The following is a 55487-nucleotide window of genomic DNA, read 5'->3' as shown; positions in this document are numbered from 1 at the left end:
CAACCCGGCGAGTTCGTCGAGGCGGTGAGCCTGCCCGAGACCCGCGAGAGCTTCCGAGTCTACAAGATCTCCAAGCGCTTCGACCAGGACATTTCCGCCGTCTGTGCCGCATTCGACGTGAGCGTCGAGAACGGGGTGGTCACCGCGATCCGTACCGGCTTCGGCGGCATGGCCGCGACGCCCAAGCGCGCGCGCGCCTTCGAGGCCGCGCTCACCGGCAAGCCTTGGAACATCGAAAGCGTCGAGACGGCGCTGCCCGCATTGGCCGACGACTTCACCCCGCTCACCGACATGCGTGCCTCGGCCCAGTATCGGCTGGAGTCGGCGCAGGGCCTCGCGCGGCGCTACTTCGCCGAGGTGTCGGGCCAGCGAACCAGCGTTCTGGAGGTGCGGGCATGAGCGTCGGCAAACCCCTCCCCCATGACAGCGCGGTGCTGCACGTCACCGGACAGGCGCGCTACATCGACGACATCCCCGCCCCCGCCCATGCGCTGCACCTCGCCTTCGGCCTGTCGCGCATCGCGCGCGGGCGGATCGTGTCGATGAATCTCGACCGCGTCCGCGCCGCTCCCGGTGTCGCCATGGTGCTGACGGCCGAGAATCTCGACCGGCCCGCCGATTGCTCGCCCAGCGCCCATGACGAGCCGCTGCTGTCGGACGGCGCGGTGCATTACCTCGGCCAACAGCTCTTCCTCGTCGCCGCCGACAGCCACCTCGCCGCGCGCAAGGCGGCGCGCCTGGCAGACATCGAATACGCGGAAGAGGAGCCGATCCTCACCGTCGAGCAGGCGCTCGCCGCCAATTCGCGCTTCGAGGACGGGCCGCGCATCTGGTCCAAGGGCGACGCCGAGGCCGCCATCGCGAACGCCCCGCGCAAGCTCAGGGGCCGGATCGAGATGGGCGGCCAGGAGCACTTCTATCTCGAAGGCATGGCCGCGATGGCGCAGCCGCAGGAGGACGGGGTCACGATTCACTCCTCGACCCAGCACCCGACCGAGATCCAGCACAAGGTGGCCGATGCGCTTGGCCTGCCGATGTCGGCGGTCAAGGTCGAATGCCGGCGCATGGGCGGCGGCTTCGGCGGCAAGGAGAGCCAGGGCAACGCGCTCGCCGTGGCCTGCGCCATCGTCGCGCATAAAACGGGCCGCGCCTGCCGGATGCGCTACGACCGCGACGACGACATGACCATCACCGGCAAGCGGCACGATTTCCGCGTCGATTACGAGGTCGGGTATGACGAGAGCGGCCGGGTGCTCGGTGTCGACTTCACCCATTACACCCGCTGCGGCTGGTCGCTCGACCTGTCGCTGCCGGTGGCCGACCGGGCGATGCTGCATGCCGACAACGCCTATCTGCTCGATGCGGTGCGGATCACCTCGCATCGGCTCAAGACCAACCACCAATCCGCCACCGCATTCCGCGGCTTCGGCGGACCGCAGGGCGTGCTCGGCATCGAGCGGGTGATGGACGAGGTGGCGCATGAGCTGGGCCTCGACCCGGTCGAGGTACGGCAGCGCAACTACTACCGCGCGGCCTCAGAGCTGAACGAGGCGCCGCAGCACCACGACGACCCGGCGCCCGCCCTGCCCACCGATGGCGACACAGACCTCGCCTCGCGCGGCGCGCAGACGCAGCTTCCTGCGGGGGAAGCCGCGCCGGAAAAGGGTCGCAATACCACGCCTTACGGCATGGAGGTCACCGATTTCATCCTGCACGAGATGACCGAGCGGCTGCTGGAGACCTCGGACTACAAGGCCCGCCGCAAGGCCATCGCGCAGTGGAACGCCGAGAACCCGATACTCAAGCGCGGCATCGCCTTCTCGCCGGTCAAGTTCGGCATTTCCTTCACGCTGACCCACCTGAATCAGGCTGGCGCGCTGGTGCATGTCTACCAGGACGGCTCGATCCACCTGAACCATGGCGGCACCGAGATGGGACAGGGCCTGTTCCGCAAGGTGGCGCAGGTCGCCGCTTCGCGCTTCGGCGTCTCGCCCGAACGGGTGCGGATCACCGCGACCGACACCCACAAGGTGCCCAACACCTCGGCCACCGCCGCCTCCTCCGGCTCGGATCTGAACGGCATGGCGGCGAAGGCCGCCTGCGACACGATCCGGACCCGGATCGCCGAGTTCCTCGCCGGGCTGCATCAATGCAGCGCCTCGGAGGTGCGCTTTGCCGACGACCAGGTCCATGTCGGCGGCGAAAGCCTGAGCTTCGAGCAGGCGGTCAAGCTCGCCTACGAGGCGCGCGTGAGCCTCTCGGCCACCGGCTTCTACAAGACGCCGGACCTGAAATGGGACCGCATCAAGGGTCAGGGCCGGCCCTTCTTCTACTTCGCGCACGGTGCCGCCGTGACCGAGGTGGCGATTGACACGCTGACCGGCGAGAACCGCATCCTGCGGACCGACATCCTGCATGATGCGGGGCATTCGCTGAACCCGGGGCTCGACCGTGGCCAGATCGAGGGCGGCTACGTGCAGGGTGCGGGCTGGCTCACCACCGAGGAGCTGGTTTGGGACGAGAAGGGCGCACTCCGGACCCACGCGCCCTCGACCTACAAGATCCCCGCCTGCTCGGACCGGCCAGACCTGTTTCACGTGGATCTGTGGGACGCGCCGAACCCGGCGCAGACGATCTACCGCTCCAAGGCGGTGGGCGAGCCGCCCTTCATGCTCGGCATTTCAGCCTTTCTGGCGCTGAGCCACGCGGCCTCTTCCTGCGGTCCCGCCTATCCGAACCTCGACGCGCCTGCCACGGCCGAGCGCGTGCTCGCTGCCGTCAGGAGGGCGAAGGGGTGAGCTTCGACCGCGACAGCCTGGCCGCCGCCATCGCCGCCCACGGGCCGGTGGTGCGCGTGCTGGTCGCGGCGACCGCGGGCTCGGCACCGCGTGACGCCGGCACCGCGATGCTGGTCTGGGAGGAGGGCCAGTCCGGCACCGTCGGCGGCGGCGCGCTCGAACACGAGGCGATCCGATCGGCGCGCGACATGCTGGCGGCGGGGCGCGCCACCGCGCAGCGCCGCCTGCCGCTGGGCCCGGCGCTGCGTCAGTGCTGCGGCGGGGCCGTGACACTGGTGTGGGAGCGTTTCGAGGCGGGCGATCTGCCCGACAGCCTGCCCCGCGCCCGTCCGCTCGGCCCCGCGCACGAGATGCCGGAGGCCGTGGCACGCAAACGTGACACGATGCGACCCGGCGCGGCACCGGCGCTGGTCGAGAGCTGGCTGATCGAGGCCGCCCTCCCCGAGACGCGGCCGCTCTGGGTCTGGGGCGCCGGCCATGTCGGCCGGGCCGTGGTCTCGGTCATGGCCCCCATGCCCGGTCGCGCGATCACTTGGATCGATCTCGCGCCCGACTGCTTTCCGGACACCATCCCCGAAGGCGTTACGGCGATCCCCGCCGCGACGCCGCCGGCGCTGATGCCGCGCGCACCGCGCGATGCCGATCACCTGATCCTGACCCGCGACCACGACCTCGATCTCGCGCTGTGCCACGCCGCCCTGAACCACGGCTTCGCCAGCTGCGGGCTGATCGGCTCGGCCACGAAATGGGCCCGCTTCCGGTCGCGTCTCGCGGCGCTGGGCCATTCCAACGCCTTGATTTCCCGCATTGCCTGTCCGATCGGTGACACCTCTCTGGGCAGAGATCCCCAAGCCATTGCCGTCGGCGTGGCCGCCGCGCTACTGAGGTCCGGGAACAAGACGATGACGAGGGACCGGGCCGTATGACGACGCCGTTGCTGGAGCTGTCCGGCCTGACCAAGGCCTATCCCGGCGTCGTGGCCAATTCGGAGGTATCCTTCGACATCGCCCGCGGCGAGGTCCATGCGCTTCTGGGCGAGAACGGCGCGGGCAAGTCGACGCTGGTCAAGACGATTTACGGCCTCGTGCAGCCCGATGCCGGGACCATGCGGCTCGACGGCCAGCCCTTCGCGCCGCCGGAACCCCGCGCCGCGCGCGCCGCCGGCGTCGCCATGGTGTTCCAGCATTTCTCGCTGTTCGACGCGATGAGCGTGGCCGAGAACGTGGCGCTGGGCATGGAGACGCCGCCCGCGCTGAACCGTCTCGCGGCGCAGATCCGCGAGGTCTCGCAATCCTACGGCCTGCCGCTCGACCCCGACCGCATCGTCGGAGACCTCTCGGCCGGCGAACGCCAGCGGGTCGAGATCGTGCGCTGCCTGCTGCAGGAGCCCCGGCTCCTGATCATGGACGAGCCGACCTCGGTGCTGACCCCGCAGGAGGTGCAGATCCTGTTCGAGACGCTGCGCAAGCTGCGCGCCGAGGGCGTGTCGATCCTCTATATCAGCCACAAGCTGGAGGAGATCCGCACCATCTGCGACAGCGCGACGATCCTGCGCCACGGCAAGGTGGTCGGCAAATGCGACCCCAAGGTCACGGCCGCGCGCGACATGGCCGAGCAGATGGTCGGTGCGACGCTCTCCACGCCTTCGCGCGCGGGCGGCCGCACCGGCGAGGTGGTGCTGGAGCTGACCGGCCTCTCGGCCCCCGCCCCGCGCGCCTTCGGCACCGCGCTCAAGCATATCGACCTGAGCCTGCGGGCGGGCGAGGTGCTCGGCATCGGCGGCGTCGCCGGCAACGGTCAGGACGAGCTGGCCATGGCGCTGTCGGGCGAGATGTCCGTGGCGCCCGGCATGATCCGCCTGAAGGGGCGCGAAATCGGTACCGTTGGCGTCAACGCACGCCGCCGGATGGGTCTTCTTTGCGCCCCCGAGGAGCGCATGGGGCACGCCGCCGCCCCGGATATGAGCCTCACCGAGAACGCGCTTCTGACCGCCGGTCCGCGCGAGGATCTGGTGCGGCACGGCTTTCTGCGCTGGGGCCGGGCCCGCGGTTTCGCCGAGCGGGTGATCGAGCGTTTCGACGTACGCACGCCGGGTGCCGGCACCGCGGCGCGGGCGCTGTCGGGCGGCAACCTGCAGAAATTCGTCATCGGTCGCGAGATCATGCAGCGCCCCGAGGTGCTGGTCGTGAACCAGCCCACCTGGGGCGTCGACGCCGCCGCCGCCGCGACGATCCGGCAGGCGCTCTTGGACCTCGCCGAGGCGGGTGCGGCGCTGATCGTCATCAGCCAGGACCTCGACGAGCTGATGGAGATCTCGGACCGCTTCGCGGCGCTGAACGGCGGCAGCCTGAGCGCGCCGCGCCCGGCAGAGGGGCTGGGCATCGACGAGATCGGGATGATGCTGGGTGGCGCGCATGACATGACGCCAGCGCATGGGGAAGGCTGAGGGATCTTGAGTATTTCCGGAGTGAAGAAGCAGGGGCCCCGCGCCTCGGGAGCCACCGCGTGATCCGGCTCGACCGCCGCCCCGAACCGTCCCGCGCCTGGACGATCGCCACGCCCTTCGTTGCCGTGGCGCTGACCATGGTGGCGGGCGGGCTGATGTTCGCGCTCCTGGGCAAGGACCCGGTCGAGGCGATCCGCACCATCTTCTGGGACCCGCTCTTCGGGGATTTCGCCTCCTATTCGCGGCCCCAGCTCCTCGTGAAGGCGGGGCCGCTGATCCTCATCGCCATCGGCCTCTCCCTGGGCTTCCGGGCCGGGATCTGGAACATCGGCGCCGAGGGGCAATACATCCTCGGGGCGATCTGCGCCGCCGCCACCGGCCTTGCCATCTATCCCGCCGAAACGTGGATCGTGTTTCCCGCGATGATCGTCGCGGGCGCGCTGGGCGGGCTGCTCTGGGCGATGATCCCGGCGCTGCTAAAGGTCCGCTTCGGCACCAACGAGGTGCTGGTCTCGCTGATGCTGGTCTATGTCGCCGAAGCGCTGCTGGCCTCGATGTCGCTGGGGCTGCTTCGCAACCCCGAGGGCATGGGCTTTCCCGGGTCGCGCAACCTCGCGCAATACCCCTCCGCCGCCAATCTCGACCTGATCCCGGGCACCGGGCTGCACTGGGGCGTGGCGCTGGCCTTTGCCGCGGTGATCGTGGGCCAGGTGGTGATGACCCGCCACCAGCTCGGCTTCAGGGTCCGCCTCGCCGGGCAGAGCCCGCGCGCCGCCGTCTTCGGCGGCGTCAATCCGGGCTGGCTCGTCGTGGTCTGCATGGGCATCTCCGGCGGGCTTGCCGGGCTCGCGGGGATGTTCGAGGTGGCCGGTCCCGCGGGTCGGCTCAGCATCGACTTCAACGTGGGCTACGGCTTCACCGCGATCATCGTGGCCTTCCTCGGGCGGCTGAACCCGATCGGCATCCTGCTGGCCGGGCTGCTGATGGCGCTCACCTATATCGGCGGCGAGCTGGCGCAGCTGCAGATGAACCTGCCGTTGGCCGCGATCCAGATGTTCCAGGGCATGCTGCTGTTCTTCCTGCTGGCGGTCGATCTTCTGACCAATTTCAGCATCCGTTTCGGCCGGAGGGTGGCGGCATGAGCAATATCGACCCGATCCTGCTGCTCTCGGCGATCATCATCGTCTCCACCCCGATCCTGCTCGCCGCGATCGGCGAGCTGGTGGTCGAACGCGCCGGCGTGCTCAACCTCGGCGTCGAGGGGATGATGATCACCGGCGCGGTCTGCGGCTTCATCGCGGCGACCTCGACCGGCTCGCCCTGGCTCGGCTTCGCGGGGGCGGCCTTGGGCGCGGCGCTGCTGTCGATGGTCTTCGGCGTGCTCACCCAGCTGTTCCTGTCGAACCAGGTGGCGACCGGCCTTGCGCTGACGCTGTTCGGCCTCGGCCTCTCGGCGCTTCTGGGACAGGGCTATATCGGCGTGAAGGGTCCGGTGGTGCCGGATCTCTACCTGCCGGTGCTGCGCGACATCCCCTTTCTCGGCCCGGTGCTGTTTCGCCACGACGCCATGGTCTACATCGCGCTCTTCATCGTGCTCGGCGTCTGGCTGTTTCTCAACCGGACCCGCTCCGGTCGGGTGCTGCGCGCGGTGGGCGAGAACCACGACGCGGCGCATGCGCTGGGCTACAAGGTGGTGCGGGTGCGGCTTCTGGCCATCGCCTTCGGCGGCGCCTGCGCGGGGCTGGGCGGCGCCTATCTCAGCCTCGTGCGCGTGCCGCAATGGACCGAAGGGATGACCGCCGGCGCCGGCTGGATCGCGCTCGCCATCGTCGTCTTCGCCAGCTGGCGACCGGGTCGGCTGGTGCTGGGCGCCTGGCTGTTCGGCGGTGCCACGGCGCTGCAACTGGCGCTGCAGGCCTCGGGCGGCGTGCAGATCCCGATCGAATACCTGCAGATGGCGCCCTACTTGGCGACCATCCTCGTTCTCGTCATCCTGCGGGCGGGGCGCGCCCCCGGCTCGCTCGGCCGCAGCTTCCACGCCTCGAGCTGAGGCGGAAGATCCACCAACAGGGAACAACGACATGACCTTCAAGACAGTGCTTCTGGGTGCCACCGCCGCCATGGGCCTCGCCACCGGGGCGATGGCGCAGGACGACAAGACCAAGGTTGGCTTCATCTATGTCGGCCCGATCGGCGATCTGGGCTGGTCCTACCAGCACGATCAGGGCCGCCTCGCGGTCGAGGAAGAGTACGGCGACAAGGTCGAGACGGTCTATGTCGAAAGCGTCCCCGAGGGCCCCGACGCCGAGCGCGTGCTGACGCAGATGGCGCTGCAGGGGGCGGACCTGATCTTCACCACCTCCTTCGGCTTCATGGAGCCGACGATGAACGTCGCGGCGAAATTCCCGGACGTGAAGTTCGAGCACGCCACCGGCTATCAGCGCGCCGACAACGTCTCGACCTACTCGGCCCGCTTCTACGAGGGCCGCGCCGTGCAGGGCCTGATCGCCGGTGAGATGACCGAGAGCAACATCATCGGCTATATCGGCTCCTACCCGATCCCCGAGGTGATCCGCGGCATCAACGCCGCCTACATCCAGGCCAAGAAGGTCAACCCCGAGGTCGAGTTCCGCGTGGTCTGGGCCTACACATGGTTCGACCCGGCGAAAGAGGCCGAGGCCGCCAAGGCGCTGATCGACGCCGGCGCCGACGTGATCCTGCAGCACACCGATTCCACGGCGCCGCAAGCCGCGGCGCAGGAGGCGGGCGACGTCATCACCTTCGGCCAGGCCTCCGACATGCTCGACTACGCGCCCGAGCCGCGGGTCAGCTCGATCATCGACAACTGGAACCAGTATTACGTCGACCGGGTCGGCGCGGTGCTCGACGGCAGCTGGGAGTCGACCGATACCTGGGGCGGCATCGACAGCGGCATGGTGGAGATCGGTGAGATCACCGAGGCCGTGCCGGCCGAGGTGAAGGAGGCCGCGCTGGCGCTCAAGGATGCGATCGCCGCCGGCGAGACCCACCCCTTCACCGGCCCGATCAACAAGCAGGACGGCTCGGAATGGCTGGCCGAGGGCGAAGTGGCCGATGACGAGACGCTGCTCGGCATGAACTTCTACGTCGAGGGGATCGAGGGCGACATCCCGCAGTAACCTGCCTCCACCGACAACTCGAAGGCCCGCCCCCGTGGCGGGCCTTTTCGCGTTCGCGCATGACCCGCCCCCGTGTAGCATGGCGCTGGCGCAAGGGAGGACGCGACATGCCAAGGATCAGACCCTGCCTATGGTTCGACGGACAGGCAGAGGAGGCCGCCGAATTCTATGTCTCGGTCTTTCCGAACTCGGAGATCACCGCGCGCAACACCAGTGCCATGGACTGGCCCGGCGGCCGCGCCGGCGACGTCATCCTCGTCGAGTTCAGCCTCGACGGTCAGGAGATGCAGGCGCTGAACGGCGGGCCCTACGCCACCTTCAACGAATCGGTCTCGCTCTCGGTCCCCTGCCCCGATCAGGCCGGGCTGGACCGGCTCTGGGCGGCCCTGCTGGCGGATGGCGGGGAGGAAATGCAGTGCGGCTGGCTCAAGGACCGCTACGGCCTGCGCTGGCAGCTGGTGCCCGAGCCTTTCGAGGCGATGCTACGGGAGGCGGATGAAGACCAGTCGAAACGGCTGATGGCGGCGATGATGGAGATGGTGAAGCTCGACCTCGCGGCGCTGGAGCGTGCCTGCCGCGGCGACCCGCCCGCCCGGTAGGGACGGGCGCACCGCGATCTAGCCGTCGGCGCGGATCGTGGTGTTGGCGGGATCGTAGGGGCTGTCCTCGCAGACTTCGGCATCCCACAACTCGCGGAACATCCTGATCTTGAGCTTCGTCCCCGGCGCCGCCAGATCCGGGCGCACATAGCCCATGCCGATGGACTTCCCGAAGGCCGCCGACCAACCGCCCGAGGTCAACCGCCCGACCTTCTCACCCCCCGCATAGAGCGCCTCGCGGCCCCACGGATCGGCGTCCTGCGGCCCGTCGATCAGCAGCGTCACGCATTTCGACCGGATGCCGATCGCCTCCATCGCCGCCTTGCCGTGGAACTCCTTGGACAGGTCGACGAAGCGGTCGAGACCGGCCTCGAGCGGTGTCGCGTCGCGGCCCAGCTCGGTGCCGAAGGCGCGGTAGGACTTCTCCTGCCGGAGCCAGTTCTGCGCCCGCGCGCCCACCAGTTTCATTCCCGAAGGCGCGCCCGCCTCCATCAACCTGTCCCACAGGTGGGTCTGCATCTCGATCGGATGGTGCAGTTCCCAGCCCAGCTCGCCGGTATAAGCGACGCGCAGCGCCCGCACCGGCACCATGCCGAGTTCGATCTCGCGGCATGACAGCCATGGGAACCGTTTGTTCGACAGCACCGTCGCGGGGTCGGCGTCGCGCACCAGCCGGTTCAGCACCTCGCGCGAACGGGGGCCCGCGATGGCGAAGACGCCCCATTGCGTGGTCACGTCCTGCACGTCGATCCGGCCGAACTCGACCTCCTTGTCCTCCACGGCCTTTCGTAGGAAATCGCCGTCATAGGCCGCCCAGGCCCCGGCCGAGACGAGGTAGAACCGGTCCTCGGCCAGCCGCACGATGGTGTATTCGGTGCGCGTGGTGCCGGCATCCGTCAGCGCGTAGGTGAGGTTGATGCGGCCCACTTTCGGCAGCTTGTTGGTGGTGAACCAGTCGAGGAAGGCCGCCGCGCCCGGCCCCTTCACCTCGTGCTTGGCAAACGCCGTGGCGTCGATCAGCCCGACGCCTTCGCGGATCGCCTTCGCCTCGCTTGCCGCGTATTCCCACCAGCCGCCCCGCCGGAACGAGCGGGCGTCGTGGTCGAAGCCCTCGGGCGCATCGGCGGGGCCATAATAATTCGGCCGTTCCCAGCCGTTCACCTGCCCGAACTGCGCGCCTGCCTTCTTCTGCCGGTCATAGGCGGGCGAGGTGCGCAGCGGTCGCGCCGCCGGGCGCTCCTCGTCGGGGTGGTGCAGGATGTAGACGTGCTCATAGGCCTCCTCGTTCTTGGCCACGGCATAGTCGGTCGTCATCCAAGACCCGAACCGCTTGGGGTCGAGCGACGCCATGTCGATCTCGGCCTCGCCCTCGACCATCATCTGCGCGAGGTAGTGCCCCGCCCCGCCAGCCGCCGTGATACCGAAGGAAAAGCCCTCGGCCAGCCACATGTTGCGCAGGCCCGGCGCCGGGCCGATCAGCGGGTTGCCGTCGGGCGTGTAGCAGATCGGGCCGTTGAAATCGTCCTTGAGCCCCACCGTCTCCGAGGACGGGATACGATGGATCATCGACATGTATTCCTCCTCGATCCGGTCGAGATCGAGCGGGAACAGGTCGGCGCGGAAGCTGTCGGGCACGCCGTAGGGGAAGCGCGCGGGGGCACCGCGCTCGTAAGGCCCGAGGATCCAGCCACCGCGTTCCTCGCGCACGTACCACTTGGCGTCGGCGTCGCGCAGCACCGGGTGCTGCGGGTTGTCCTTGCGCCATTCGACCAGGGCCGGGTCGGGCTCGGTGACGATGAACTGGTGCTCGACCGGGATCGCCGGGATCTTGATGCCGAGCAGGCGCGCGGTGCGCTGCGCGTGGTTGCCGGTGGCGGTAACGACATGCTCGGCGGTGATGACGGTCTGCTCGCCGGATGGCACGAGGTTGCCGCCCTTCTCGACCATCTTGGTGACGGTCACGCGCCATTCCGAGCCGGTCCACTCGTAGCCGTCGACCTGCCATTTGCGCTCGATCGTGACGCCCCTCTGCCGCGCGCCCTTGGCCATCGCCATGGTGACGTCGGCGGGGTTTATGTAGCCGTCGGTCGGATGGAAGATCGCGCCTTCGAGATCCTCGGTGCGCACCAGCGGCCAGCGCTCCTTGATCTGCGCGGGCGTCATCCATTCGAACGGCACGCCCACCGTCTCGGCGGTCGAGGCGTAGAGCATGTATTCGTCCATGCGCGCCTTCGACTGCGCCATGCGCAGGTTGCCCACCACGAAGAAGCCCGCGTCAAGCCCGGTCTCCTGCTCCAGTGTCTTGTAGAGCTTGATCGAATGGTCGTGGATCCATGTCGTCGCGTAGGACATGTTGAAATAAGGCAGCAGGCCGGCCGCGTGCCATGTGGAGCCCGAGGTCAACTCGTCGCGCTCGAGAAGCATCACCTCATCCCACCCGGCTTTCGCGAGGTGATAGGCGATCGAGGTGCCGACGGCGCCACCGCCGACGACAAGGGCTTTCACATGGGTCTTCATCGCGCGCACTCCGGGGCTGGCCTTGCCCGCACCATCGCGCGAATCCGCGAAACGGCCCGAAGCCCGGCGACCTCTCGCGCGCCGAATGCGACAAGAGCGGCGCGGAGGCGCGGAAACTCTGGACAGGCGCGGCAAGCATGACGTCCAATGACGCCACCCTCTGCGCATAGTCCCGGGAGCAGCCATGAAGACGCTCGATGTCGCCGAGGCGGCGCGGATCATCGACCGGATGGATGGGGGGCTGGACGGGCCCGACGTCGTCGAAACCATCGACCTGCGCGGCGTGCAGGCGGCGATGCTGAAACGCGGCATCCTCTACATCGCCGGGACCAACGAATTCTCGGACTGGTTCGAGTTCAACTTCGACTTCATCCATGACCGCGCCCCCGATGCGCATGGCTTCCGCATGGCGGCGGGCGACAGCGGCGCGATCTGGCACGCGGGATTCCTCGAACACGCGCAGATCGTCTACGCCTTCGCCAAGCCGCAGAAACCCGCCTTCATCATCGGTCATTCCCTTGGCGGGGCCTCGGCGCAGATCGTCGGCGCCTCGCTCGGAGTGCCGAGCCTCTCCTTCGGCAGCCCGCGCACCCATCTCGGGCGGGCGCATTTCGGCCGCGAGGGCTTCGTGCTCAACATCTGCCGCACCGACGACACGCTGTGCCACCTGCCACCGCGCTTCTTCGGCTTTCGCCATATCGGCTCGGTGCATTGGCTGAGCCCACCGGTGAGCGATGTCGAGGAGGGGCATTCGATCGCGAGCTATGCCGAGCTGCTCGAGCAGGGGCCCCTGCCCCCGACCTTCCCCAAGGCCTGGCCACCCAGCGCCTGAGCGCCCTCGCCTGCCCGGTTGTGAAGCCCCCCGCGCCCCCGTAAAAGACGCGCAACGTCTGGGAGGACCTCATGCAGATCTGCCGAAGCATCGCCGCCATCCGCGACGCGGTCGCGGGGTTTCGCGCCGAAGGCCAGAGCATCGGCCTGGTCACCACCATGGGCGCCCTGCATGCCGGCCATATGAGCCTGATCGAGGCGGCCAGACGCGATCATGGCCGGGTCGTCGCGACGATCTTCGTGAACCCGACCCAGTTCGGCGATCCGAAGGACCTGGAGACCTATCCGCGTACAGAAGAAGCCGATCTGGCGATGCTGGAAGCGGCGGGCTGCGACGCGGTGCTAATCCCGCGCGCCGACGAGATCTATCCCGAGGGCGACGAGACCATCGTCGAAACGCGAGACCTCGCCGTCCGGCTGCATGGGGCGGTGCGGCCCGGCCATTTCCGGGGCGTCGCCACCGTCGTCACCAAGCTGTTCAACATCACCCGCCCCGACGCCGCCTATTTCGGCGAAAAGGACTACCAGCAGCTGCAGGTGATCCGCCGCATGGCGCGCGATCTGCACATGAACATCGACATCGTCGGCGTGCCGACCATGCGCGAGGCGGACGGGCTCGCCATGTCGTCGCGCAACGTCCGGCTGGGGCCCGAGGACCGGGCCGCGGCGGTGGTGCTGAACCGCGCGCTCGACCGGGCCGAGCGGATGGCCATCGAGCGCGCCAGCCCGGCGCAGATCGAGGCCGCGATCCGCGCCTGCCTCGCCGACGAGCCACGCGCGACGCTGACCGGGCTCGACCTGGCGCGGCCCGGCGACCTCGCGCCGCTTTCGCAATCCGCCGACATGCCCCTGTCGGAGCCCGTAGCCATCATGATCTCGGCGCAGTTCGGCGAGGTCCTCTTGATCGATCAGAGGGAGATCGCCCCATGAGCACCCAGACCGAAACGATCCGCCGCACGACGGTCCCGCAGATCGCCCGCCGCAAGGGCGGCGAGCCGATCGTCTCGCTCACCTCATACCACGCGCACACCGCCGCGATCGTCGACCGCCACGCGGATTTCATCCTCGTGGGCGACAGCCTCGGCATGGTGATGCACGGCATGGAAAGCACGGTCGGCGTCTCGCTCGACCTGATGATCATGCATGGCCGTGCCGTGGTGCGCGGCACCAAGAAGGCGCTGATCGTCGTCGACATGCCCTTCGGCAGCTACGAGGAAAGCCCCGCCATGGCCTTTCGCAACGCCGCGCGGGTGATGAAGGAAACCCAGTGCGGCGCCGTGAAGCTCGAGGGCGGCGCCCGCATGGCCGAGACGATCCGCTTCCTCGTGGAGCGCGGCATCCCGGTGATGGCCCATATCGGCCTGACGCCGCAGTCGAGCCATGTCATGGGCGGCTTCAAGACCCAGGGCCGCGACGAAGAGACCTGGGAGGCGCACCTCGAGGACGCCCGTGCCGTGGCCGAGGCCGGCGCCTTCGCCGTGGTGCTCGAGGGCATGGTCGAGCCGCTGGCCGCGAAGATCACCAAGGCGGTGGAGATCCCGACCATCGGCATCGGCGCATCGGCCGAATGCGACGGCCAGATCCTCGTGCTCGAGGACATGCTGGGACTGAACCCTTGGACCCCGAAATTCGTGAAGGTCTATGGCCAGCTCGGTCCGATGATCGAGGATTCCGTGAAGCGCTACGCCGAGGACGTGAAGTCACGCGCCTTTCCGACGGAGGACGAGGTATACCGTTGACACATGTCGTTGAAAGGATACCGATGTTCCATCGTCGTCACCTGATCGCCCTTGGCTTCGCCGGGCTTCTCGCGGCCTGCGGCGCACCCGATCCGAACCCGCTGTCGCGCGCGGCGCGCGGCGAGTTGCAGCTCGCCGACATCGTGGTCACGGCCGAGGGCGCGGGCTTCGAGAGCGGTGCGGCCCGCGACTACACGAGCCGTATCGCGCCCGATCTCGACGCCGCGCTGAGCCGGGAGTTCGCCGACAGGTTGGACCGGGGCGGCCAATGGCGGATGCTGGTCGAGATATCCCGGATCAATCTCGCCGGTGGCACCGCGACGGCGCGGGGACGCGATCAATCGCGGCTTTCGGGGGCGGTGCGCATCATCGATCCGACGGGAGCGCTGCGGGGCAGTTATACGGTGCAGGTCCTTGCGGGCGAGGCCGCCGAAACCCGAACCGGCGCGCTTGTCGGCGCGGTGACCAACTCGGCGGGCGGGTATTACCGCGATCTGCTGGCAGCCTTCGCGCGCGACACGCGCGAACAGGTACTGGGCAGCGACCTGCCGGGCCAGCGTCTCGTGCGGCGCATGTCGAACTGATCAGGTCCTGAGCGGCCCGCCCCTGCCGGGCCGCTCGCGCAGCCGGGCCTGCAGCCTGTGGGCGGTCGCCGCATAGGCGGCCAGCACACCGAACAGGACCATCAGCGTGCGCGCGACGCTCAGATCCGCAGGCGTGTTCGACCCGAGGCAGACCAGCCCCGACAGGAACGCGAGCGCGAAGAATACGATGGCCCAGTTGCGCATTGAAACATGAATCCCATTGGCTTCAGTCGCCCGTGCAACGCGCCTGACGCGTTTTCGGTTCCGATGACATGAACCTTCTCAGGCGTCCTGCGGCCTCACGAGATCGGGAAGCGGAGCCCCTTCCGCCAGTGCCGCGATGTTGGCGATCACCCGCTCGCCCATCGCCAGGCGCCCCTCCACCGTGGCCGAGCCCATATGCGGAAGCAGCACCACGTTGGGCAGCGCCCGCAGCCGCGGGTTGATCTCGCGGCGCTTCTCGAACACGTCGAGCCCGGCGCCGCCGATTTCGCCCGCGCGCAGCGCCCGAGTCAGGGCATTCTCGTCGATCACCTCGCCGCGTGACGTGTTCACCACGACCGCGCCGGGCTTCATCAGCGCGATCCGGCGCGCATTGACCAGATGGTAGGTGGCCGGGGTGTGCGGGCAGTTGATCGACAGCACGTCGGCCTGCGCGATCATTTGGTCGAGGCTGGACCACCAGCGCGCGCCGAGGGCTTCCTCGACCTCCATCGGCAGCCGGTTGCGGTTGTGATAGCCGATCGTCATGCCGAAGGCGGCGGCGCGGCGAGCCACCGCCTGACCGATCCGGCCCATGCCGAGAATCGCCAGGTTGCGACCGGCGATCCGGCCACCCAAGAGCAGGTCCGGCGACCAGCCGTCCCATTCGCCCGATTGTAGCAGCGCGAAGGCCTCCGGCAACCGGCGCGTCACCGCGAGGATCAGCACCATGGTCACATCGGCGGTGTCCTCGGTGGCGACATCGGGGGTGTTGGTCACGGCGATACCATGCCGCGCCGCGGCCGCGACGTCGATATGATCGACGCCCGCGCCGAAATTGGCCAGAAGCCGCAGCCGCTCTCCCGCCGCCTCAAGACAGGTGTCACTGATCCGGTCCGAAAGGGTGGTGACCAGCACTTCGGCCTCGTGCAGTGCCGCATCGAGCGCCTCGCCCCCGAGCGGCGTCTCCGCCGGTCCCGGCGTGAAATCGAACCGTGCCGCGAGTTGCCGCTCCACCCCTTCGGGCAGGCGTCGCGTGGCGATCACACGAAGCCGCTTCTCCGACATGCGAACGTCCCTTGCGCTTTTCCCCGAACCGGCTTCATGACAGAGTGCCGGGACCGGGCGCGCGACGCAAGAACGCGCCTTCTGCGGGCCAGTGGCCTCGGCATCGGGACCAGACGGACAGGGCGCGGATGACGCATTTCGGACCAATCGTGACGCTGCTGCTGGCTCTGGCGGCACAGCCGGTGCTGGCTCAGGACGTGCCGGGCAGCCGCCCCAAGCCCCGGCCCGAGCGGTCGGAGACCGTGGCAGCGGCGCCCCAACCGGCGCCCGCCCCCGCCTCGCCCGCCGCCCCGCGCGAGATCGCGGTACCGGAAGGGCCCGAGAGGGGTCCCGAGACCAACCTGCCGCTGCCGCGCTTCGTGTCGCTTTCGACCGATCGCGGCAATGTCCGGCGCGGCCCGTCGCTGTCGCACCGGATCGACTGGGTGTTCCTGCGCCGCGACATGCCGCTGCAGGTGACCGCCGAATACGGCCACTGGCGCCGCGTCACCGACCGCGAGGGGGTGGGCGGCTGGATGCATTACGCGATGCTGTCCGGCGTGCGCACGGTGATCGTCGATGCCGAGCTGCTGCCCCTGCGCAGCCGGCCGCAGGAGAACGCCACGGTGGTGGCGCAACTCGAGGCCGGCGTGGTGGCGCGGCTGGGCGAATGCGAACCGGACTGGTGCCGCCTCACCGCCGGCGGCTACAAGGGCTGGGCGCCCAAGACGCAGATCTGGGGCGTCGCTCCGGACGAGATCCGGGACTGATCGCATGGCAGCGCAGCGCGACGACGACCGGCTGAACCTTTCGGCCGGGATCGCCTCCGTTGCGGTAGCCCTGATCCTGATCGCGGCCAAGCTCTGGGCGCTGTTCCAGACCGGCGCCCTCTCGGTCGCCGCGACGCTGGCCGATTCGGCGCTGGATCTGGCGATGTCGCTGGGCGCGCTGGCGGCGATCGCCTATGCGGCGCGGCCCGCCGATGACGATCACGCCTTCGGCCATGGCTCGGCCGAGGACCTCGCGGCGCTGGGGCAATGCCTGTTCATCCTCGCCTCGGCCGCGCTGATCGGCGGTGCCGGGGCGCAGCGCCTCGCCAACCCCGCCCCCGCGATGCCCACCGCGGAAGGGGCGGGCATCGCGGTGATGTCGCTGTCGATCGGGCTGACGCTGGCCCTGGTCGGCTGGCAGCGCCACGTGGCCCGCGCCACCGGCAACCGCGTGGTGGCGGCGGATTCGCTGCATTACCTCGGTGATCTCGTGCCCGCGCTCGGCGCGATCGGCGCGCTATGGGCCTCGCGACGCTTCGGGCTGGGCTGGGTCGACCCGGTCGTCGCGATCGGCGCGGCGCTGCTGATGGCGCGCGGCGCGCTGATCATCGGACGCGACGCCTGGGACGCGCTGATGGACCGGGCGGTGGATGCCGAAACCGTCGCCGGGATCGAGGCGATCGCCAGCGATTTTCCGGGCGTGCACGGCCATCACGACCTGCGCACACGCCGTTCCGGCGGCCGGGTCTTCGTAAACCTGCATATCGAGCTCGACGGCACGCAGAGCCTGCAAGAGGCGCATGCCATCGGCGCTGCGCTCAAGCATGAAATCCTCGCCCGATACCCGCGCGCCGACGTGATCATTCACAAGGACCCAGTCTGAGGTCAGTAGCTCGATGGCGGGTCCGAGGCCGGAAAGCTTTCGTCCGCCGTCTCGTCCTGCAGGTCCCAGCGCCGCGGCGGATCGCGCATTTCCTCGCGCCCGGCCTGCCGCACCGGCCCGCCATCGTCATGGGCGAAAGCGGCGTAGCCTCGATGGCGGGCCCGGCTGGCCTGCATCCGGTCCATCCCGGCCTCGGCCGCTTCACGGATCTCGCCGCGATAGCGCCGGAGCAGCCAGACCGCGCCGCCCAGAAGGGCCAGCGTCGGCAAAAGCGCGGGCCCGCGTTTTCCGTGGTGTCGCATGACGTGCCTCCGATGCCTCTCCTCGGGGAGGAAACGCCTGACAGACACGCGCGTTCCGGGAACGTCCCACCCTCAGCCAACGTTGGCCCAACAGGATCAACCAAACCCGGAGGCCGCTCATGTCCGCCAATCCAGATACGCTCGAAGGCCGTCTCCTGGCCCAGCGCAAGGTGCTTGCCCGGCTGGTCGCCGCGCTCGAGGGGCCGGCGGGCGACGAGCTGCGCGATTACATCCGCGACCGCAGCCACATGATCGCCGACGAAGAAGACCCGGGCGCGGTGCCCGGCGAAGGCCTGTCGATCGAGGGTGCCCTCGCCGACGAGATGCACCACATCTTCGAAGCCGCCGAGGCGCATCGCAAGGCGGTCTGATCCGCGCGGCCACGAAAAAGGGGCGCGGAAAACCGCGCCCCCCTCGTTGCCCTTCGGGCACTACCGGGACACTCAGTCCCAGAAGCCTTCATCCACGCCTTCGAGTGCTTCCAGCTCCTCTTCGCTCAGGCGGGTCACGATCGCATAGGTCGCATCGTCGACGGCGACGAGGCGGACATCGCCGGTGGCCAGCATCACGTGCTTGTCCGCGATGTCGAGAAAGCCGCCGACCTCGGCCACCACGCCGACCATCTGGCCGTCGCTCGACAGGACCACGTCCTCGATCTCGCCGATCTCGTTCCAGTCCGCGCCAAGCTCGTCATAGGCGCTGACGCCGTCCCAGCCTTCGTCATCGGCCTCGTTGATGGTGTAGATCGCCCCGCCGGTGATGTCGCGGGTCCGGATCAGATCCCCCTGCATGCCCGACATGTCGGCGCTCGTCATCGCCGGGGTCTCGGTCATGACGTGGCTTTCGGCCAGCGCGCCGGTGGCGGCGACGGAAAGGGCGAGGGCGCTTGCGGTGATGAGTTTCATCTTGGGCGTTCCTTTCTTGGTCCGTGTTGCCGACTCAACGGGCCGGGCGCAGCGCAGTTCCCCGCCCCGTCCCGCTCCGGCCTTCCCCTTGCGTCAGCTCAGGCCGCCAGTCCCCGCCCCTTCAAGAGGGCCTCGACGCTCGGCGTCGCGCCCCGGAACCGCTCGTAGAGCACCCCGGCCTCCTCGGAGCCGCCGCGTGACAGCACATGCGCCTCGAGCCTGCGCGCGGTATCGGGATCGAAGGGATCGCCGGTCTCGCGGAACGCTTCGAAGGCGTCCGCATCCATCATCTCGGACCACAGGTAGCTGTAATAGCCCGCCGCATAGCCGTCGCCCGAGAAGACATGCGCGAAATGCGGCGTGGCGTGGCGCATCGCGATGGCGCGGGGCATGCGGATCTCCTCCAGCAGTTCCGCCTGTCGTTGCATCGGGTCGGCGGGGGCCGGGCCGCAATGAAACTCGAGATCGACGATGGCCGAGGCCGTCTGTTCGACCGTGGCGAAACCTTGGTCGAAATTCGCCGCCGCCAGCATCTTTTCCATCAGCGCCTCGGGCATCGGCGCGCCGGTCTCGGCATGGGTGGCGAACTCGCGCAGCACCTGCGGCACTTCGAGCCAATGCTCGAAAAGCTGGCTCGGCAGTTCGACGAAATCGCGCGCCACCGAGGTGCCCGAGATGCTCTCCCATGTCACGTCGGACAGCATCTGGTGCAGCGCGTGACCGAACTCGTGGAAGAGGGTGCGCGCATCGTCGAAGGAGAGCAGCGCCGGTTCGCCCGCGTCGGGCTTGGCGAAGTTGCACACGTTGAGCACCAGCGGCCGCACCTCCTGCCCGCCCATGCGGTGCTGCTGGCGCATCGTCGTGCACCACGCACCGGAGCGCTTGGACGGCCGGGCGAACCAGTCGCCGATGAAGACGGCAAGGTGCTTGCCGTCCCGGGTGATCTCGAAGGCGCGGGCATCCGGGTGGTAGAGCGGTGCCTCGATCTCCCGCGCCTCGATTCCGAACAGGCGCTGCGCCACCGAAAAGGCGGCCTCGATCATCAGGTCGAGCTGGAGATAGGGCTTGAGCGTGCCGTCATCGATCTCGTGCTCGGCCCGGCGGCGGGCCTCGGCATAGTAGCGCCAGTCCCAGGGCTCCAGCGGCCCCTCATGCCCGTCGGCACGCAGCATCTCCTCGTAGATCGCGGCATCGGCTTCGGCCGCCGCGCGCGCCGGCTCCCAGACCGCGTGCAGAAGCTCGCGCACGGATTGCGAATCCCCCGCCATCTCGGTTTCGAGCTTCCACGCGGCGTAGTCGCCGTGGCCCAGAAGCTTCGCGCGTTCCTCGCGTAGCTTCAGCGTTTCGGCGGCGATGGCGCGGTTGTCGGTTTCGCCGCCATTCCTGCCCCGCGCGGTCCACGCCTCAAAAGCCTTCTTCCGCAGTGCCCGGTCCGGGGAATATTGCAGGAACGGCACCACCAGCGAACGCGACAGGGTGATGATCGGCCCGTTCTCGCCACCGGCGGATTTCGCGGCCGACCGCAGACCGGCGGGCAGCGGCGCCAGCGCTTCGGGCGACAACGGCATGGTCCAGCCCGCCTCGTCCGCGAGCAGGTTCTGCGAGAACTGGGTGCCCAGCACCGAGAGCCGGGCGCGGATCTCGGCCATGCGCTCCGCCTGCGTGCCTTCGAGCCGCGCCCCGGCCCGCACGAAGCGGCGATGCGTCAGCATCAGCACCCGCGCTGCCTCCCGATCGAGGTCGAGCGTCTCGCGCGATTGCCAGAGCGTATCGATCCGCTCGAACAGCGCGCGGTTGCCGATCACCCATGACGTATGGGCCGAGAGCATCGGCGCGAAATCACGTTGGAGCGACTGGCGCGCCGGCGTGCTGTCGGCGCCGGCCACGGCGTAGAAGGCGCCGAACACCCGGCCCATGCCCTCATCGGACATCTCCAGCGCGGCGATGGTGTTGTCGAAGCTGGGCGGCTCGGAGTTGGCGGCGATCGCCTCGACGGCGGCTCGCGCCTCGGCGATCACCGCCTCCGCCGCGGGCATCCAGTGATCGTCTTCGATGCGGTCATAGGGCGGCAGGCCGAAGGGCGTGTCCCAGGGCGCCAGTAGCGGATTGGTCATGCAGGTCTCCTTTGTCGGGAAACCTATGGGCCCACGGCCCCCGCTTCCAGCCCCCGCCCGCCGCAGACCGGGCAGCCCGAGCGGGGCCGGATCGCGATGCTGCGGTTCTCGGCATAGAGCGTGTCGATGATCGCCAGCCGCCCCGCCAGCGTCTCGCCCGCCCCCGTCAGCCGCTTGATCGCCTCGGCCGCCATCGTCGCGCCGACGATGCCCGGCAGCGGCGACAACACCCCCGCCTCGGCGCAGGAGGGGATGAGCGAGGGGTGGGGCCGCTCGGGAAAGACGCAGGCCCAGCAGGGCGTGCCGCGCGCCGGCTCGTAGAGCGAGATCTGCCCCTCCCACTGGGTCAGGGCCGCCGCCACGAGCGGCTTGGCGGTCGCGACGGCGGCGGCGTTGACCGCCTCGCGGGTGGCGAAGTTGTCGGTGCCGTCGAGCACGAGGTCGTAATCCTCGAAGAGATCCCCGGCGATCTCGGGCGTCAGGCGGCGTTCATAGGGCCGGATCTCAACATGCGGGTTCTGCGCGCGCAGCTTGGCGGCGGCGGCGTGGACCTTGGGCATGCCGATCTGCGCCTCGTCGAACAGCACCTGCCGCCCGAGATTGCTCAGATCCACCGCGTCGTCGTCGATCACGCCGATGGTGCCGACGCCCGAGGCCGCGAGATAGGTCAGCGCCGGGCAGCCCAGGCCACCCGCGCCTACGACCAGCACTTTCGCGCGCCTGAGCGCACCCTGCCCCGGCCCGCCGATCTCGCGCAGGGTGATGTGGCGCGCATAGCGGGTCAGTTCGGTTTCCGAGAACCCCTTGCGCGGGGCCGGAACGGCGGCAGGTGCCGCACGCGCTTTCAACCGCCGCAGCCCCTTGGAATAAAGCCAGACCAGCGCGCCACCCGCCAGGAGCAGCAGCCAGAACGCCGCTTCGCCGCCCATCGCCTCGCGCAGCGGATGACCGTCGGGCAGCACCAGATGCGCGGCGATCACGCCGGTCATCAAGAGACCGATCATGTAGAGCCGGGCGCGGCGCGGCGCGCCGGTCAGCGCGCCGATGCCCCAAAGCGCGGCGATCATCACGCCGACCAGGATCATGCGATGCCTCCGGTCGAGCCGAAGCCGCCCTGCCCGCGCGCCGTGTCGTCGAGATCCGTGGCCAGATCGAAGACCGCCGTGACCACGGGCGCCAGCACCGCTTGGGCGATGCGCATGCCATGGGCGATGGTAAAGCTTTCCTGCCCGGCATTCATGACGATCACCCCCAAGGGCCCGCGATAGTCGCTGTCGATGGTGCCGGGGCTGTTCGGCAGGGTGATGCCGTGCTTCAGCGCCAGCCCCGACCGCGGCCGCAGCTGCAACTCATAGCCTTCGGGCACCGCGACGCGCAGCCCCGTGGGCACCAGAGCGCGGGCACCCGGGACGAGCGGGATCCCCGCCTCGCGGTCATGCGGGTCGAGATTGGCCACCAGATCCGCCCCCGCCGCCCCCGCCGTCTGGTAGGTCGGCAGCGGCAGCGACCGGTCCGCCGTGTCGGTCCAGCACAGCCTCACCCCGATGCGCGATCCCATGTTCATCTTTCCTCAAATACGCCCGCCGGAGGCGGTCCCGCCGACCGGGCCCAGCGCCTCAGCCAGCTTCTGCGCGAGCCGCTCGGCCACCGCACGCTTGGCCATGCGGGGCCATTCCTCGGCCCCTTCCTCGGTGATCAGCGTCACCGCGTTCTCGGTGCCACCCATGATCCCGGTGCCCGGGGAGACGTCATTGGCGACAATCCAGTCACACCCCTTGCGCGCCCGCTTGGCGGTGGCGTTGGCGATCACGTCATCGGTCTCGGCGGCAAAGCCCACGACGAGCTCGGGCCGTCCCACCGCCATGCCCGCGACCCGCGCAAGGATGTCGGCATTCTCGGCCAGCGACAGGTCGGGCAGCGCCCCGGCGCGCTTCTTGATCTTTCGATCCGAAGCGGTCCCGACACGCCAGTCGGCCACGGCTGCGGCAAAGATCGCCGCGTCGGCGGGCAGCGCCGCCTCAACGGCGGCGAGCATCTCGGCTGCGGTTTCGACCGCCACGATCTCCGCGCCTTCCGGCGGGGCGGCGCTGGCCGGGCCGGTCACGAAGGTGACCCGCGCCCCCAGCCGCAGCAGCGCCGTCGCGATGGCCGCGCCCTGCGCACCCGATGAGCGGTTGGCGATATAGCGCACCGGGTCGATCGGCTCATGGGTAGGCCCCGAGGTGACAAGCACATGACGCCCCGAAAGCGGACGATCGGCGGGAGCGAGAGCGGCCTCGATCGCGGCGAGGATCGCGGCGGGTTCGGACATCCGCCCCGGCCCGTATTCGCCGCAGGCCATCTCGCCCTCGTCGGGGCCGACCACCATGACACCGTCGCCCTTCAAGGTCGCGAGGTTGCGCCGGGTCGCGGGATGCTCCCACATCCGGACGTTCATCGCGGGCGCGATCAGCACCGGCGTGTCGGTGGCGAGGAGCAGCGTCGAGGCGAGATCCGAAGCCCGGCCCTGCGCCATCTTGGCCATCATTTCGGCCGTGGCGGGGGCTACCACCAACAGGTCGGCCACGCGCGACAGCTGGATATGCCCCATCTCCGCCTCGGCGGTCAGGTCGAACAGCGCCTCGTGAACCTTTCTGCCTGCGAGGGCCGAGACCGAGAGCGGCGTGACGAACTGGGCCGCGCTTTCGGTCATGACCGGCGTCACCTCATGACCCGCCTTCGATAGCTGCCGGATCAGCTCCAGCGACTTGTAGGCCGCGATGCCGCCGCCGATGATCAGGAGGATGTGCGACATGGCTTCGCCCCGCAGTCAATGCGGGGCGACCCTAGGGCTTTGATGCGGCGGGGGCAATCGGCGGCTCAGGCGAAGAAGCCGCGGACCTCGCGCGACTGCGTCTCGAGGCTGCGGCGCATCTTGCCGAAGGCGGCCGCCTCGAGCTGGCGCACCCGCTCCTTCGACAGGCCCAACTCGTCGCCGAGGCTTTCGAGCGTACGCGGCTCGTCGCGCAGCTTGCGCTCGCGCACGATGAACTGCTCGCGGGCATTGAGTGCCGAGAGCGCCGAGAGCAGCCATTGGCGCAGCATGTCGGTGTCGTGGTTGTTCTGGACCAGCTCCGCTGCCTGAATGCCTTCGTCTTCCAGCGCCTCGATCCATTCACGCCCCTCATCCTCGGTCGATTGCGTCGCGTTGAGCGAGAAATCGGACCCGGACAGGCGACCCTCCATCATCTCCACGTCGGCGAGCGGTACGCCCACCTCCTTGGCGATCATCTTGCGCAGCGTCGCGCCATCGAGCTCGCGCCCTTCGGCCGCGGCCTCGCGCTCGATCCGGGCCTGCACCCGGCGCATATTGAAGAACAGCGATTTCTGGGAAGAGGTCGAGCCGGTGCGCACCATCGACCAGTTGCGCATCACGTAGTCCTGGATCGACGCCTTGATCCACCAGACGGCATAGGTCGAGAAGCGCACGCCGCGATCGGGGTCGAACTTATCGGCCGCCTTCATGAGACCAAGCGAGGCCTCCTGAATGAGGTCGTTCATCGGCGCGCCGTAGCGGCGGAATTTCGAAGCCATGGAGATGGCGAGGCGCATATAGGCGGTGATGAGCCGGTGCAGCGATTTCTCACAACGCTGGTCGCGCCAGGCATAGGCGAGTCGCAGCTCGGTTTCGGCGTCTAGGAGTTCTGCCCGCATCGCGTTGCGGGTCATCGACTGGTCCGCAAATCCGTCAAAAGCCATGTCATCGTCCCCGGGACATTAGAGGGTCGGTGCGCTTGCCATGGCCGGACGGCCTGCTAGTCACCTTGCTGACCCGTTAACGCGGCACCCTTCGAGAAAGTTTCCGACATGACCTTGCAGAATTTGACGCTGGTTCTAGGCGGGGCCGCCTCGGGCAAGTCGGATTTTGCCGAGAGCCTTGCGAGAAAGGCCGAGAAGCGGCTCGTCTACATCGCCACCGCGCAGGCCTTCGATCGCGAGATGGAGGAAAAGATCGAGAGGCATCGCCGGTCGCGCGGCCCCGGTTGGCGCACGGTCGAGACACCGCTCGACCCGGGTTCGGCCATTTCCAGCCTTGCGACCGGCGAGATCGCGCTGCTCGACTGCGCGACGCTGTGGCTGTCGAACCTGCTTCTCGCAAAGGCCGATCTGGACGCCGAGGAAGCGCGGCTCTTCGCGGCCCTCGCCGACTGCCCTGCCCCGGTCATCGTGGTCTCGAACGAGGTCGGCGCCGGGATCGTACCGGAGAACGCGCTCGCACGGCGGTTTCGCGCCGCGCAGGGCGGCTTCAACCGACGTCTCGCCGCGCGGGCCGACGCGGTGATCGGGGTGATGGCGGGGCTGCCCTTCGCGCTCAAGGGAGAAATGCCATGAGCGGGCTGTGGCTGATCCGGCACGGGCCCACCCATGCCAAGGGCATGTGCGGCTGGTCCGACCTGCCCGCCGACCTGTCCGATCTGGCGGCGCTGGCGCGGCTCTCGGCCCGGCTGCCCGAAGCGCCGGTGGTTTCCTCGGATCTCGACCGGGCGGTGCGAACCGCCGATGCGCTTGCGCGGGACCGGCCACGCCTTGCGCATGAGCGGGCGCTGCGCGAGATGCATTTCGGCGACTGGGAGTTGCGGCGGCACGACGAGATCGAGGCCGAGACCCCGTCGCTGATCCGGGACTTCTGGGATCGGCCCGGCGATGTCGCTCCGCCGGGCGGCGAAAGCTGGAACGCGTTGCGTGCCCGTTGCGACGGGGCCATCGACCGGCTCTGGAACGGCGGCGACCTGATCGTGGTGGCGCATTTCGGGGTGATCCTGACCCAACTGCAACGCGCGCTCGGCTGCGAGGCGCTGGAGGTCTTCGGCCACCGGATCGAGCCGCTGTCGTTAACCCGGCTGAGCCGCGAGGATGGCGTCTGGCGGGTGATCGAGGTCAACGCCCTCCCCTGAGCACCCTTCCAAACCTGCCGACGCCGCTTCGACCGCCCCCCGAACTTGACGACGACGGTTAACCCTTCCTGAACCATTCCCGCGCGAGCCTAGCGGGGCGGACAAGGGGGGCGGCGACATGGTGGCGCGGGCCTATACGGTGGCCTTCGAGGGGGTGGAGGCGCGGCTCGTCGAGGTGCAATGCGCCGTGACCGCGGGGCTGCCCGGCTTTACCATCGTCGGCCTGCCGAACAAGGCGGTGAGCGAGGCACGCGAGCGGGTGCGCGCGGCGCTCTCGGCTCTCTCCATCGCTCTGCCCTCCAAGAAGGTGACGGTGAACCTCTCGCCCGCCGACCTGCCGAAGGAAGGCTCGCATTTCGATCTGCCGATCGCGCTGGCGCTGCTGGCCGCGATCGAGGTGCTTCCTGAGGATGAGGTGGCCGGCACCGTGGCCTTGGGCGAGCTGTCCCTCTCGGGCGATCTGGTGCCGGTGATCGGCGCTCTGCCCGCCGCGATGGCCGCGGCCGAGGAGGCGCGGCGCCTGCTCTGCCCCGCCGCCTGCGGCGCCGAGGCGGCCTGGGTCGAGGCGGTCGAGGTGATCGCGGCCCCCTCGCTGGCCCGCGCCATCCGGCATTTCACCGGCCAGCAACCGCTCGAACCCGCGCAGGCGGGAATCGCGCCCGCCTGCGTCTCGCCCCGCGACCTGCGCGACGTGAAGGGGCAGGAGCGCGCCAAGCGGGCGCTTGAGATCGCCGCCGCCGGCCGGCATCACCTGCTGCTTCTGGGCACGCCGGGATCGGGCAAGTCGATGCTCGCCGCCCGGCTGCCGGGGCTGCTGCCGCCGCTGTCGCCGGTGGAGGCCCTGGAAACCTCGATGATCCATTCCGTCTCGGGGCTTCTGACCGAAGGCGGAATCAGCCGCGCCCGCCCCTTTCGCGAACCGCATCACACCGCCTCCATCGCCGCGATCGCCGGCGGCGGGCGCGACGCGAAGCCCGGCGAGATCAGCCTTGCGCATAACGGCGTACTGTTCATGGACGAGTTGCCCGAGTTTCCGCGCACGGTGCTCGAGACGCTGCGCCAGCCGATCGAGACCGGCGAGGTGGTGGTGGCGCGCGCCAATGCGCATCTGCGCTATCCCTGCCGGTTCCTGCTGGTCGCCGCCGCGAACCCCTGCCGCTGCGGCTATCTCTCGGATCCGGATCGGGCCTGCGCCCGGGCCCCGGCCTGCGGCGAGGACTATCTCGGGCGGATCTCCGGACCGCTCCTCGACCGGATCGACCTGCGGGTCGAGGTGCCGCCCGTCGCCTTCACCGATCTCGACCTGCCCGATCCCGCCGAGGGCTCGGCCGAGGTCGCGCTCCGGGTGTCGGCGGCGCGGGAAATCCAGACGGCGCGCTTCGAGGGAATGGCGGCGCGGGTCAACGCCGATGCCGAGGGACAGCTTCTGGAGGACATCGCGGCCCCTGACACCGAGGGCCGCGAATTGTTGCTGCGGGTGGCCGAGCGCTTCGGCCTGTCGGCGCGCGGCTACCATCGGGTGCTGCGGGTGGCGCGGACCATCGCCGATCTGGACGGGTCGGAGACGGTCCGGCGGCCCCATGTGGCCGAGGCGGTCGGCTATCGGCTCGCGTCGAACCGCGCGCCCTGAGGCCGGGCGACGAAACCTAGCGCTTCGCCTCGATCGCTTCCCAGATCTTCGCTGCGACGTTGATGCCGTCGAAGCGCTCCAGCTCCTGGATGCCGGTGGGCGAGGTGACGTTGATCTCGGTGAGCCAGTCGCCGATCACGTCGATGCCGACGAGGATCTGGCCCTTCTCCCGCAGAAGCGGCCCGATCCTTTCGCAGATCTCGCGGTCGCGCGCGGTCAGCTCGACCTTTTCGGGCCGGCCACCGACATGCATGTTCGATCGGGTCTCGCCCTTGGCCGGCACGCGGTTGATCGCGCCCACCGGCTCGCCATCGACCAGCAGCACCCGCTTGTCGCCCTTGGTCACGTCGGGCAGGTATTTCTGCACGATCAGCGGCTCGCGGTTGATGCCCGAGAACATCTCGTGCAGCGAGGCGAGGTTGCCGTCCCGGCTGTGCAGCTTGAACACCCCGGCGCCGCCATTGCCGTAGAGCGGCTTGAGGATGATGTCTCCGTGCCGGTCGCGGAACGACCGCAGCGTCGCCAGATCGCGGGCGATGGCGGTCGGCGGCGTCAGGTCGGGAAAGTTCAGGACCAGCAGCTTCTCGGGGTAGTTGCGCACCCAGAAGGGGTCGTTCACCACCAGCGTGCCGGGGTGAATCATGTCCAAGAGATGCGTGGTGGTGATGTAGCCCATGTCGAAGGGCGGGTCCTGGCGCAGCCAGACCACGTCCATCTCCGACAGATCGACCTCCCGCTCCTCGCCGAGGCTGTAATGGTTGCCCTTTTCGCGGCGCAGCTCCAGCGGCCAGCCCCGCGCCGTCACCCGCCCTTCCTGAAAGGCGAGGCGGTCGGGGGTGTAGTAGAACAGCTCGTGCCCGCGCGCCTGCGCCTCCTCGCCGATGCGAAAGGTGGTGTCGGCGTCGATGTTGACGCTGCCGATCGGGTCCATCTGGAGGGCGACCTTGAGAGGCTTGGGCATGGCGGCGATCTTTCGCTGGGAATGCGGTTCCCGATCCATGCCCGAAGCGCGCCCGCTCCGCAATGCGCCGCGCCTGCGCTCCCGCGCACAGGGCGGGTCCCGCTTCAGCCGCCGTCAAAGGCGTTCTCGATCACCCGCACCGCGCCCTGCCCGTCGACCAGCGCGAGGTCGAAGCGCATTTCGGTCAGCGCCCCGTCAGGCATCTCGCCGCAATAGGCCTCGGCGGAACGGCAGATGCGTTCCATCTGGCGACGGCCCAGCTGCGCCGTGGCGGCATCGAAGCTGCGGCTGGCCTTGACCTCGACGAAGACGAGCCGCGCGCCCTCGCGGACGATCAGGTCGATCTCCCCGCCCGGGCCCCGCCAACGCCGTGCCAAAACGGCGCGGCCGCTGCGCGCGTAATGCCGCGCGACACTGTCCTCGGCGGCAAGCCCCGACAGCCGGGCGCGGCTGCCGCGCTCCACGTTCTGGGCATGGGTCATCTGGGCCGTTCGGGCCGGCTCATCGACCTCTGTTGAGGGCGGGGGTTACGGATGAGCGCGGGTGATTGGATCCGACCCGTCTGTTCCGGCCACAGGAGAAGATGGCTGGAAAGGGAAGCGATGCTTCGCAGCCATCGCCACGGCATCGGCAGCGTATCAAAGCCCTGCGTCCGGGCTGTCGCGCGTACCGCCCTTGCGCTGTCAGCTCTCGTCCTCATCTGCATCATCGGTCCCTTTCTCCAGCGCCAGCGCCGCCTGATAGACCTCGCGGCGCGGCAGCCCCAGCGCACCGGCCACCGCCGTCGCCGCGTCCTTCACACGCATCGTGCGCATCGCGTCGCGCAGCGCGGTTTCCAGATCGGCCCCAGTGACCTCTTCGGTCTCGGCCCGGCCGACGAGCACGACGATCTCGCCCTTGAGCGTGCGGCCCTCGATCGCCGCGCAGACCTCGGCCGCCGTGCCACGGATCACCTCCTCGAACCGCTTGGTCAGTTCGCGGCACAGCGCCACGGGCCGGCCCGCCCCCAGAATGTCGCGCAAACTTCCCAACAATTCGTGAACGCGCTTGGGACTCTCGTAGAGCACCAGCGTGAAGGGCAGCGACCTGAGCGCCGCGATCTCGGTCTCGCGCTGGGTCTTGGCGGGGGGCAAAAAGCCCGCGAAGGCGAAGCGGTCGGTGGGCAGCCCGGAGACCGCCAGCGCCGCCAGCACCGCCGAGGCGCCGGGTGCCGCCAGAACCGCGTGCCCCGCGGCGATCGCGGCCCGGCCCAGCGCATAGCCCGGATCGGCGACGAGCGGCGTTCCGGCTTCGGAGACATAGGCCACGGAGCCGCCACGCTCGAGCACCGCGAGAATGCGGTTGCGATCACCGGCGCCGGAATGGTCGTGATAGGCCAGAAGCGGTCGGTTGTTCAGCGGAATGCCGTGGATTTCCATGAGCTTGCGCAGCGTCCGCGTGTCTTCGGCGGCAAGCGCGTCGGCATTCGCCAAGAGGTCGAGCGCCCGCAGCGTGATGTCGCGCGCGGTGCCGATCGGCGTCGCCACGAAGTGCAGCCCCGGTGCCACCGGCCGTGTTTCGAAATTCGTCACTGGACCCCTGCCCGCCCCGGTTTATGATTGGTTGCGAACCTGCCCCGCGCCCGTGCCGGAGAAAGTGATGCCCATGTTCGCCCGTTTGACGCAGCCTCGCAAGGCCGCGGCCCGACTTCTCGCCCTGTTCTCACTCGTTTGGCTCGCCGCATGCCAGCCGATCGTGGCCACCGGCCCGGTCTCGGATGCGCAGCGCGTGACGCCCGGCGCCCCCGTGAAGGTGGCGCTTCTCGTGCCCGCCGGCTCCTCCTCCGGGGCCGACCAGCTGCTCGCCAGCAACCTCGAAAACGCCGCCCGCCTCGCCATCGCCGATCTCGGCAATGTCGAGATCGACATGAAGGTCTACCCGACCGCCGGCGATCCGGGCCGTGCCGCGCAGGCCGCGACCACGGCCGTGTCCGAGGGCGCGCAGATCATCCTCGGGCCGCTCTACGCCGAGGCCGCCAACGCCGCCGGCGTCGCGGTGGCGAACCAAGGCGTCAACGTGCTCGCCTTCTCGAACAACCCGACGATCGCCGGCGGCAACGTCTTCATCCTCGGGCCGACCTTCGCCAACACCGCCGACCGGCTGGTACAGTACGGCATGCGCAACGGCATCCAGCGTTACGTGGTGGCCTATGGCAACGACCTGCAGGGCACGATCGGCCGCGACGCGATCGTCAACGCCGTCAACCGATCGGGCGGCGCCGTCGCCGGGACCCAGCCCTACGAGCTGAGCCAGGCCGGCGTGCAATCCGCCGCGCCGCGCGTGGCCGAGACGGTGCGCGGCTCCGGCGCCACCGGCGTCTTCACCACGGCGGGCGTCAATGCCGATCTGCCGATCCTCGCCACCGCGCTGAACGAGGCCGGAATCACGCCGCAGCAGGCGCGGATGCTGGGCCTGACCCGCTGGGACGCGGCGCCGCAGGCGCTGGCGCTCCCGGGTCTGCAGAACGGCCTCTTCGCCGTGCCGGACACCAACCGCACGCGCGCCTTCGAGCAGCGCTACTCGGCGACCTATGGCGCGCAGCCGCACCCGCTGGCCGGTCTCGCCTATGACGGCATCGCCGCCATCGGCGCGCTGGCCGCGACCGGCCGCGCCGACGCCCTGACCCAGAGCGCTCTGGTCCAGAGCCAGGGCTTCAAGGGCACGTCGGGGATCTTCCGGCTGCTGTCCAACGGCACCAACCAGCGGGGGCTGGCCGTGGCCACGATCCGCAACAACCAGGTGGTTATCCTTGACCCTGCTCCCACAAGCTTCCGCGGCGCCGGCTTCTAAGACGCCGTCCCTCACGAAGCCCGACACGACCGACGCGCCGGAGGATCTGATCCTTCCGGCGCGCGACATATTCGACATCGAGGCCGTGACGCGGCAACTCGAGACGGCCATGGCCGAGGCCGGGGACGCGATGGCCGCGCGCCGCGCCGCCGTCGGGGTGCTGGCAGAGGCCCGGCGCCAAGGCCGCGAGGCGCTCGCCGACGCCTTCGCCACGCGCCCCTTCGCGGCGCGCCCTGTGACCCGGGCCCATGCCTGGCTTACCGACCGGATCGTCACCGCGAGCTTCGACGTCGCGCGTGCGCTGCACCCGCTGCACAATCCCACTGAGGGCGAGCGCCTGTCGCTTCTGGGCGTCGGCGGCTACGGCCGCGGCGAGATGGCGCCGCATTCCGACGTCGACCTGCTGTTCCTGACGCCGTGGAAGATCACGCCCTGGGCCGAGAGCATCATCGAATCGATGCTCTACATGCTGTGGGACCTGAAGCTGAAGGTCGGCCATGCGAGCCGCACCGTGAAGGATTGCCTGCGGCTGGCGAAGGAGGATTTTACGATCCGCACCTCGCTCGTCGAATGCCGCCGCCTCGCCGGCGACACGGCGCTGGCGGCGAGCCTGAAGGAGCGGCTCTGGACCGAGCTGTTTCGCAATACCGCGCCCGAATTCATCGCCGCCAAGCTGGCGGAGCGCGACGCGCGCCACCTCAAGCAGGGCGGTCAGCGCTACGTGGTCGAGCCCAACGTCAAGGAGGGCAAGGGGGGCCTGCGCGACCTACAATCGCTCTACTGGATCGGCAAATACGTCTACGGCGTACAGGACGCGGCCGAGCTGGTGGGCCGCGGCGTCTTCACCGACGAGGAATACGCCGAGTTCGTGCGGGCCGAGGATTTCCTCTGGGCGGTGCGCTGCCACCTGCACCTGATCACCAACCGGGCGATGGACCAGCTCACCTTCGACATGCAGGTCGAGGTGGCCGAGCGCATGGGCTATGTCGATGGCGGCGGACGGCGCGCGGTCGAGCATTTCATGCAGGATTACTTCCGCCACGCGACCCGGGTCGGCGAGCTGACGCGGATCTTCCTGACCGCGCAGGAGGCCACGCATCTGAAATCCGAGCCGATGCTGACCCGGCTGCTGGCGCGCCGCAAGCGCGCCCGCCCGCCCTACCGCATCGTGCATAACCGGCTCGACGTGGCCGACGAGGCGGCGTTCCTCGCCGAACCGGTGAACCTGCTCAGGATCTTCGACGAAAGCCTGCGCACCGGCCATCTGCTGCACCCCGACGCGATGCGGCTGATCTCGGCCAACCTGCATCTCATCGACGCCAAGCTGCGCGAGGACCGGGAGGCCAACCGCATCTTCCTCGACCTGATGATCCGGCGCGGCAACCCCGAGCGGGCGCTGCGACGGATGAACGAGCTCGGCGTGCTGGCGGCGTTCCTGCCCGAATTCGCGCCGATCGTCGCGATGATGCAGTTCAACATGTACCACCACTACACGGTGGACGAGCACACCATACAGTGCATCTCGACGCTGGCGCAGATCGAGCGCGAGGAGCTGGTCGAGGAACTGCCCGTGGCCTCGGGCATCCTCAAGGCCGGGGTGAACCGCCGGGTGCTCTACGTGGCGCTGCTGCTGCACGACATCGGCAAGGGCCGGGACGAGGACCATTCGGTTCTGGGTGCGCAGATCGCCCGCCGCGTGGCGCCACGGCTGGGTCTCAACCGCAAGGAATCCGAAACGGTGGAATGGCTGGTCCGGCATCACCTGCTGATGTCGGACATGGCGCAGAAGCGCGACATCGCCGAGCCGCGCACGGTGCGCGACTTCGCCCGCGCGGTGAAGACCAAGGAGCGGCTCGACCTGCTCTGCGTGCTGACCGTCTGCGACATCCGCGGCGTCGGCCCGGGTACATGGAACAACTGGAAGGCCATGCTGCTGCGCGGCCTTTACACCGCGACCGAGGAGGCGCTGGCCACTGGGCTGGAGGATCTTAACCGCGGCGCCCGCGAGGCCGAGGCCAAGAAGGCGCTGCGCGAGGCGCTGTCGGACTGGCCGCAGACCGAGCTTCGGGCCGAGACGACGCGGCATTACGGCCCCTACTGGCAGGGCCTGCCGCTCGACAGCCATGTCCGCTTCGCGCATCTGCTGCGCGGCCTCGGCGCCGACGAGATTCGTACCGACCTGATGCTCGATGCCGATCGCGACGCGACGCGGGTCAGCTTTGCCACCACCGACCACCCGGGGCTGTTCTCGCGGCTCACCGGGGCGCTGGCGCTGGTCGGCGCCAACATCGTCGACGCGCGCACCTATACCGCCAAGGACGGGCTGTGCACCGCCGTGTTCTGGATTCAGGATGCCGAGGGACATCCCTACGAGGAGGCCCGGCTGCCGCGGCTCGAACAGATGATCGGCAAGACCCTGCGCGGCGAGGTGGTGGCGCGCGACGCGATCAAGGACCGCGACAAGATCCGCAAGCGCGAGCGCGCCTTCCGGGTGCCGACCTCGATCGCCTTCGACAACGAGGGCTCGGAGATCTTCACCATCATCGAGGTCGATACCCGCGACCGCCCCGGCCTGCTGTTCGACCTGACCCGGACGCTGGCCGCCGCAAACGTCTATATTTCCTCCGCCGTCATCGCGACCTATGGGGAGCAGGCGGTCGATACCTTCTACGTCAAGGACATGTTCGGATTGAAATACCATTCTGAGTCGAAGCAGCGCGCGCTCGAGCGCCGCCTGCGCGAGGCCATCGAAGCGGGCGCACGGAGGGCCGTATCTTGAAGCCCATCCGCCTCGTGCAGGGCTTTCTCACCGTCGGCATCTGGACCCTCCTCTCCCGCGTCTTCGGATTCGCCCGCGACATCATGATCGCGGGCTATCTCGGCGCGGGCCCGGTGGCCGAAGCCTTCCTCGTGGCCTTCTCCCTGCCCAACATGTTCCGCCGATTCTTCGCCGAGGGCGCGTTCAACATGGCCTTCGTGCCGATGTTCTCGAAAAAGGTCGAGGCGGGCGAGGACGCCGAGCGTTTCGCGCAGGAAGCCTTTGCGGGCATGGCCTTCCTGCTCACGATCTTCACCGTGATCGGCATCGTCGCCATGCCGGGGCTGGTCTTCGCCATGGCCTCGGGCTTCGCCGAAGACGAGCGCTTCGAGCTTGCGGTCGAATACGGGCGGCTGGCCTTTCCCTACATCCTGTTCATCTCGCTCGCGGCGCTGGTCTCGGGCGTGCTGAACGCCACAGGCCGCTTCATGGCCGCGGCGGCGGCGCCGGTGCTTTTGAACGTCATCTTCATCGTGGCGGTGCTGGCCGGCGCGGCGATGGGGCGCGACCCGTCGGAAAGCCTCGGGCTGGGCATCGACCGGGCGCTGGGTCTCAGGGTCGGCGACACCCTCGCCGCCTCGGTGCCGCTCGCCGGGCTGGTACAGCTCGGCCTCGTCTGGATCGCCGCCAAGCGCGCGGGCTTCCACCTGCGGCTCGCACGGCCGCGCCTCACGCCCGAGTTGAAGAAGCTCGCCGTGATCGCTGCACCGGCGGCGCTCGCAGGTGGCGTGGTGCAGATCAACCTGCTGGTCGGCCGCCAGGTGGCCAGCTTCTTCGAGGGCGCGGTGGCCTGGCTCAACTATGCCGACCGGCTCTACCAGCTGCCCCTGGGCGTGGTCGGCATCGCCGTGGGCGTGGTGCTCCTGCCCGATCTCTCACGGCGGCTGCGCGCAGGCGACGAAGCGGGCGGGCGCGACGCCTTCAACCGCGCCGCCGAAATGAGCCTTGCCCTGACCATCCCCGCCGCCGTGGCGCTCGTGGTGATCCCGGTGCCGCTGGTCTCGGTACTGTTCGAGCGTGGCGCCTTCACCACCGACGACACCATGGCGACGGCGCTGGCGGTGGCGGTCTACGGCCTCGGCCTGCCTGCCTTCGTGCTGCAAAAGGCGCTGCAACCGCTGTTCTTCGCGCGCGAGGACACGCGATCGCCGTTCCGCTACGCGCTTGCTGCGATGCTGGTGAACGTGGTGGTGGCGGTGGGTCTAGCCCCGGTGATCGGCTTCATCGCCGCGGCGCTGGGCACGACTCTCGCGGGTTGGACGATGGTCTGGCTGTTGTGGCGCGGCTCGCGCTCCATGGGTCACGCCGCCGAATGGGACGACCGGTTCCGCCACCGGCTATGGCGGATCTGCGGCGCCTCGGCGCTGATGGGGGCGCTGCTGCTCGGCACCGCCGCCCTGCTCGGCCCGTTCCTTGCCACCGCCTCGGTGCGCTACCTCGCGCTGGCGCTGCTCGTGGCGATCGGCATGGCCGGCTATTTCGGCTTCGGCCAGCTCCTGGGCGCGTTCCGCCTCGCCGAGTTCCGTCGCGCGGTGCGGCGCTAGCGCGCCCGCAACCGCGCGAGGAAAGCGCGGGTGCCACCCGGCGCGAGCAGCGGCGACAGCGCGAGCCCGGTCACGAAGCCGGCGGCGTCGGCTACCCATGAGGGGTCGGCGCCGAACATCAGACCGAACACGAGCTGAAGCGCCAGCAGCACGCTGATCAGCCGGAAGGCGGCGAGCCGGTTCGAGCCGGCGCGACCGAGTTGCAACCACATCAGGTAGGTGAAACCACCGATCAGCCCGTAGACCGCCGGAAAGGCGCCGATCAGCGGGTAGTTGGTGCTGATGAACAGCCCGAAGGCCAGCCCGCCCGCCAGCGTCGTTGCGACCAGCATCACGCCCAGAGCGACCGGATGCAGCACCTCCCCCACGAACTTGCCCAGCGCCAGCAGCAGTGCCACCGCGAAGAGCGCATGGGTCATGCTCATATGCACGAAGGGGTAGCTCAGAAGCCGCGAGGCAAGGCCCCAATCCCAGCCCGTCAGCACTCGGTCGAGCACCGCAGGGGCGAAACCCCAGCCCTCGATCGCGCCGATACGCCAGCCCACCGCCTGCGGCCCGCCGACGAGCCCGGTGGCCCCGAGCGACAACGCCGCCTCGATCCCCGCCATCGCCAGTGCAAGCACCACGATCAGCGGCGGCAACGTACCGAACGGGCCTTCCATCGGCGCGTGGTTCGGATCGGGGCGTTCGTAATAACCTTGCGGTCGCATCCTCAGGTCCCTTCGGTTGACCTCGACAGGGGGCATGGCTAATCGGAATGCCACCCGGTTTCCAGCAGGACACGCGCCATGACCGCCACCACGTTCGCCCCCCGCGTCTTTTCCGGCATCAAGCCCTCGGGGGGTCTGACACTCGGCAACTATCTGGGGGCCATCAAGCGCTTCGTCGAGATGCAGGGCGGCGAATTCGAGACGATCTATTGCGTCGTCGACCTGCACGCGATCACGGTCTGGCAGGAGCCGGAAGAGCTGCGCCGCGCCACCCGCGAGGTGGCGGCGGGCTACCTCGCCTCGGGCGTCGACCCGGAAAAGTCGATCCTGTTCAACCAGAGCCGCGTTTCGGCCCATGCCGAGCTGGGCTGGCTGTTCAATTGCGTCGCGCGCGTGGGCTGGATGAACCGGATGACGCAGTTCAAGGAAAAGGCGGGCAAGAATGCCGAGAAGCAGAGCCTCGGCCTTTACGCCTACCCGTCGCTGATGGCCGCCGACATCCTCGCCTACCATGCCACGCATGTGCCGGTTGGCGAGGATCAGAAGCAGCATGTCGAACTGACCCGCGACATCGCCGCCAAGTTCAATCACGACTACAAGACCGATTTCTTCCCGCTCACCACCCCGGTGATCGAGGGTCCGGCGATGCGGGTGATGAACCTGCGCGACGGCACCAAGAAGATGTCGAAGTCGGGCGAGAGCGACATGGAGCGGATCAACATGACCGACGATGCCGACGCCATCGCCAAGAAGTTCAAGAAGGCGCGCACCGATCCGGCGCCGCTGCCCGAGAGCCTCGACGGCCTCGCCGACCGGCCCGAGGCGAAGAACCTCGTCGACATCTATGCGGGCCTGTCGGGAATGACGGCGGAACAGGTGATCGCCGAGCATGGCGGTGCCGGCTGGGGCCAGTTTAAACCGGCGCTCGCCGATCTCGCGGTCGAAAAGCTGGCACCGATCTCGTCGGAGATGGCGCGGCTCATGGATGATCCGGCCGAGATCGACCGGATCATGGCCCGCGGCGCCGAGCGGGCCCGCGCCATCGCCGAACCGATCGTCGCGAAAACCTCCGAGATCATGGGACTCATTCGCTGAGCCCCGGGACGGGGCGCGCCATGCGCCCTGTCCCTCGAGACGAGCAGAAACCCCGCCCCAGCCTGCCTAAAGCCGTATTGCTTCAGCGGAAACGGCAGGAAGGCAGGCGCGCCGCATGGCCACTTCGTTCCAGAAATACGCAATCCGAAGGGTCGCAAGTGGCGCAGCGATCAGGCTGCTCGCACCTGCGACCCGGGACACGGCAGGAAGGGGCGCGTCGTCCCCTTCCGCCGGAACGGCTCAGATCAGTCGCACCTGCGTGCCGGTTTCGACCAGCGCGTAGAGCTTGGCGATGTGCTCGTTGTAGAGACCGATGCAGCCATCCGAGGACGGGCGCCCGATCTTGCGCGTGTCGTGGGTGCCGTGGATGCGGTAGTACTGCCAAGACAGGTAGAGAGCATGGGTGCCCAGCGGGTTGCCGGGACCGGGGGGGACCACGGCCGGGAGCGACGGGTCACGCTCGCGCATCGACGGCGTCGGGGTCCATGTCGGCCCGTCGACCTTGCGCACCACCTCGGTGTAGCCGAGCTTGGTCAGCTCCGGGCTGACCGGCACCGACGAGGGGTAGAGCCGGTAGGTTTCGCCGTCGCCGCCCCAGAAATGCACCGCGCGGGCCTTGGTGTCGGCGACGATGACCCCCACGCCCAGCGCGTCGAAATGGTCGCGCCAGTCGATCTTCTGCAGCGCAGAGACGTTGCGCTGCACCGCGCTCTGGGCGGCGATGGCCGGTGCGGCGAGCGTGACGAGGCCAGCGGCGCCGCTGGCGATGAAACCGCGTCGGGTCTGGGTCATGGGAACTCCTTGCCTGTTTGGGCCTCCTTTCCCCCTTCCCGCGCGGGAGGATCAACTCACGTCGGCGCGAGCGGCGGCATCGCGCTTTCGCGCTGTTGCACCGATGCCGTGCGAAACTGGCGACTGCCGCGCCCCGGGCGGAGCCCCTATCTGGGCGGTAGAACCCGTCAGGACCGGAGAGCCGAAATGACCACCACCATCGCCCCTGCCGCGACCCGCATCGGTCACGTGCATCTGCGCGTCGCCGATCTCGACCGTGCCATCGCCTTCTACGGCGAGGTGCTGGGTTTCGAGCTGATGCAGCGATACGGCGCCGGCGCCGCCTTTCTCTCGGCCGGGGGCTATCACCACCATATCGGCCTCAACACCTGGGAGAGCCTCGGCGCGGTGCCGCCGCCGCCGGGCCATACCGGTCTCTTCCACACCGCGATCCTCTACCCGGACCGCAAGTCATTGGCGCAGGCGCTGCGGCGGGTCATCGCGGCCGGGGTCGAGATCGAGGGGGCCGCGGATCACGGGGTGAGCGAGGCGATCTACTTCCGCGACCCGGACGGCAACGGGGTCGAGATCTACCGCGACCGCGCCGAGGCCGACTGGCCGCGCGATGCCGGGGGCGGGCTTTCGATGCGCAATGCCCGGCTCGATCTCGAGGCGCTGCTGGCCGAGGCTTGAGCGCAACGCCCGGGCGTTGCGGATCGGCGGATCGCCGCCGCCTCTCGACCGATATGCGCCGCTGGCCTAGCCTGCGCTCCAAAGCGGAGGACAGGCATGGCGACGGGCACCGATATCCGGACCTATTACGAAGGGCGTTGGCACAAGGGCGACATCGCCGTGATCCGTGCCTCTGATCACGGCGCGTGGCTCGGCACGACGGTGTTCGACGGTGCGCGCTACGCACATGGCCTCGCGCCCGATCTCGACCGCCACTGTGCCCGGGCCAATGCCTCGGCCGAGGCGCTGATGATCACCCCCACCGTCTCGACGCAGGAGATGGTCGGCATCGTCCGCGAGGGGCTGGCCGCCTGCCCGAAGGATGCCGCGATCTACATCCGACCGATGTACTGGGCACTCGATGGTGGCCATCTGGGCATCCTGCCCAAGGAGGGCGCGACCGGCTTCGCCGTGGCGCTGGAAACGATCCCGATGGCGCCGCCCGACGCTTCGACCACGCTCACCACCACCCGTTTCCGCCGCCCCGTGATGGAGGATGCGGTGGTCAACGCCAAGGCGGGCTGCCTCTACCCCAACAACGCCCGGATGATCGCCGAGGCGCGCGCGAAGGGCTTCGGCAACGCGCTGGTGGCCGACGCGCTGGGCAATGTCGCCGAAAGCGCCAGCTCCAACGTCTTCATCGTGCGCGACGGCGAGGTCTTCACCCCGATCCCCAACGGCACCTTCCTCGCGGGCATCACGCGGGCGCGTCACATCGCCAATCTGCGCGCCGATGGCGTGAAGGTGCACGAGGTCACCATGTCCTTCGAGGACGTGCACGCCGCCGACGAGGTGTTCCTGTCGGGCAACATGCACAAGGTCACGCCGGTCACCGCCTTCGACGACACGGCCTATGCGATCGGCCCGGTGACGAAGCGGGTGCGCGAGATGTACTGGGACTGGGCGGCGACGGCGGGCTGAGATGCGGCTCTGGCGCGCCCTCGACCGGCTGCTGGCGTTCCTGCCCGTCGCGCTGAGCACGGTGGCGCTGGCGCTCTTGATGTCGCAGAACCCCTTCGCCGCGCCCTATCTGGAGCGCAGCACCGAGGCGGTGGCGCTGGAGTTGCGCGCGGCCCTGGCGCGCGAGGTGACGCCGGAATGGTACATGGCCGAGATGGACCGGGCGCTTCTGGCCGAGGATCTCGACGCGATGCGCATGGTTTCGGCGGTGGGCGGGCGTCACGGCATCGCGCCCTCGCCGGCGCTTCTGGGCCGCATGCAGGCGCTGGAGGCGCGCGAGACCGGGGCGCTGGCGGCGGCACGTAACTGTGCCGTCTGCGCCGCCGACATCACCGCCTGCCCGCGCGTGGCGCTTCTGGCGATGTGCGGCGTCACCGTCGAGATGACGCCGCTGGGCGATCTGAACGCGCTCAGGCGGGCGGCGCAGGCCGGCATCGCCGGCGAGGAGATCGACCGCATCGAGGTGGCGCTCGCGGGCGTCGGGCTCGGGGCCACCGGCCTGGTGCTGGCCTCGGGCGGCACCAGCGCCACGGTGAAGGTCGGCGCGACCTCGCTGCGGCTGGCGCGGCGGCTCGGCACCGTCAGCACGAGCTTCGCCGACGAGCTGCGGCGGCTGTCCGATGTCGGCTTCCGGCCGGATCGGCTCGACGATCTCGCTTTGGGCAAGATGGGTCTCGACGAGGTGGCCGATCCGGTGAAGCTTGCCCGGGTGGGCGAGCTGGCCTCGGATCTGGGCCGCGTCGCCGCGAATAGCTCGCTCACCGACGCGGTGCTGATGCTGCGCCACGTCGATGACGCCGCCGATGCGCGGCGGCTGGCGCGGCTCTCGGACGCCGCCGGTCCGGACACCCGCGCCACGCTCGACATTCTCGGCAAGGGCCGAGCCTTCCGCGCGCTGGTGCGGCTGTCGGACCTCGCGATCGGCGCGGCGGCGCTCTTGTGGCTGCTGGCGGGACAGGTGCTGATCTTCCTCGGTGAGCGGGTCGGCCGGATGCTGCTGTCGCTGATCCGCGCGCCGGTGCAAGCGCAGCTCCGGCAGGCGGCGCACAAGGCCCCCACCCCGCGCGCCGAGCCGCCGCTGACCCGGCCGCAGCCGCAGCTGCGCCCCGACCCGCCGCTGCGCCGCCCGGCCATACACCGCCCGGTTGCCCCGCGTCCGGTGCTGGGTCACACTCCGGCCGAATAGCTCCGACAGGACGACCCATGCGCAAGTTCCTCGTGATCCTCGACGATACCCGCGAATGCCTCAACGCGATGCGTTTCGCGGCAATGCGCGCGGGCAAGACCGGCGGCGGGGTCACCATCCTGTCGGTGATCCCCCCGGACGAGTTCAACCATTGGGTGGGGGTGGGCGAGATCATGCGGGCCGAGGCGCGCGAGCGCATCGAGGTGCATTTCGAGGTCTTCGCCAAGTGGATGCGCGACCGCCAGAACGTGCATCCCGATCTGGTGATCCGCGAGGGCGAAGCGGTGCCCGAGATCCTCGCCCAGATCCGCGAGGACCCGGAGATCGGCGTGCTGGTGCTCGGCGCGGGCGACGACCGCAAGGGACCGGGGCCATTGGTGAGCCAGCTCACCCGCGAGGCCGGCAGCCTGCCGGTGCCGATCACCATCGTGCCGGGCGACATCTCCAAGGAGCGGCTCGAGGCGATTACCTGAGCCACTGCCGACGGGCGATTTAGAACCGTTCCAAATCTTGACTTCGGGTCCGGCGAGGCGCATATCGGGGACCTGAAACGAAAGGTGGTCCGATGTTCATCCAGACCGAATCCACGCCGAACCCCGCGACGCTGAAGTTCCTGCCGGGGCAGACCGTGCTCGAGATGGGCACGGCCGATTTCCCCTCCGAGGAAGCCGCGCAGTCGAGCCCCCTGGCCAAGCGCATCTTCGCGACCGGCGGCGTGGCCGGCGTGTTCCTCGGCTCCGACTTCGTCACCGTGACCAAGACCGAAGCCGTCGAGTGGGATCACATCAAGCCCGCCGTGCTCGGCGCGGTGATGGAGCATTTCCAGTCCGGCGCCCCGGCGATCGACGACGGCACCTCGAACAGCGCCTCGGGCGGCCATGCCGAACATACCGGCGAGGACGGCGCCATCGTCGAGCAGATCAAGGAATTGCTCGACACCCGCGTGCGGCCCGCCGTGGCGCAGGATGGCGGCGACATCACCTTCCACGGCTTCGACCGTGGTGTGGTCTATCTGCACATGCAGGGCGCCTGCGCCGGCTGCCCCTCCTCGACGCTGACGCTCAAGATGGGCATCGAGAACCTGCTGCGCCACTACATCCCCGAAGTGGTCGAGGTCCGGCCCGTCGCAGCCTGATGCGTCCGCTACTGGCATTCGACAGCTCGGCCGCGCATTGCGCGGCCGCTCTGCATCTGGGCGATCGCATGGTTACCCGTGTCGAGCCGATGGCCAAGGGCCAGGCCGAGCGGCTGATGCCGTTTCTCGAGGAATTGCTGCAGCATGAGGGGCTGGCCTGGCGCGATCTCGCGGCGATCGGCGTCGGCACCGGGCCCGGCAACTTCACCGGGCTGAGGATCGGCGTCTCGGCGGCGCGCGGCCTGTCTCTGGGCCTGGGCATCCCGGCCATCGGGGTCTCGGGCTTCGAGGCGGCGGCGCTGGAGCATCCGCGCCCTGTTACCGTCGCCCTGCCCGCTCCCCGCGACCATCTCTGGCTGCAACGGCTGACCGATGCCGGTGCCGAGGCCCCGCGCCTCGCCCCCGCCGCCGAGGCTGGCGCGGTGCTGCACGGCCCCGGACCCGAGGCCCTCGTGCGCGCCATCGCGCGGATCGCCCGCGAGCGTGCCGGGACGCCGCAGCCGCGCCCGGCACCGCTCTACGTCCGCCCCGCCGACGCGGCACCGCCGCGCGACCCGGCCCCCGTCCTGATCGAATGAGCGCGCCGCGGGCCCTCGCCGCGACCTATGCGGCGGCCTTCCCGGACGAGCGCGGCTGGAGCACGGAGGAGTTCGCCGCGCTGCTTGCCGCGCCCGGCGCGATCCTTGCGGGCGACGCCTCTGGTTTCGTGCTGGGCCGCGTGACCCTGGACGAGGCCGAGATCATCACGCTGGCCACCCACCCCGATCATCGCAGGCAGGGCCGCGCCCGTACGGCGCTGGAGGCGTTTCACGACGCCGCGCGGGCTGCCGGAGCGGTGACAATCTTTCTCGAGGTGGCGGAGGACAACGCCCCGGCGCGGGCGCTCTACGAGCGGATGGGATACGCACGGGCCGGTCGGCGGCCGGGCTATTATCCACGGGCCGGGCAATCGCCCGCGGCGGCGCTGATCCTTACCCGCCCATTGCGATAACATACCCCTGCGTCAGTCGCCTCAGAGGTGGGCCGTAACGCTGCGAAGTCCCGGTGACTTGGCGCAAATCATGGAAAAATCAGTTGACCCGAAAGCGCCGCGCATTGCCTTATCCTGCCATGAGCCGGCGCATGACCGGCAGACGCGCGGCGCTGGGACGGCACCGCGCCGTGACCTGACAGGGAGCTTTAGATGACTCATCTCGCGAAATTCCTCGGCGCGACCGCCGCGCTGGCGATCTCGGCCGGCGCCGCACTGGCCGACCCGGCGCTGGTCTTCGACCTGGGCGGCAAGTTCGACAAGTCGTTCAATGAGAGCGCGCATAACGGCGCCACCCGCTGGGCCGAGGAAACCGGCAACTCCTATGCCGAGGTCGAGCTGCAGTCCGATGCGCAGCGCGAGCAGGCGCTCCGCCGCTTCGCCGAGGCCGGCAACAACCCGATCGTCACCGTCGGCTTCTCCTTCATGACCCCGCTCGAAGAGATCGCCGCCGACTACCCCGACACCAAGTTCGTGATCGTCGACGGCGTGGTCGACCAGCCCAACGTCCGCTCGGTGATCTTCAACGAGCATGAGGGCTCCTACCTCGTCGGCCAGATGGCGGCGATGGCCTCCGAGAGCGGCACCGTCGGCTTCATCGGCGGCATGGACATCCCGCTGATCCGCAAGTTCGCCTGCGGCTACGCCCAGGGCGCCAAGTCGGTGAACCCCGACATCACCGTGCTGTCGAACATGACCGGCACCACCCCCGCCGCATGGAACGATCCGGTCAAGGGCTCCGAGCTGACCCAGGCGCAGATCTCCCAGGGCGCCGACGTGGTCTATGCCGCCGCCGGCGGCACCGGCATCGGCGTGCTGCAGACCGCCGCCGACCAAGGCATCCTGTCGATCGGCGTCGACAGCAACCAGAACTACCTGCAGCCGGGCAAGGTGCTGACCTCGATGGTCAAGCGCGTCGACAACGCCGTCTACGACGCCTTCGAGGCCGGCACCGAGATCGAGACCGGCATCAACGTCATGGGCGTGAACAACGAGGGCGTGGGCATCGCCGTCGACGAGCACAACGAGGCGCTGGTGACCGAGGAGATGACCGCGGCGGTCGAGGACGCCAAGGCCAAGATCGCCTCCGGCGAGATCGAAGTGCACGACTACATGAGCGACGAGAGCTGCCCCTCGCTCGACTTCTGATCGCCCTCAAGGGCATGACACGAGGGGCCGCGCCGCAAAGCGCGGCCCCGTTTCGCACCCGAGGACCGGACATCACATGACCGACCACACCCCCGCGATCGAGCTCAAGGGCATCTCTAAGGCCTTTGGCCCCGTGCAGGCCAACAAGGACATCTCGATCCGGGTGATGCCAGGCACGATCCATGGCATCATCGGCGAGAACGGCGCCGGCAAATCGACCCTGATGTCGATCCTCTACGGCTTCTACAAGGCCGATGCGGGCGAGATCTTCATCAATGGCCGCCCGACCCAGATCCCCGACAGCCAGGCCGCGATCCGCGCCGGCATCGGCATGGTGTTCCAGCACTTCAAGCTGGTGCAGAACTTCACCGTGCTCGAGAACGTCGTGCTCGGGGCCGAGGAAGGCGCGATGCTGCGCCCCTCGCTCGCCAAGGCGCGGCGCCAGCTCAAGCAGTTGGCGGCCGAATACGAGCTCAACATCGATCCCGACGCGCGGATCGAGGATATCGGCGTCGGCATGCAGCAGCGTGTCGAGATCCTCAAGGCGCTGTACCGGCAGGCCGACATCCTGATCCTCGACGAGCCCACCGGCGTGCTGACCCCGGCCGAGGCCGACCATTTGTTCCGCATCCTCAAGGGGCTGCGCGACCAAGGCAAGACGATCATCCTGATCACCCACAAGCTGCGCGAGATCATGGAGATCACCGACACGGTGAGCGTGATGCGGCGCGGCGAGATGACCGCCACCGTCCAGACCGCCGAGACCTCGCCGCCGGAGCTGGCCGAGCTGATGGTCGGCCGCAAGGTGCTGCTGCAGGTCGAGAAGGCCCCCGCCACGCCGGGCCGGACGATCCTCGAGGTCGAGAACCTGACGGTGATCGACAGCAAGGGGGTCGAGCGGCTGCGCGGCATCGGGCTCGAGATCCGCGCCGGCGAGATCCTCGGCCTCGCCGGCGTCGCCGGCAACGGCCAATCCGAACTGCTCGAGGTGCTGGGCGGCTACCGCAAGGCCGAGGGGACGATCCGCCTAAACGGCGAGGAGATCGACCTGACGGGCCGCAAGTCCGACGCCCGCACCCGGCGCGCGCGGGGCATCGCCCATGTCCCTGAGGACCGGCACCATGAGGGGCTGATCCTCGACTTCACCGCTTGGGAGAACGTGGCCTTCGGCTACCACGACAAGCCCGAGTTCAACAAAGGCGTCTTCATGGACAACGCGGCCATCAAGGCCGATGCCGCCGCGAAGATGGAGCGCTTCGACGTGCGCCCGCCGAACCCGAACCTCGCCGCCAAGAACTTCTCTGGCGGCAACCAGCAGAAGATCGTCGTGGCGCGCGAGATCGAGCGCAATCCCGACCTGCTGCTGATCGGCCAGCCGACCCGCGGCGTCGACATCGGCGCGATCGAGTTCATCCACGAGCAGATCGTGGCGCTGCGCGACATGGGCAAGGCCGTGCTTCTGGTGTCGGTCGAACTCGACGAGATCATGTCGCTGTCGGACCGCATCGCGGTGATGTTCGACGGCCAGATCATGGGCGAGCGCCTGCCGTCCGAAACCGACGAGCGTGAGCTGGGCCTGCTGATGGCGGGCATCACCGATACCGACAAACCGCATAGCGAGGCCGAGATCGAGGCCAACCTTGCCAAGAAGCGCGCCAGCGCCGCGAAGGAGGCCTGAGATGCAGAAGATGCCGCAATGGGCGGATGTCGTGCTGATCCCGCTGATCAGCCTGATCCTCGCCGCCCTGCTCTCGGCCCTGGTGATCCTCGCCATCGGCGAGAACCCCTGGGCCGCGCTGAAGCTGATGGTCGAGGGCTCGCTCGGCTCGACCTATGCCTGGGGCTACACGCTCTACTACACCACCAATTTCATCTTCACCGGCCTCGCCGTGGCGATTGCCATCCATGCGCGCCTGTTCAACATCGGCGGCGAGGGTCAGGCGATGCTGGGCGGCCTCGGCGTGGCGCTGATCGCGCTCTTCATCCCGTGGCCGCACTGGACCCTCGCGCTTCTGGGCGGTGCGGTCGGCGCGGCGCTGTTCGGCGCGGCTTGGGCGCTGATCCCGGCCTGGCTGCAGGCCAAGCGCGGCAGCCACATCGTGATCACGACGATCATGTTCAACTTCATCGCCGCGGCGCTACTGAACTACCTACTGATCGGCGCGCTCAAGCCCTCGGGCTCGATGGAGCCCGCGACGGGCCGATTCCCCGAGGCCACGCATCTGCCGACCTTCCAAGACATGTTCTCGACCGCCGAGACGGCACTGTTCCGCGGCGCGCCGGTCAACGTGTCGTTCTTCGTGGCGCTCTTGGCCTGTGTCGCGGTCTGGGCGCTGATCTGGCGCACCCGGCTCGGCTACGAGATCCGCGCCTTCGGCCAGTCTGAATCGGCCGCGAAATACGCGGGCATCTCGCCCACCCGGATCATCGTCGTGACCATGCTGATGTCCGGTGGTCTGGCGGGCATGATGGCGATCAACAACGTCATGGGCGAGGCCGAGCGGCTGGTGCTCAACGCTGTCGAGGGGGCAGGTTTCATCGGCATCGCGGTGGCGCTGATGGGCCGCAGCCATCCCTTCGGCGTGCTGCTCGCGGCGCTGCTCTTCGGCTTTCTCTACCAAGGCGGCGCCGAGCTGGCGCTCTGGACCTCGATCCCGCGCGAGCTGATCGTGGTGATCCAGGCGCTCGTGATCCTGTTCACCGGCGCGCTCGACAACATGGTGCGGATGCCGCTCGAGGCGATGTTCCTGAGGCTGAGGCCGGCGCCGAAGCCCGCCCGCAAGACCGAACCGGCGGAGTGAGCCCATGGATTTCCTGACCCTTCTTCAGGTGCTCGACACCACCATCCGGCTTGCCACGCCGCTGCTGCTGGCCTGTCTCGCCGGGCTGTTCTCCGAGCGCGCGGGCATCTTCGACATCGGCCTCGAAGGCAAGATGCTGGCCTCGGCCTTCCTCACCGCCGCCGTTGCCGCCGTCACCGGCTCGGTGCTGATCGGCACCGCGGCGGGCATCGGCGCGGCGCTGATGCTCTCGGGCATCCACGGCCTCGCCTCGATCACCTTCCGCGGCAACCAGCTGATCTCCGGCGTCGCGATCAACTTCCTCGCCGCCGGCCTCACCGTGGTGATCGCCCAAAGCTGGTTCGGCCAGGGCGGCCGCACGCCGCAGCTGTCGGGCAGCGCCCGCTTCGAGACGATCGACCTGCCGCTGGCCGGCGAGATGCGCGGCGACATTCCGTTCATCGGCCCGATCTATGCCGAGCTGATCTCCGGGCATTCGCTGCTGGTCTATATCGGCCTGCTGGCGGTGCCGGTGACCTGGTGGGTGCTGTTCCGGACCCGCTTCGGCCTGCGGCTGCGTGCGGTGGGCGAGAACCCCGCCGCCGTCGATACCGCCGGCATCTCGGTGGTGGGGCTGCGCTTTGCCGCCGTGGCGATCTGCGGCCTGCTCACCGGCCTCGCCGGTGCCTATCTCTCGACCGGCCTGCAGGCGGGCTTCGTCAAGGACATGACGGCCGGGCGCGGCTATATCGCGCTCGCCGCGCTGATCTTCGCCAAGTGGCGGCCGTGGTACGCGCTCGGCGCCTGCCTGCTGTTCGGCTTCCTGCAGGCTCTGGCGCTGCGCCCGGACGTGATCGAGAGCACGCTCGGCTTCGAAGTGGGCGTGCAGCTGCTCGACGCCCTTCCCTACATTCTCACGGTGGTGATCCTCGCGGGCTTCGTCGGCCGCGCAATCCCGCCCCGCGCCGGAGGCGAACCCTATGTCAAAGAGCGTTGAACTCGCGGGCCTGATCCGGGCCCAGGCCGGGCAGGAACCGGTCAAATACGGGCTGATCCTCGGCTCCGGCCTCGGCCATATCGCCGGTGCCGTCGACGGCGTCGCCATCCCCTATGACAAGCTCGCGGGCTTCCCGCATGCGGGCGTGTCGGGCCACAACCCGGTGCTCGCCGTGGGGAACCTCGAGGGGCAGCGCGTCGCGGTGTTCGGGGGCCGGGCGCATTACTACGAGAACGGCAATCCCAACGAGATGCGGCTGCCGCTCGAGGTGCTCAAGGCGCTCGGCGCCGAGGCGGTGATCCTGACCAACGCCGCCGGGAGCCTGCGCGCCGACATGCCCACCGGCTCGATCATGGCGCTGTCGGATCATGTCAATTTCTCGGGGCTGAACCCGCTGATCGGCGAAAAGACCGATGCCCGCTTCGTGCCGATGGGCGACGCCCACGACCCGGAACTGCGTGCGAAGCTGCGCGCGGCGGCCGAGGCCGAGGGGGTGGATCTGCACGAGGGCGTCTATGCCTGGTATTCTGGCCCCTCCTTCGAGACCCCGGCCGAGATCCGCGCGATGCGCACGCTGGGCGTCGACGCGACCGGCATGTCGACCGTGCCGGAGGTGATCCTCGCCCGCTTCCTCGGGCTCAAGACGATGGCCGTTTCGGCGATCACCAACATGGCCGCCGGCATGTCCGACGAGGCGATCGGCCATGAGCACACCAAGGCGATGGCGCCGCTGGGCGCGGCCAAGCTCGAGCAGGTTCTGCGCCGGATGCTGCGCGACGCAGGCTGAGCGAAGCGCCGCCGCCGCATCGCGGCATTCTTCCCTGCCGGGGCTTGGAAAACCCGGCGGGGGCTGCCTTAATCGACCTACCGCAAGGGGTCGATCATGCAGCTCTACCTCCCCATCGCCGAGGTTTCGGTCAATATCTTCCTGATCCTCGGCCTCGGCGGGCTGGTGGGCGTGCTGTCGGGCATGTTCGGTGTCGGCGGCGGTTTCCTGATCACGCCGCTGCTGTTCTTCGCGGGCATCCCCCCGGCGGTCGCGGTCGCCACCTCCCCCAACCAGATCGTCGCCTCCTCCTTCTCGGCACTGCTGGGGCATCTGCGACGACGCACCGTCGACATCGCGATGGGCTCGGTGCTGCTCGCGGGCGGGCTCGCGGGATCGGCCTTGGGCATGGTGGTCTTCAACTGGCTGCGGGCGCGGGGCCAGGTCGACCTGCTGGTCGAGCTGAGCTACGTGATCTTCCTTGGCACCGTCGGCGCGATGATGTTCGTCGAGAGCGTGAACGCGCTGGTGAAGTCGCGCCGCCCCGGCGCCCGGCCCAAGCGGCGCCGGCACAACTGGGTCCACGCCTTGCCGCTGAAGATGAAGTTCCGCGTCTCGGGCCTCTATATCTCGATGATCCCGCCACTGCTCGTGGGGCTTGCGGTCGGGGTACTGGCGGCGATCATGGGCGTGGGCGGCGGCTTCGTCATGGTGCCGGCGATGATCTACCTGCTCGGCATGCCGACCAAGGTGGTGATCGGCACCTCGCTGTTCCAGATCATCTTCGTCACCGCCTTCACCACCATGCTGCACGCCATCACCAACCAGACGGTGGATATCGCCCTGGCGCTGCTGCTGATCGCGGGCGGCGTGGTCGGCGCGCAGCTCGGCAGCCGCATCGGCGCGCGGATGCGCGCCGAACAGCTGCGCATCCTGCTGGCGCTTCTGGTGCTCGCGGTCTGCGGCCAACTGGCGCTCGGCCTCGTGCTGCGGCCGGCCGAGCTCTACGAGATCGAGCTGGTGGACGCCGCATGATCCGGCTCGCCATCCTGCTCGTCGCGCTTGCCATGCCCGCCGCCCAGCCCGCCCGCGCCGAGGAGATCGTGCTCGGGCTGAGCCGCGACGAGGTGGCGATCACCGCCACCTTCGACGGCTCCGAGATCCTGATCTTCGGCGCGGTGCGGCGCGAGGCGCCGCCGCCCCCGAACGCGGCGCCGTTGCAGGTGATCGTGACGGTCTCCGGCCCGCTCGCCCCGGCCATGGTACGGCGCAAGGAACGCCGCGCCGGGATCTGGACCAACACCGAGGCCTTCGAGGTGGATGCCGCACCCTCCTTCTACGCGGTGGCCACCACCGCGCCCCTGGCGCAGGTGCTGACCGCCACCGAGGACCTGCGTCACGCGATCTCGATCCCGCGCGCGATCCGCGCCGTGGGCAACCGCATCGCCGGCGCCGGGGATTACGTCTCGGCGCTGGTGCGGATCCGCGAGGACGCCGATGTCTACCGGCTGCAGGAGGGCGCCGTCGACCTCGAGGAGGAGACCCTGTTCCGCACCTCGCTGGCGCTCCCCGCCAACCTCGTCGAGGGCAATTACACCACGCGGATATTCCTCACGCGCGAGGGCGCGGTGGTCGACAGCTACGAAACGGTGATCGGCGTGCAGAAGGTCGGCATCGAACGCTGGCTCTACAATTTCGCCCAGGAGCGGGCTGCGCTTTACGGGCTGATGTCGCTGGCCTTGGCAATCATGGCGGGTTGGGCGGCCTCGGCCGCCTTCGCCGGCTGGCGGCGCTGAGACCCGTTAAAATCCCGGCTATTCGGCGGCTCCCCGGTGACCGTATCCTCATGCTAGCCTGGCATTTGGGGGAATTGCACACAGGCCAAGAGGAGCACCGATGTCTCATCGCTGGATGTTCGAGGTATTGAGCGATCTTGAAACCTACGCCCGCTGCAACGGGCTGCCCCAACTCGCCAATAGGTTGTCACTCGCCGCGGGTCAGGCCGCGCATGAACTGGCCGCCGCGCAGCGAACGGAGCGCGGCGAGCCGCCGCTGTTGCTGTCGCGGCGTGCCGAATAGGCGCAGCCCCGCCTCTGGCCCCCGCTGCGGCGCGGGGATAGGGTCGCGCCATGACACTTCCCGCCGTGACGTTCTCCTCCGACCAGGCCGAAGCCTGGGATGCCGTGACGCAGCTCCTGCGCCTCACCGGCATCGATCTCGACGACGAGCTGCTGAGCGCCCCCGCCTCGGAAGCGCGCCGCGCCATCGCCGTCATCGGCAAGGCCGGCTCGGGCAAGACGCTCCTGCTCGCCGAGCTGACGCGAAAGCTCAAGGAGGCCGGCGTCGACATCGTTTCGGGCGACTGGGAGGGCCGCAAGAAGAAGGACCGCCGCACGCTGGCGATCCTCGCACCGACCAACAAGGCGGCGAGCGTGCTGCGCAATCGCGGCGTGCCCGCGACGACGATCCACCGCATCCTCTACACCCCCGTCTATGATCCGGAATACGAGAAGATCGCCGAATGGCTCGCGGGCGAAGGCGAGCGTCCCAACATCGAGGGGCTGTCCGAGGAGGCGCTGGCCCGCGCCGCCAGTGCCTTTGCCACCCACGGCTCGGTGCCCGCGGCGCTGGCCGCGGCCGGGCTCAGGGGTTCGGATTTCATCACCGGCTGGAAGCGTCGCGAGGAGCCGCTCGACATCGGCTTCATCGACGAAAGCTCGATGCTCGACGAAAAGCAGGTCGAGGACCTCAAGGAGATCTTCCCGACTCTGGTGCTGTTCGGCGACCCGGCGCAGCTGCCGCCCGTGCAATCCTCGGGCGGCATGGTGTTCGACGCGATGCCCGACAAGGACAAGCACGTCCTGCACCGGATTCACCGGCAGGACGCCGACAACCCGATCCTCGACCTTGCCCATGCGCTGGCCGATCCGCAGGTCGATTTCTACGCCTTCGAGCGGCTGGTGCAGGAGGCCGCGAACCGCGACGAGCGCGTCGTCATGGCGCGGCGGGTCGAGGCCGAGCTGATGGCGCGCTCGCCGGTGCTGGTCTGGCGCAATGCCACGCGGATTCGCCTGATCCACGCCTTCCGCGCCGCCTATGGCGCGCCCGAGGGCGATCTGCTGCCCGGCGAGCCGCTGATCTGCGACGGCATCGAGCTGCCCTTGAAGCATCGCAAGAAGCGGCTCGACCTCGAGGCGCGCGGCCTGATCAAGGGCGCGCAGGTGGTCTATATGGGTCCCGGTCGCAAGCCGGGCTTCTCGCGGCTGCATGTGATGGGCGCGCCTGAGCCGCAGCTCTCGGCCGCCTCGATCGTGCGGATCGAGCAGGAGGGCGACGCCGAGCCCTTCATCCCCTATGCCGCGCGGATGGGGGCCACCTTCCTGCACGGCGCGGCGGTGACGATCCACAAGGCCCAAGGGTCCCAGTGGGACACGGTGCAGGTCTTTGCTCCCGACATCGAGATCGCTTCGCGCATGGGCCGGGTCGAGGCCGGGCAGCCGCTATGGAAGCGGCTGGCCTATGTCGCGATCACCCGCGCCGAGCGCGAGCTGCGCTGGGTGGTGCGCTCGATGTTGGCCAAGCCGAGCGACAGCCTGAACACCGACGACCTCGTCGCCCCGGCCGCGCCCTTCGAGCTCAGCGCGCAGGCGGCAGGGGAATAGCGGCCGGAACAGGTGCCGCAAGCCGCGCGGGTGCGAAGTGGTGCGCCACCGAATCCGCGTAGAAGCGCAGCAGCGGCTCGGCCCCCGGCGCCGGGCGCAGCCCCTCGCCCCCCTCGCGCAGCAGCCCCCGCTTCCGAAGGATCTCCAGCGCATCGGCGGTGATCCGCTTGGCGTCGCGGCGCGGCAGCGCCACGCCGCGCGCATGCAGCATGCCGAGCCGGGCCGCGACCCGGATCTCGATCCGTTCGGGGGGCAACGGCGCGACATCGAGCAGGATGCCAGCGACCAGCGGCACCGGCAGCACCGGCATCACCTCCTCGATCCGTGTCTTCATCTCGTGCGCGAGCCGCGCCGTGTCCTGCGGTCCGGGCGTCGCGCCGCCCAGGAACTCGGCCAGCGAAAGCGGGCGGCCGAAGCCCACCGAGGCGGTGCCGAAGCTCCTGAACCGGCCGGAGATACGTTGCCACAGATGCGCCAGCACCGCGCCCACGAGCCGCGAGGGCGGCACGCGGAAGCGTCGGTTTCCCGCCGCCGCCGCGCCGATCAGCACCCGGTCCTCGAGCACCCGGTCGTAGTTGAGCGCCACGGGCACGAAGATCACGTCGCGCCCGTGATTGCCGTAATCCTCGACGATATGCCCCAGAAGACCGGTCTTGGGCGTGGCCATGCGACCGGTCAGGCTGAGCCCGCCTTCGGGAAAGATCGCCTGCGTGACGCCCCCGGCGGTCGCCATCTGCACGTAGCGCTGCAGCACCCGGCGATAGAGGGCACCGCGGTCGCGCCGCCGGATGAAATAGGCCCCCATCGCCCGGATCACCGGTGACAGCGGCCAGACCCGCGCCCATTCACCCACAGCGTAGGAGAGCGCCGAGGTGCGCGCGGCCAGCCAAGTGACGAGGACGTAATCCATGTTGGAGCGGTGGTTCATGACGAACACCACCGCCGCGCCCGGATCGATCGCGTCGAGCGCGTCGCGATCGAAGGCCCCCAGCCGGATCCGGTAGAGTGCACGGCTGAGCCACTTCGCCAGCCGCGTGCCGAAGGTGAAATAGGCGGTGGCGGAAAAGGAGGGCACGATCTCGCGGGCGTAGTCGCCGGCCAGTTCGAAGGCCACGTTCTCGGGTACGCCGTGGCTTTGCGCGTGTTCGACCACCGCCTGCGCCACGGCGGGATCGTAGATCAGCCGCTGGATCATGTCGTGGCGCCGCGCCAGCTTGAACGGCTCGATCGGGCGCGCGAGCCGCGTGTTGAGCCGTGCCACCGCCCGCTCCATCCGCTTGCGAAAGAACCAGCGCACCGAGGGAAACAGGAAATGCGAGGCAAAGGTGACCGTGGCGAAAAGCACGATCAGCACCAGCAGCCAGAGCGGGATCTCGACGGATCTGAACATGGGGCGACCCTGCCGCAATCCGGCGCGGAACGGTAGCGTCCAGGATCGCGCCCGGGGGGGGCGGCACGCCTTCGGGCGGGGGAGCGATGCGTTTCGATCACGCCTGGGCGCCGCGCTTGTCATCACCCCGCATACCGCCGAAACCGTGGCCGGATGGCCCGTCCGGGGTGTTTCCTTTGGGCCGGTCTGGACGCCTCCTTGCGGAAAGCTCATCATGAAGCTCCGCAGAATGCGGGCCAATTTCAGTGGTGGGGTACCGGCGGAAGCGCCGGTTTCCCGGGCATGGCATGTCCGGCCCCACCCCCGCGAACCGGACGATTGCCATGACCGATCACCGCCGCCAGCCGCCCCGGCCATCCGATGCCGCCGTCCTGACGCTGCGGCCCGATTTGCCGAGCCGAGCGGGTTTCGATTCCGATCACCCCCTCGCGAAAGGGATGGCAGCGGTCGATGGCCCCGCTCTCTCGCATCTGGGTGACCTTGCCGCGCTCTTGCCGGATGGCGATGCAGGACAGGTCGAGATCATGTCCGACGCGACCGGCCCGTGGATGCTGGCGATGCTGGTGGCACTGACCGAGAACCGGGGCGCGGCAGGCGCGACGCTGCGCGGCGCGCTGTGCAACGACGTGATCGCCGACGCGCAGTCCCCGGCGGCCCCGCGCTGGTCGACCGCCGCCGCCCTGGACCTCGGGGCGGACACCTTGTCATGGGCCCGCCGGGTTCTGCCGGATCTGCAGGGCGCGCGGCTGCAGGTGTCGCCGCAGGGCGATCCGGTCACCGCGATGGCCATGGCCCTGCGATCGGGGCTGGCACTGCTCGCAGCATCGGCACGGCGCGAGAAACCGGAGCATCTGCGTGCGGCCGCCCAAGGCGTCGAGTTCGTGATGCCCGGCGATAGCGCGCGGCATCGCGCTGCCGGCGCGACCCTCGCCGCGCTGTGGCACGATCTGCTGGTCGAGCGACACGGGCCGGATTTCGCCCGCCGCGATGACCTCGTTCTTTATCGAAGCGATGCCGAAGCCCCCGCTCGGATCGAGAATGCGATTGGCGCGGCCGAGCTGCGAGAGGCACTCGAACGGGTCGAGCGCGAGGCGATCTGCCCTTCCCTGTCGGTCACGCCTCGCCCTCCCGGGGCTGTGCCGGAGGACCGGACAGAAGCGCTGGCGCGGTGGCGGCGCGAGCGTGACGGCAACGCGGTGCAGAAATCGCTTCTGGCCCTGCGCGAGGCGGCCAAGCGCGGCATCAACATCATGGGCCCCTCGGTGGCCTGCGCCAAGGCGGGTGTGACGACGGGCGAATGGGCCCGCGTGCTCGCCGACGCCCTGCCCGCGGCCGAACCGCTGCTCGTTCACGAGATCCCCGCCGTCACGAACCTTGGCGATCTGGACGATGCCTGCGCGTCGATTGAGCAGGCCGCCCGTGGTCTTGCCCGTCCGGTTACCGTTCTCGTGGTTCGCCCCGGCCTCGATGCGCGGCCACCCGCCGGGCTGCCTCTGCTGCGCGCGGCACAGGAT

At 69.2% G+C, this 55487-nt stretch carries 55 protein-coding genes (2 of these 55 cut by a window edge); 39 read left to right on the top strand and 16 right to left on the bottom strand.

Annotated features, from left to right (window positions below; genetic code table 11):
• From xdhA to O4G76_RS13095, 8 genes are all read left to right on the top strand, one after another.
• Positions 1-399, top strand: partial view of a xanthine dehydrogenase small subunit gene (gene xdhA / locus O4G76_RS13130; RefSeq protein WP_269397758.1) — the end only. The gene continues 1086 nt to the left of window position 1, outside the view; the window shows 399 of its 1485 coding nt (coding positions 1087-1485); its start codon lies off the left edge, out of view; the stop codon is at positions 397-399.
• Entirely contained in the window at positions 396-2798 is a 2403-nt protein-coding gene (xdhB, locus tag O4G76_RS13125; RefSeq protein ID WP_269397757.1) for a xanthine dehydrogenase molybdopterin binding subunit, read from the top strand. Before xdhA ends, xdhB begins: the two co-directional genes overlap by 4 nt.
• Positions 2795-3724: a xanthine dehydrogenase accessory protein XdhC gene (gene xdhC, locus O4G76_RS13120; protein ID WP_269397756.1), complete on the top strand. Its 930-nt coding sequence runs from the start codon at positions 2795-2797 to the stop codon at positions 3722-3724. Before xdhB ends, xdhC begins: the two co-directional genes overlap by 4 nt.
• Positions 3721-5244: an ABC transporter ATP-binding protein gene (locus tag O4G76_RS13115; RefSeq protein ID WP_269397755.1), complete on the top strand. Its 1524-nt coding sequence runs from the start codon at positions 3721-3723 to the stop codon at positions 5242-5244. The genes xdhC and O4G76_RS13115 overlap by 4 nt, the downstream gene beginning before the upstream one ends.
• A gap of 59 nt (positions 5245-5303) precedes the next feature.
• Positions 5304-6386 carry an ABC transporter permease gene (locus O4G76_RS13110; RefSeq protein ID WP_269397754.1) on the top strand — a complete coding sequence of 361 codons (1083 nt, stop codon included), beginning with the start codon at positions 5304-5306 and terminating at the stop codon, positions 6384-6386.
• A complete protein-coding gene (locus O4G76_RS13105; protein ID WP_269397753.1) occupies positions 6383-7294 on the top strand; it encodes an ABC transporter permease in 912 nt (303 codons plus the stop codon). Before O4G76_RS13110 ends, O4G76_RS13105 begins: the two co-directional genes overlap by 4 nt.
• 31 nt (positions 7295-7325) lie before the next feature.
• Positions 7326-8402: a BMP family ABC transporter substrate-binding protein gene (locus O4G76_RS13100; RefSeq protein WP_269397752.1), complete on the top strand. Its 1077-nt coding sequence runs from the start codon at positions 7326-7328 to the stop codon at positions 8400-8402.
• Positions 8403-8509: 107 nt separating this feature from the next.
• Entirely contained in the window at positions 8510-9001 is a 492-nt protein-coding gene (locus tag O4G76_RS13095; RefSeq protein ID WP_269397751.1) for a VOC family protein, read from the top strand.
• 18 nt (positions 9002-9019) lie between these two features.
• Here the strand turns inward: O4G76_RS13095 and O4G76_RS13090 are convergent, their stop codons facing one another.
• A complete protein-coding gene (locus tag O4G76_RS13090) occupies positions 9020-11518 on the bottom strand; it encodes an FAD-dependent oxidoreductase (protein WP_269397750.1) in 2499 nt (832 codons plus the stop codon).
• 184 nt (positions 11519-11702) lie between these two features.
• Here O4G76_RS13090 and O4G76_RS13085 point away from each other — a divergent pair, with 184 nt between their 5' ends.
• From O4G76_RS13085 to O4G76_RS13070, 4 genes are all read left to right on the top strand, one after another.
• Positions 11703-12350, top strand: a complete 648-nt coding sequence (locus tag O4G76_RS13085; RefSeq protein ID WP_269397749.1) for a hypothetical protein — start codon at positions 11703-11705, stop codon at positions 12348-12350.
• 71 nt (positions 12351-12421) lie between these two features.
• On the top strand, positions 12422-13279 hold the full coding sequence (panC, locus tag O4G76_RS13080) for a pantoate--beta-alanine ligase (RefSeq protein ID WP_269397748.1): 858 nt from the start codon (positions 12422-12424) through the stop codon (positions 13277-13279).
• Entirely contained in the window at positions 13276-14088 is an 813-nt protein-coding gene (gene panB / locus O4G76_RS13075; protein ID WP_269397747.1) for a 3-methyl-2-oxobutanoate hydroxymethyltransferase, read from the top strand. Before panC ends, panB begins: the two co-directional genes overlap by 4 nt.
• A 23-nt stretch (positions 14089-14111) precedes the next feature.
• Positions 14112-14672, top strand: a complete 561-nt coding sequence (locus O4G76_RS13070) for a hypothetical protein (RefSeq protein ID WP_269397746.1) — start codon at positions 14112-14114, stop codon at positions 14670-14672.
• On the opposite strand, the gene O4G76_RS13065 is transcribed toward O4G76_RS13070, so the two are convergent.
• Positions 14673-14876, bottom strand: a complete 204-nt coding sequence (locus O4G76_RS13065; RefSeq protein WP_269397745.1) for a hypothetical protein — start codon at positions 14874-14876, stop codon at positions 14673-14675. It abuts the gene before it with no gap.
• A 78-nt stretch (positions 14877-14954) separates the two neighbouring features.
• Complete coding sequence (locus tag O4G76_RS13060) at positions 14955-15941, bottom strand: D-glycerate dehydrogenase (protein ID WP_269397744.1); 987 nt, start codon at positions 15939-15941, stop codon at positions 14955-14957.
• Between the two features lie 128 nt (positions 15942-16069).
• Here O4G76_RS13060 and O4G76_RS13055 point away from each other — a divergent pair, with 128 nt between their 5' ends.
• Both O4G76_RS13055 and O4G76_RS13050 read left to right on the top strand, forming a co-directional pair.
• Positions 16070-16690: an SH3 domain-containing protein gene (locus tag O4G76_RS13055; RefSeq protein WP_269397743.1), complete on the top strand. Its 621-nt coding sequence runs from the start codon at positions 16070-16072 to the stop codon at positions 16688-16690.
• A 4-nt stretch (positions 16691-16694) separates the two neighbouring features.
• Positions 16695-17573 carry a cation diffusion facilitator family transporter gene (locus O4G76_RS13050; protein ID WP_269397742.1) on the top strand — a complete coding sequence of 293 codons (879 nt, stop codon included), beginning with the start codon at positions 16695-16697 and terminating at the stop codon, positions 17571-17573.
• Between the two features lie 2 nt (positions 17574-17575).
• Here O4G76_RS13050 and O4G76_RS13045 read toward each other — a convergent pair whose 3' ends face one another.
• Complete coding sequence (locus O4G76_RS13045; RefSeq protein WP_269397741.1) at positions 17576-17875, bottom strand: hypothetical protein; 300 nt, start codon at positions 17873-17875, stop codon at positions 17576-17578.
• Positions 17876-17994: 119 nt separating this feature from the next.
• Between O4G76_RS13045 and O4G76_RS13040 the strand changes: the two genes are divergently transcribed.
• Positions 17995-18246 carry a hypothetical protein gene (locus O4G76_RS13040; RefSeq protein WP_269397740.1) on the top strand — a complete coding sequence of 84 codons (252 nt, stop codon included), beginning with the start codon at positions 17995-17997 and terminating at the stop codon, positions 18244-18246.
• A gap of 72 nt (positions 18247-18318) precedes the next feature.
• Here O4G76_RS13040 and O4G76_RS13035 read toward each other — a convergent pair whose 3' ends face one another.
• From O4G76_RS13035 to O4G76_RS13010, 6 genes are all read right to left on the bottom strand, one after another.
• The gene (locus tag O4G76_RS13035; RefSeq protein ID WP_269397739.1) at positions 18319-18780 is read right to left on the bottom strand and encodes a PRC-barrel domain-containing protein; all 462 of its coding nucleotides are present in this window, start codon (positions 18778-18780) and stop codon (positions 18319-18321) included.
• A 98-nt stretch (positions 18781-18878) separates the two neighbouring features.
• On the bottom strand, positions 18879-20894 hold the full coding sequence (locus O4G76_RS13030; protein WP_269397738.1) for a M3 family metallopeptidase: 2016 nt from the start codon (positions 20892-20894) through the stop codon (positions 18879-18881).
• 23 nt (positions 20895-20917) lie between these two features.
• Complete coding sequence (locus O4G76_RS13025) at positions 20918-21979, bottom strand: HesA/MoeB/ThiF family protein (protein ID WP_269397737.1); 1062 nt, start codon at positions 21977-21979, stop codon at positions 20918-20920.
• Complete coding sequence (gene dut / locus O4G76_RS13020) at positions 21976-22452, bottom strand: dUTP diphosphatase (protein ID WP_269397736.1); 477 nt, start codon at positions 22450-22452, stop codon at positions 21976-21978. Before dut ends, O4G76_RS13025 begins: the two co-directional genes overlap by 4 nt.
• Before the next feature lie 12 nt (positions 22453-22464).
• Entirely contained in the window at positions 22465-23688 is a 1224-nt protein-coding gene (gene coaBC, locus O4G76_RS13015; protein ID WP_269397735.1) for a bifunctional phosphopantothenoylcysteine decarboxylase/phosphopantothenate--cysteine ligase CoaBC, read from the bottom strand.
• Positions 23689-23753: 65 nt separating this feature from the next.
• Positions 23754-24632 carry an RNA polymerase factor sigma-32 gene (locus O4G76_RS13010; protein WP_085896849.1) on the bottom strand — a complete coding sequence of 293 codons (879 nt, stop codon included), beginning with the start codon at positions 24630-24632 and terminating at the stop codon, positions 23754-23756.
• 108 nt (positions 24633-24740) lie between these two features.
• Here O4G76_RS13010 and cobU point away from each other — a divergent pair, with 108 nt between their 5' ends.
• The 3 genes from cobU to O4G76_RS12995 all read left to right on the top strand — a co-directional run bounded on the left by cobU (position 24741) and on the right by O4G76_RS12995 (position 27458).
• On the top strand, positions 24741-25265 hold the full coding sequence (gene cobU / locus O4G76_RS13005) for a bifunctional adenosylcobinamide kinase/adenosylcobinamide-phosphate guanylyltransferase (RefSeq protein ID WP_269397734.1): 525 nt from the start codon (positions 24741-24743) through the stop codon (positions 25263-25265).
• Positions 25262-25828 carry a histidine phosphatase family protein gene (locus tag O4G76_RS13000; RefSeq protein ID WP_269397733.1) on the top strand — a complete coding sequence of 189 codons (567 nt, stop codon included), beginning with the start codon at positions 25262-25264 and terminating at the stop codon, positions 25826-25828. The genes cobU and O4G76_RS13000 overlap by 4 nt, the downstream gene beginning before the upstream one ends.
• Before the next feature lie 118 nt (positions 25829-25946).
• Positions 25947-27458, top strand: a complete 1512-nt coding sequence (locus tag O4G76_RS12995) for a YifB family Mg chelatase-like AAA ATPase (RefSeq protein ID WP_269397732.1) — start codon at positions 25947-25949, stop codon at positions 27456-27458.
• Between the two features lie 16 nt (positions 27459-27474).
• Here the strand turns inward: O4G76_RS12995 and gshB are convergent, their stop codons facing one another.
• The 3 genes from gshB to rsmI form a co-directional block, all read right to left on the bottom strand.
• Entirely contained in the window at positions 27475-28419 is a 945-nt protein-coding gene (gshB, locus tag O4G76_RS12990; protein WP_269397731.1) for a glutathione synthase, read from the bottom strand.
• Positions 28420-28523: 104 nt separating this feature from the next.
• Positions 28524-28901, bottom strand: a complete 378-nt coding sequence (locus O4G76_RS12985; RefSeq protein WP_269397730.1) for a YraN family protein — start codon at positions 28899-28901, stop codon at positions 28524-28526.
• Positions 28902-29102: 201 nt separating this feature from the next.
• Positions 29103-29990 (bottom strand): 16S rRNA (cytidine(1402)-2'-O)-methyltransferase, encoded by an 888-nt coding sequence (gene rsmI, locus O4G76_RS12980; RefSeq protein WP_269397729.1) that lies wholly within the window; start codon positions 29988-29990, stop codon positions 29103-29105.
• 73 nt (positions 29991-30063) lie between these two features.
• Here rsmI and O4G76_RS12975 point away from each other — a divergent pair, with 73 nt between their 5' ends.
• From O4G76_RS12975 to murJ, 3 genes are read left to right on the top strand one after another with little or no spacing between them, the layout of a single operon-like run.
• On the top strand, positions 30064-31248 hold the full coding sequence (locus tag O4G76_RS12975) for a penicillin-binding protein activator (RefSeq protein ID WP_269397767.1): 1185 nt from the start codon (positions 30064-30066) through the stop codon (positions 31246-31248).
• Positions 31208-34027 (top strand): [protein-PII] uridylyltransferase, encoded by a 2820-nt coding sequence (locus O4G76_RS12970; RefSeq protein ID WP_269397728.1) that lies wholly within the window; start codon positions 31208-31210, stop codon positions 34025-34027. Before O4G76_RS12975 ends, O4G76_RS12970 begins: the two co-directional genes overlap by 41 nt.
• A complete protein-coding gene (gene murJ, locus O4G76_RS12965) occupies positions 34024-35610 on the top strand; it encodes a murein biosynthesis integral membrane protein MurJ (RefSeq protein WP_269397727.1) in 1587 nt (528 codons plus the stop codon). The genes O4G76_RS12970 and murJ overlap by 4 nt, the downstream gene beginning before the upstream one ends.
• Here the strand turns inward: murJ and O4G76_RS12960 are convergent.
• Complete coding sequence (locus O4G76_RS12960) at positions 35607-36320, bottom strand: rhomboid family intramembrane serine protease (protein ID WP_269397726.1); 714 nt, start codon at positions 36318-36320, stop codon at positions 35607-35609. The two genes, murJ and O4G76_RS12960, sit on opposite strands and share 4 nt — an antisense overlap.
• Positions 36321-36398: 78 nt before the next feature.
• Here O4G76_RS12960 and trpS point away from each other — a divergent pair, with 78 nt between their 5' ends.
• Positions 36399-37415 carry a tryptophan--tRNA ligase gene (gene trpS / locus O4G76_RS12955; protein WP_269397725.1) on the top strand — a complete coding sequence of 339 codons (1017 nt, stop codon included), beginning with the start codon at positions 36399-36401 and terminating at the stop codon, positions 37413-37415.
• Between the two features lie 240 nt (positions 37416-37655).
• On the opposite strand, the gene O4G76_RS12950 is transcribed toward trpS, so the two are convergent.
• Positions 37656-38207 carry a L,D-transpeptidase gene (locus tag O4G76_RS12950; protein ID WP_269397724.1) on the bottom strand — a complete coding sequence of 184 codons (552 nt, stop codon included), beginning with the start codon at positions 38205-38207 and terminating at the stop codon, positions 37656-37658.
• Between the two features lie 186 nt (positions 38208-38393).
• Here O4G76_RS12950 and O4G76_RS12945 point away from each other — a divergent pair, with 186 nt between their 5' ends.
• The 16 genes from O4G76_RS12945 to O4G76_RS12870 all read left to right on the top strand — a co-directional run bounded on the left by O4G76_RS12945 (position 38394) and on the right by O4G76_RS12870 (position 52583).
• Complete coding sequence (locus tag O4G76_RS12945; protein WP_269397723.1) at positions 38394-38879, top strand: VOC family protein; 486 nt, start codon at positions 38394-38396, stop codon at positions 38877-38879.
• A gap of 96 nt (positions 38880-38975) precedes the next feature.
• Positions 38976-39839, top strand: coding sequence for a branched-chain amino acid aminotransferase (locus tag O4G76_RS12940; RefSeq protein WP_269397722.1), 864 nt, complete (start codon positions 38976-38978; stop codon positions 39837-39839).
• Position 39840: 1 nt separating this feature from the next.
• Entirely contained in the window at positions 39841-41064 is a 1224-nt protein-coding gene (locus tag O4G76_RS12935) for a hypothetical protein (protein ID WP_269397721.1), read from the top strand.
• A gap of 17 nt (positions 41065-41081) precedes the next feature.
• Positions 41082-41537 (top strand): universal stress protein, encoded by a 456-nt coding sequence (locus O4G76_RS12930; protein WP_021693706.1) that lies wholly within the window; start codon positions 41082-41084, stop codon positions 41535-41537.
• A gap of 92 nt (positions 41538-41629) precedes the next feature.
• Positions 41630-42199: a NifU family protein gene (locus O4G76_RS12925; protein WP_085896833.1), complete on the top strand. Its 570-nt coding sequence runs from the start codon at positions 41630-41632 to the stop codon at positions 42197-42199.
• The gene (gene tsaB, locus O4G76_RS12920) at positions 42199-42777 is read left to right on the top strand and encodes a tRNA (adenosine(37)-N6)-threonylcarbamoyltransferase complex dimerization subunit type 1 TsaB (RefSeq protein WP_269397720.1); all 579 of its coding nucleotides are present in this window, start codon (positions 42199-42201) and stop codon (positions 42775-42777) included. The genes O4G76_RS12925 and tsaB overlap by 1 nt, the downstream gene beginning before the upstream one ends.
• Positions 42774-43190 (top strand): GNAT family N-acetyltransferase, encoded by a 417-nt coding sequence (locus O4G76_RS12915; RefSeq protein ID WP_269397719.1) that lies wholly within the window; start codon positions 42774-42776, stop codon positions 43188-43190. Before tsaB ends, O4G76_RS12915 begins: the two co-directional genes overlap by 4 nt.
• Before the next feature lie 192 nt (positions 43191-43382).
• Positions 43383-44378, top strand: a complete 996-nt coding sequence (locus tag O4G76_RS12910) for a BMP family protein (protein WP_269397718.1) — start codon at positions 43383-43385, stop codon at positions 44376-44378.
• Positions 44379-44454: 76 nt separating this feature from the next.
• Entirely contained in the window at positions 44455-46056 is a 1602-nt protein-coding gene (locus tag O4G76_RS12905; RefSeq protein ID WP_269397717.1) for an ABC transporter ATP-binding protein, read from the top strand.
• 1 nt (position 46057) lies between these two features.
• Positions 46058-47179: an ABC transporter permease gene (locus O4G76_RS12900; RefSeq protein WP_269397716.1), complete on the top strand. Its 1122-nt coding sequence runs from the start codon at positions 46058-46060 to the stop codon at positions 47177-47179.
• Positions 47180-47183: 4 nt separating this feature from the next.
• Positions 47184-48155 carry an ABC transporter permease gene (locus O4G76_RS12895; protein ID WP_085896827.1) on the top strand — a complete coding sequence of 324 codons (972 nt, stop codon included), beginning with the start codon at positions 47184-47186 and terminating at the stop codon, positions 48153-48155.
• Positions 48139-48942: a purine-nucleoside phosphorylase gene (locus tag O4G76_RS12890; protein WP_269397715.1), complete on the top strand. Its 804-nt coding sequence runs from the start codon at positions 48139-48141 to the stop codon at positions 48940-48942. The genes O4G76_RS12895 and O4G76_RS12890 overlap by 17 nt, the downstream gene beginning before the upstream one ends.
• Before the next feature lie 96 nt (positions 48943-49038).
• Complete coding sequence (locus O4G76_RS12885; RefSeq protein WP_269397714.1) at positions 49039-49956, top strand: sulfite exporter TauE/SafE family protein; 918 nt, start codon at positions 49039-49041, stop codon at positions 49954-49956.
• On the top strand, positions 49953-50717 hold the full coding sequence (locus O4G76_RS12880; RefSeq protein WP_269397713.1) for a TIGR02186 family protein: 765 nt from the start codon (positions 49953-49955) through the stop codon (positions 50715-50717). Before O4G76_RS12885 ends, O4G76_RS12880 begins: the two co-directional genes overlap by 4 nt.
• A gap of 100 nt (positions 50718-50817) precedes the next feature.
• Positions 50818-51000 (top strand): hypothetical protein, encoded by a 183-nt coding sequence (locus O4G76_RS12875; protein WP_269397712.1) that lies wholly within the window; start codon positions 50818-50820, stop codon positions 50998-51000.
• 50 nt (positions 51001-51050) lie between these two features.
• On the top strand, positions 51051-52583 hold the full coding sequence (locus O4G76_RS12870; RefSeq protein ID WP_269397711.1) for an ATP-dependent RecD-like DNA helicase: 1533 nt from the start codon (positions 51051-51053) through the stop codon (positions 52581-52583).
• On the opposite strand, the gene O4G76_RS12865 is transcribed toward O4G76_RS12870, so the two are convergent.
• Entirely contained in the window at positions 52558-53973 is a 1416-nt protein-coding gene (locus O4G76_RS12865) for a 1-acyl-sn-glycerol-3-phosphate acyltransferase (protein ID WP_269397710.1), read from the bottom strand. The genes O4G76_RS12870 and O4G76_RS12865 overlap by 26 nt on opposite strands.
• A 287-nt stretch (positions 53974-54260) precedes the next feature.
• Between O4G76_RS12865 and O4G76_RS12860 the strand changes: the two genes are divergently transcribed.
• Positions 54261-55487: the 5' portion of a methylmalonyl-CoA mutase family protein gene (locus tag O4G76_RS12860; RefSeq protein WP_306467298.1), read on the top strand. 327 nt of this gene lie beyond the right edge of the window; the window shows 1227 of its 1554 coding nt (coding positions 1-1227); the start codon lies at positions 54261-54263; the stop codon falls past the right edge of the window.

Source organism: Limimaricola sp. G21655-S1, from assembly GCF_027213785.1.
Classification (GTDB): Bacteria; Pseudomonadota; Alphaproteobacteria; order Rhodobacterales; family Rhodobacteraceae; genus Limimaricola.
Note: the sequence above shows the minus strand (reverse complement) of the source record. Positions and strands in the feature narration are given on the sequence as shown.

Coding starts and splice junctions, on each gene's coding strand:
- xdhB (WP_269397757.1), top strand. CDS start 396: ATGAGCGTCGGCAAACCCCTCCCCCATGACAGCGCGGTGCTGCACGTC.
- O4G76_RS13115 (WP_269397755.1), top strand. CDS start 3,721: ATGACGACGCCGTTGCTGGAGCTGTCCGGCCTGACCAAGGCCTATCCC.
- O4G76_RS13105 (WP_269397753.1), top strand. CDS start 6,383: ATGAGCAATATCGACCCGATCCTGCTGCTCTCGGCGATCATCATCGTC.
- O4G76_RS13100 (WP_269397752.1), top strand. CDS start 7,326: ATGACCTTCAAGACAGTGCTTCTGGGTGCCACCGCCGCCATGGGCCTC.
- O4G76_RS13095 (WP_269397751.1), top strand. CDS start 8,510: ATGCCAAGGATCAGACCCTGCCTATGGTTCGACGGACAGGCAGAGGAG.
- O4G76_RS13090 (WP_269397750.1), bottom strand. CDS start 11,518: ATGAAGACCCATGTGAAAGCCCTTGTCGTCGGCGGTGGCGCCGTCGGC.
- O4G76_RS13085 (WP_269397749.1), top strand. CDS start 11,703: ATGAAGACGCTCGATGTCGCCGAGGCGGCGCGGATCATCGACCGGATG.
- panC (WP_269397748.1), top strand. CDS start 12,422: ATGCAGATCTGCCGAAGCATCGCCGCCATCCGCGACGCGGTCGCGGGG.
- panB (WP_269397747.1), top strand. CDS start 13,276: ATGAGCACCCAGACCGAAACGATCCGCCGCACGACGGTCCCGCAGATC.
- O4G76_RS13070 (WP_269397746.1), top strand. CDS start 14,112: ATGTTCCATCGTCGTCACCTGATCGCCCTTGGCTTCGCCGGGCTTCTC.
- O4G76_RS13065 (WP_269397745.1), bottom strand. CDS start 14,876: ATGCGCAACTGGGCCATCGTATTCTTCGCGCTCGCGTTCCTGTCGGGG.
- O4G76_RS13060 (WP_269397744.1), bottom strand. CDS start 15,941: ATGTCGGAGAAGCGGCTTCGTGTGATCGCCACGCGACGCCTGCCCGAA.
- O4G76_RS13055 (WP_269397743.1), top strand. CDS start 16,070: ATGACGCATTTCGGACCAATCGTGACGCTGCTGCTGGCTCTGGCGGCA.
- O4G76_RS13050 (WP_269397742.1), top strand. CDS start 16,695: ATGGCAGCGCAGCGCGACGACGACCGGCTGAACCTTTCGGCCGGGATC.
- O4G76_RS13045 (WP_269397741.1), bottom strand. CDS start 17,875: ATGCGACACCACGGAAAACGCGGGCCCGCGCTTTTGCCGACGCTGGCC.
- O4G76_RS13040 (WP_269397740.1), top strand. CDS start 17,995: ATGTCCGCCAATCCAGATACGCTCGAAGGCCGTCTCCTGGCCCAGCGC.
- O4G76_RS13035 (WP_269397739.1), bottom strand. CDS start 18,780: ATGAAACTCATCACCGCAAGCGCCCTCGCCCTTTCCGTCGCCGCCACC.
- O4G76_RS13030 (WP_269397738.1), bottom strand. CDS start 20,894: ATGACCAATCCGCTACTGGCGCCCTGGGACACGCCCTTCGGCCTGCCG.
- O4G76_RS13025 (WP_269397737.1), bottom strand. CDS start 21,979: ATGATCCTGGTCGGCGTGATGATCGCCGCGCTTTGGGGCATCGGCGCG.
- dut (WP_269397736.1), bottom strand. CDS start 22,452: ATGGGATCGCGCATCGGGGTGAGGCTGTGCTGGACCGACACGGCGGAC.
- coaBC (WP_269397735.1), bottom strand. CDS start 23,688: ATGTCGCACATCCTCCTGATCATCGGCGGCGGCATCGCGGCCTACAAG.
- O4G76_RS13010 (WP_085896849.1), bottom strand. CDS start 24,632: ATGGCTTTTGACGGATTTGCGGACCAGTCGATGACCCGCAACGCGATG.
- cobU (WP_269397734.1), top strand. CDS start 24,741: ATGACCTTGCAGAATTTGACGCTGGTTCTAGGCGGGGCCGCCTCGGGC.
- O4G76_RS13000 (WP_269397733.1), top strand. CDS start 25,262: ATGAGCGGGCTGTGGCTGATCCGGCACGGGCCCACCCATGCCAAGGGC.
- O4G76_RS12995 (WP_269397732.1), top strand. CDS start 25,947: ATGGTGGCGCGGGCCTATACGGTGGCCTTCGAGGGGGTGGAGGCGCGG.
- gshB (WP_269397731.1), bottom strand. CDS start 28,419: ATGCCCAAGCCTCTCAAGGTCGCCCTCCAGATGGACCCGATCGGCAGC.
- O4G76_RS12985 (WP_269397730.1), bottom strand. CDS start 28,901: ATGACCCATGCCCAGAACGTGGAGCGCGGCAGCCGCGCCCGGCTGTCG.
- O4G76_RS12975 (WP_269397767.1), top strand. CDS start 30,064: ATGTTCGCCCGTTTGACGCAGCCTCGCAAGGCCGCGGCCCGACTTCTC.
- O4G76_RS12960 (WP_269397726.1), bottom strand. CDS start 36,320: ATGCGACCGCAAGGTTATTACGAACGCCCCGATCCGAACCACGCGCCG.
- trpS (WP_269397725.1), top strand. CDS start 36,399: ATGACCGCCACCACGTTCGCCCCCCGCGTCTTTTCCGGCATCAAGCCC.
- O4G76_RS12950 (WP_269397724.1), bottom strand. CDS start 38,207: ATGACCCAGACCCGACGCGGTTTCATCGCCAGCGGCGCCGCTGGCCTC.
- O4G76_RS12945 (WP_269397723.1), top strand. CDS start 38,394: ATGACCACCACCATCGCCCCTGCCGCGACCCGCATCGGTCACGTGCAT.
- O4G76_RS12940 (WP_269397722.1), top strand. CDS start 38,976: ATGGCGACGGGCACCGATATCCGGACCTATTACGAAGGGCGTTGGCAC.
- O4G76_RS12935 (WP_269397721.1), top strand. CDS start 39,841: ATGCGGCTCTGGCGCGCCCTCGACCGGCTGCTGGCGTTCCTGCCCGTC.
- O4G76_RS12930 (WP_021693706.1), top strand. CDS start 41,082: ATGCGCAAGTTCCTCGTGATCCTCGACGATACCCGCGAATGCCTCAAC.
- O4G76_RS12925 (WP_085896833.1), top strand. CDS start 41,630: ATGTTCATCCAGACCGAATCCACGCCGAACCCCGCGACGCTGAAGTTC.
- tsaB (WP_269397720.1), top strand. CDS start 42,199: ATGCGTCCGCTACTGGCATTCGACAGCTCGGCCGCGCATTGCGCGGCC.
- O4G76_RS12915 (WP_269397719.1), top strand. CDS start 42,774: ATGAGCGCGCCGCGGGCCCTCGCCGCGACCTATGCGGCGGCCTTCCCG.
- O4G76_RS12910 (WP_269397718.1), top strand. CDS start 43,383: ATGACTCATCTCGCGAAATTCCTCGGCGCGACCGCCGCGCTGGCGATC.
- O4G76_RS12905 (WP_269397717.1), top strand. CDS start 44,455: ATGACCGACCACACCCCCGCGATCGAGCTCAAGGGCATCTCTAAGGCC.
- O4G76_RS12900 (WP_269397716.1), top strand. CDS start 46,058: ATGCAGAAGATGCCGCAATGGGCGGATGTCGTGCTGATCCCGCTGATC.
- O4G76_RS12895 (WP_085896827.1), top strand. CDS start 47,184: ATGGATTTCCTGACCCTTCTTCAGGTGCTCGACACCACCATCCGGCTT.
- O4G76_RS12890 (WP_269397715.1), top strand. CDS start 48,139: ATGTCAAAGAGCGTTGAACTCGCGGGCCTGATCCGGGCCCAGGCCGGG.
- O4G76_RS12885 (WP_269397714.1), top strand. CDS start 49,039: ATGCAGCTCTACCTCCCCATCGCCGAGGTTTCGGTCAATATCTTCCTG.
- O4G76_RS12880 (WP_269397713.1), top strand. CDS start 49,953: ATGATCCGGCTCGCCATCCTGCTCGTCGCGCTTGCCATGCCCGCCGCC.
- O4G76_RS12875 (WP_269397712.1), top strand. CDS start 50,818: ATGTCTCATCGCTGGATGTTCGAGGTATTGAGCGATCTTGAAACCTAC.
- O4G76_RS12870 (WP_269397711.1), top strand. CDS start 51,051: ATGACACTTCCCGCCGTGACGTTCTCCTCCGACCAGGCCGAAGCCTGG.
- O4G76_RS12865 (WP_269397710.1), bottom strand. CDS start 53,973: ATGTTCAGATCCGTCGAGATCCCGCTCTGGCTGCTGGTGCTGATCGTG.